Source organism: Pseudooceanicola sp. (genome assembly GCF_041987405.1).
GTDB lineage: Bacteria > Pseudomonadota > Alphaproteobacteria > Rhodobacterales > Rhodobacteraceae > Pseudooceanicola.
This window is the reverse complement of the sequence record NZ_JBHIWR010000002.1, coordinates 331,003-385,556: the sequence shown is the minus strand read 5'-3', so window position 1 is coordinate 385,556 and position 54,554 is coordinate 331,003. Positions and strand designations below refer to the sequence as shown.

Annotated in this window: 56 protein-coding genes (2 of these 56 only partly in view); 35 read left to right on the top strand and 21 right to left on the bottom strand. The window is 64.0% G+C overall.

All coding sequences use genetic code 11. The features are described 5' to 3' along the window. From addB to trxA, 3 genes are all read left to right on the top strand, one after another. Positions 1 to 2,303: the 3' portion of a double-strand break repair protein AddB gene (addB, locus tag ACFC2Y_RS06625; protein WP_375174037.1), read on the top strand. Its footprint begins 640 nt before the window's first position; only the last 2,303 of its 2,943 coding nucleotides appear in the window; the start codon falls outside the window, past its left edge; the stop codon is at positions 2,301 to 2,303. After that, positions 2,300 to 5,671 (top strand): double-strand break repair helicase AddA, encoded by a 3,372-nt coding sequence (gene addA / locus ACFC2Y_RS06620; protein ID WP_375174038.1) that lies wholly within the window; start codon positions 2,300 to 2,302, stop codon positions 5,669 to 5,671. Before addB ends, addA begins: the two co-directional genes overlap by 4 nt. A gap of 61 nt (positions 5,672 to 5,732) precedes the next feature. Continuing rightward, positions 5,733 to 6,053, top strand: coding sequence for a thioredoxin (gene trxA, locus ACFC2Y_RS06615; protein ID WP_375174039.1), 321 nt, complete (start codon positions 5,733 to 5,735; stop codon positions 6,051 to 6,053). A 56-nt stretch (positions 6,054 to 6,109) separates the two neighbouring features. On the opposite strand, the gene ACFC2Y_RS06610 is transcribed toward trxA, so the two are convergent. Then, positions 6,110 to 7,015: a hypothetical protein gene (locus ACFC2Y_RS06610; protein WP_375174040.1), complete on the bottom strand. Its 906-nt coding sequence runs from the start codon at positions 7,013 to 7,015 to the stop codon at positions 6,110 to 6,112. Between the two features lie 95 nt (positions 7,016 to 7,110). Between ACFC2Y_RS06610 and hslV the strand changes: the two genes are divergently transcribed. The 4 genes from hslV (at position 7,111) to ACFC2Y_RS06590 (ending at position 10,679) form a co-directional block, all read left to right on the top strand. Further along, positions 7,111 to 7,680: an ATP-dependent protease subunit HslV gene (gene hslV / locus ACFC2Y_RS06605; RefSeq protein WP_375174041.1), complete on the top strand. Its 570-nt coding sequence runs from the start codon at positions 7,111 to 7,113 to the stop codon at positions 7,678 to 7,680. 1 nt (position 7,681) lies between these two features. Continuing rightward, the gene (locus tag ACFC2Y_RS06600; RefSeq protein ID WP_375174042.1) at positions 7,682 to 8,212 is read left to right on the top strand and encodes a GNAT family N-acetyltransferase; all 531 of its coding nucleotides are present in this window, start codon (positions 7,682 to 7,684) and stop codon (positions 8,210 to 8,212) included. Then, positions 8,209 to 9,516 (top strand): ATP-dependent protease ATPase subunit HslU, encoded by a 1,308-nt coding sequence (hslU, locus tag ACFC2Y_RS06595; RefSeq protein WP_375174043.1) that lies wholly within the window; start codon positions 8,209 to 8,211, stop codon positions 9,514 to 9,516. The genes ACFC2Y_RS06600 and hslU overlap by 4 nt, the downstream gene beginning before the upstream one ends. 62 nt (positions 9,517 to 9,578) lie before the next feature. Next, positions 9,579 to 10,679, top strand: coding sequence for an alpha/beta hydrolase (locus ACFC2Y_RS06590; protein WP_375174044.1), 1,101 nt, complete (start codon positions 9,579 to 9,581; stop codon positions 10,677 to 10,679). Here the strand turns inward: ACFC2Y_RS06590 and ACFC2Y_RS06585 are convergent. From ACFC2Y_RS06585 to ACFC2Y_RS06575, 3 genes are read right to left on the bottom strand one after another with little or no spacing between them, the layout of a single operon-like run. Further along, positions 10,676 to 11,257 (bottom strand): Smr/MutS family protein, encoded by a 582-nt coding sequence (locus ACFC2Y_RS06585; RefSeq protein ID WP_375174045.1) that lies wholly within the window; start codon positions 11,255 to 11,257, stop codon positions 10,676 to 10,678. The genes ACFC2Y_RS06590 and ACFC2Y_RS06585 overlap by 4 nt on opposite strands. Then, positions 11,254 to 12,288 carry a murein transglycosylase A gene (locus ACFC2Y_RS06580; protein WP_375174046.1) on the bottom strand — a complete coding sequence of 345 codons (1,035 nt, stop codon included), beginning with the start codon at positions 12,286 to 12,288 and terminating at the stop codon, positions 11,254 to 11,256. The genes ACFC2Y_RS06585 and ACFC2Y_RS06580 overlap by 4 nt, the downstream gene beginning before the upstream one ends. Continuing rightward, positions 12,285 to 12,944: a Tim44/TimA family putative adaptor protein gene (locus ACFC2Y_RS06575; protein WP_375174047.1), complete on the bottom strand. Its 660-nt coding sequence runs from the start codon at positions 12,942 to 12,944 to the stop codon at positions 12,285 to 12,287. The genes ACFC2Y_RS06580 and ACFC2Y_RS06575 overlap by 4 nt, the downstream gene beginning before the upstream one ends. Positions 12,945 to 13,054: 110 nt before the next feature. Here ACFC2Y_RS06575 and ACFC2Y_RS06570 point away from each other — a divergent pair, with 110 nt between their 5' ends. Further along, positions 13,055 to 13,549: an FxsA family protein gene (locus tag ACFC2Y_RS06570; RefSeq protein WP_375174048.1), complete on the top strand. Its 495-nt coding sequence runs from the start codon at positions 13,055 to 13,057 to the stop codon at positions 13,547 to 13,549. Between the two features lie 60 nt (positions 13,550 to 13,609). Further along, positions 13,610 to 14,095 (top strand): protein-export chaperone SecB, encoded by a 486-nt coding sequence (gene secB, locus ACFC2Y_RS06565; RefSeq protein ID WP_375174049.1) that lies wholly within the window; start codon positions 13,610 to 13,612, stop codon positions 14,093 to 14,095. A 28-nt stretch (positions 14,096 to 14,123) separates the two neighbouring features. Here the strand turns inward: secB and dnaQ are convergent, their stop codons facing one another. From dnaQ to ACFC2Y_RS06545, 4 genes are read right to left on the bottom strand one after another with little or no spacing between them, the layout of a single operon-like run. After that, on the bottom strand, positions 14,124 to 14,816 hold the full coding sequence (dnaQ, locus tag ACFC2Y_RS06560; RefSeq protein WP_375174050.1) for a DNA polymerase III subunit epsilon: 693 nt from the start codon (positions 14,814 to 14,816) through the stop codon (positions 14,124 to 14,126). Continuing rightward, a complete protein-coding gene (gene coaE, locus ACFC2Y_RS06555; protein WP_375174051.1) occupies positions 14,809 to 15,402 on the bottom strand; it encodes a dephospho-CoA kinase in 594 nt (197 codons plus the stop codon). Before coaE ends, dnaQ begins: the two co-directional genes overlap by 8 nt. Further along, positions 15,399 to 16,235 carry a shikimate dehydrogenase gene (locus tag ACFC2Y_RS06550; protein WP_375186416.1) on the bottom strand — a complete coding sequence of 279 codons (837 nt, stop codon included), beginning with the start codon at positions 16,233 to 16,235 and terminating at the stop codon, positions 15,399 to 15,401. The genes coaE and ACFC2Y_RS06550 overlap by 4 nt, the downstream gene beginning before the upstream one ends. Beyond that, positions 16,232 to 16,828: a Maf family protein gene (locus ACFC2Y_RS06545; RefSeq protein WP_375174053.1), complete on the bottom strand. Its 597-nt coding sequence runs from the start codon at positions 16,826 to 16,828 to the stop codon at positions 16,232 to 16,234. Before ACFC2Y_RS06545 ends, ACFC2Y_RS06550 begins: the two co-directional genes overlap by 4 nt. A 409-nt stretch (positions 16,829 to 17,237) precedes the next feature. Between ACFC2Y_RS06545 and ACFC2Y_RS06540 the strand changes: the two genes are divergently transcribed. From ACFC2Y_RS06540 to ACFC2Y_RS06510, 7 genes are all read left to right on the top strand, one after another. Continuing rightward, positions 17,238 to 17,684: a CopD family protein gene (locus ACFC2Y_RS06540; protein WP_375174054.1), complete on the top strand. Its 447-nt coding sequence runs from the start codon at positions 17,238 to 17,240 to the stop codon at positions 17,682 to 17,684. Positions 17,685 to 17,801: 117 nt separating this feature from the next. Then, complete coding sequence (rho, locus tag ACFC2Y_RS06535) at positions 17,802 to 19,073, top strand: transcription termination factor Rho (protein WP_375174055.1); 1,272 nt, start codon at positions 17,802 to 17,804, stop codon at positions 19,071 to 19,073. Positions 19,074 to 19,098: 25 nt separating this feature from the next. Continuing rightward, the gene (mnmE, locus tag ACFC2Y_RS06530; RefSeq protein ID WP_375174056.1) at positions 19,099 to 20,382 is read left to right on the top strand and encodes a tRNA uridine-5-carboxymethylaminomethyl(34) synthesis GTPase MnmE; all 1,284 of its coding nucleotides are present in this window, start codon (positions 19,099 to 19,101) and stop codon (positions 20,380 to 20,382) included. Positions 20,383 to 20,385: 3 nt separating this feature from the next. After that, positions 20,386 to 22,263 carry a tRNA uridine-5-carboxymethylaminomethyl(34) synthesis enzyme MnmG gene (mnmG, locus tag ACFC2Y_RS06525; protein WP_375174057.1) on the top strand — a complete coding sequence of 626 codons (1,878 nt, stop codon included), beginning with the start codon at positions 20,386 to 20,388 and terminating at the stop codon, positions 22,261 to 22,263. A gap of 1 nt (position 22,264) precedes the next feature. Then, positions 22,265 to 22,873: a 16S rRNA (guanine(527)-N(7))-methyltransferase RsmG gene (gene rsmG / locus ACFC2Y_RS06520; protein WP_375174058.1), complete on the top strand. Its 609-nt coding sequence runs from the start codon at positions 22,265 to 22,267 to the stop codon at positions 22,871 to 22,873. Next, positions 22,866 to 23,675, top strand: a complete 810-nt coding sequence (locus ACFC2Y_RS06515; protein WP_375174059.1) for a ParA family protein — start codon at positions 22,866 to 22,868, stop codon at positions 23,673 to 23,675. Before rsmG ends, ACFC2Y_RS06515 begins: the two co-directional genes overlap by 8 nt. Positions 23,676 to 23,686: 11 nt before the next feature. Further along, positions 23,687 to 24,577, top strand: coding sequence for a ParB/RepB/Spo0J family partition protein (locus ACFC2Y_RS06510; protein WP_375174060.1), 891 nt, complete (start codon positions 23,687 to 23,689; stop codon positions 24,575 to 24,577). Here ACFC2Y_RS06510 and ACFC2Y_RS06505 read toward each other — a convergent pair. The 4 genes from ACFC2Y_RS06505 to rph are packed head-to-tail and all read right to left on the bottom strand — an operon-like array spanning position 24,561 to position 27,385. Further along, complete coding sequence (locus ACFC2Y_RS06505) at positions 24,561 to 24,920, bottom strand: YbaN family protein (RefSeq protein WP_375174061.1); 360 nt, start codon at positions 24,918 to 24,920, stop codon at positions 24,561 to 24,563. The genes ACFC2Y_RS06510 and ACFC2Y_RS06505 overlap by 17 nt on opposite strands. 3 nt (positions 24,921 to 24,923) lie before the next feature. After that, complete coding sequence (hemW, locus tag ACFC2Y_RS06500; protein WP_375174062.1) at positions 24,924 to 26,078, bottom strand: radical SAM family heme chaperone HemW; 1,155 nt, start codon at positions 26,076 to 26,078, stop codon at positions 24,924 to 24,926. Beyond that, the gene (gene rdgB / locus ACFC2Y_RS06495; protein WP_375174063.1) at positions 26,071 to 26,679 is read right to left on the bottom strand and encodes an RdgB/HAM1 family non-canonical purine NTP pyrophosphatase; all 609 of its coding nucleotides are present in this window, start codon (positions 26,677 to 26,679) and stop codon (positions 26,071 to 26,073) included. Before rdgB ends, hemW begins: the two co-directional genes overlap by 8 nt. Next, a complete protein-coding gene (rph, locus tag ACFC2Y_RS06490) occupies positions 26,672 to 27,385 on the bottom strand; it encodes a ribonuclease PH (RefSeq protein WP_375174064.1) in 714 nt (237 codons plus the stop codon). Before rph ends, rdgB begins: the two co-directional genes overlap by 8 nt. An 88-nt stretch (positions 27,386 to 27,473) precedes the next feature. On the opposite strand from rph, the gene hrcA reads away from it, so the two are divergent. Next, positions 27,474 to 28,538, top strand: a complete 1,065-nt coding sequence (hrcA, locus tag ACFC2Y_RS06485; protein ID WP_375174065.1) for a heat-inducible transcriptional repressor HrcA — start codon at positions 27,474 to 27,476, stop codon at positions 28,536 to 28,538. A gap of 9 nt (positions 28,539 to 28,547) precedes the next feature. Beyond that, positions 28,548 to 29,108 (top strand): nucleotide exchange factor GrpE, encoded by a 561-nt coding sequence (locus tag ACFC2Y_RS06480; protein WP_375174066.1) that lies wholly within the window; start codon positions 28,548 to 28,550, stop codon positions 29,106 to 29,108. Between the two features lie 63 nt (positions 29,109 to 29,171). Here ACFC2Y_RS06480 and mutS read toward each other — a convergent pair whose 3' ends face one another. Further along, a complete protein-coding gene (gene mutS, locus ACFC2Y_RS06475) occupies positions 29,172 to 31,796 on the bottom strand; it encodes a DNA mismatch repair protein MutS (RefSeq protein ID WP_375174420.1) in 2,625 nt (874 codons plus the stop codon). A 145-nt stretch (positions 31,797 to 31,941) separates the two neighbouring features. Between mutS and ACFC2Y_RS06470 the strand changes: the two genes are divergently transcribed. From ACFC2Y_RS06470 to ACFC2Y_RS06455, 4 genes are all read left to right on the top strand, one after another. Next, positions 31,942 to 34,203, top strand: a complete 2,262-nt coding sequence (locus tag ACFC2Y_RS06470; RefSeq protein ID WP_375174067.1) for an NADP-dependent malic enzyme — start codon at positions 31,942 to 31,944, stop codon at positions 34,201 to 34,203. After that, positions 34,203 to 35,081, top strand: a complete 879-nt coding sequence (locus ACFC2Y_RS06465) for a ribokinase (RefSeq protein WP_375174068.1) — start codon at positions 34,203 to 34,205, stop codon at positions 35,079 to 35,081. Before ACFC2Y_RS06470 ends, ACFC2Y_RS06465 begins: the two co-directional genes overlap by 1 nt. A gap of 93 nt (positions 35,082 to 35,174) precedes the next feature. After that, complete coding sequence (locus ACFC2Y_RS06460; RefSeq protein ID WP_375174069.1) at positions 35,175 to 35,588, top strand: hypothetical protein; 414 nt, start codon at positions 35,175 to 35,177, stop codon at positions 35,586 to 35,588. Between the two features lie 162 nt (positions 35,589 to 35,750). Continuing rightward, a complete protein-coding gene (locus tag ACFC2Y_RS06455; protein ID WP_375174070.1) occupies positions 35,751 to 36,479 on the top strand; it encodes an HAD family hydrolase in 729 nt (242 codons plus the stop codon). Here ACFC2Y_RS06455 and ACFC2Y_RS06450 read toward each other — a convergent pair. The 3 genes from ACFC2Y_RS06450 to ACFC2Y_RS06440 form a co-directional block, all read right to left on the bottom strand. Beyond that, complete coding sequence (locus ACFC2Y_RS06450) at positions 36,460 to 36,744, bottom strand: SCP2 sterol-binding domain-containing protein (RefSeq protein WP_375174071.1); 285 nt, start codon at positions 36,742 to 36,744, stop codon at positions 36,460 to 36,462. The genes ACFC2Y_RS06455 and ACFC2Y_RS06450 overlap by 20 nt on opposite strands. A gap of 195 nt (positions 36,745 to 36,939) precedes the next feature. Then, positions 36,940 to 38,166 (bottom strand): argininosuccinate synthase, encoded by a 1,227-nt coding sequence (locus tag ACFC2Y_RS06445; RefSeq protein WP_375174072.1) that lies wholly within the window; start codon positions 38,164 to 38,166, stop codon positions 36,940 to 36,942. 105 nt (positions 38,167 to 38,271) lie between these two features. Continuing rightward, positions 38,272 to 39,309: a hypothetical protein gene (locus ACFC2Y_RS06440; RefSeq protein WP_375174073.1), complete on the bottom strand. Its 1,038-nt coding sequence runs from the start codon at positions 39,307 to 39,309 to the stop codon at positions 38,272 to 38,274. Positions 39,310 to 39,414: 105 nt separating this feature from the next. On the opposite strand from ACFC2Y_RS06440, the gene ilvA reads away from it, so the two are divergent. Continuing rightward, the gene (ilvA, locus tag ACFC2Y_RS06435; protein ID WP_375174074.1) at positions 39,415 to 40,650 is read left to right on the top strand and encodes a threonine ammonia-lyase IlvA; all 1,236 of its coding nucleotides are present in this window, start codon (positions 39,415 to 39,417) and stop codon (positions 40,648 to 40,650) included. A 9-nt stretch (positions 40,651 to 40,659) separates the two neighbouring features. Here the strand turns inward: ilvA and ACFC2Y_RS06430 are convergent, their stop codons facing one another. After that, a complete protein-coding gene (locus ACFC2Y_RS06430; RefSeq protein ID WP_375174075.1) occupies positions 40,660 to 40,983 on the bottom strand; it encodes an Hpt domain-containing protein in 324 nt (107 codons plus the stop codon). 138 nt (positions 40,984 to 41,121) lie between these two features. Between ACFC2Y_RS06430 and ACFC2Y_RS06425 the strand changes: the two genes are divergently transcribed. After that, a complete protein-coding gene (locus tag ACFC2Y_RS06425) occupies positions 41,122 to 42,405 on the top strand; it encodes a PP2C family protein-serine/threonine phosphatase (protein WP_375174076.1) in 1,284 nt (427 codons plus the stop codon). On the opposite strand, the gene ACFC2Y_RS06420 is transcribed toward ACFC2Y_RS06425, so the two are convergent. Further along, positions 42,395 to 42,829 (bottom strand): NUDIX domain-containing protein, encoded by a 435-nt coding sequence (locus ACFC2Y_RS06420; protein WP_375174077.1) that lies wholly within the window; start codon positions 42,827 to 42,829, stop codon positions 42,395 to 42,397. The two genes, ACFC2Y_RS06425 and ACFC2Y_RS06420, sit on opposite strands and share 11 nt — an antisense overlap. Before the next feature lie 82 nt (positions 42,830 to 42,911). Here ACFC2Y_RS06420 and ACFC2Y_RS06415 point away from each other — a divergent pair, with 82 nt between their 5' ends. The 6 genes from ACFC2Y_RS06415 (at position 42,912) to ACFC2Y_RS06390 (ending at position 49,379) form a co-directional block, all read left to right on the top strand. Next, the gene (locus tag ACFC2Y_RS06415; protein ID WP_375174078.1) at positions 42,912 to 43,904 is read left to right on the top strand and encodes an Hsp33 family molecular chaperone HslO; all 993 of its coding nucleotides are present in this window, start codon (positions 42,912 to 42,914) and stop codon (positions 43,902 to 43,904) included. Next, positions 43,894 to 44,496 carry a CoA pyrophosphatase gene (locus tag ACFC2Y_RS06410; RefSeq protein ID WP_375174079.1) on the top strand — a complete coding sequence of 201 codons (603 nt, stop codon included), beginning with the start codon at positions 43,894 to 43,896 and terminating at the stop codon, positions 44,494 to 44,496. The genes ACFC2Y_RS06415 and ACFC2Y_RS06410 overlap by 11 nt, the downstream gene beginning before the upstream one ends. Beyond that, positions 44,496 to 45,650 (top strand): CCA tRNA nucleotidyltransferase, encoded by a 1,155-nt coding sequence (locus tag ACFC2Y_RS06405; protein WP_375174080.1) that lies wholly within the window; start codon positions 44,496 to 44,498, stop codon positions 45,648 to 45,650. Before ACFC2Y_RS06410 ends, ACFC2Y_RS06405 begins: the two co-directional genes overlap by 1 nt. A 41-nt stretch (positions 45,651 to 45,691) precedes the next feature. After that, complete coding sequence (locus tag ACFC2Y_RS06400) at positions 45,692 to 47,533, top strand: ABC transporter ATP-binding protein (RefSeq protein ID WP_375174081.1); 1,842 nt, start codon at positions 45,692 to 45,694, stop codon at positions 47,531 to 47,533. Positions 47,534 to 47,572: 39 nt separating this feature from the next. Continuing rightward, positions 47,573 to 48,790, top strand: coding sequence for a class I SAM-dependent RNA methyltransferase (locus tag ACFC2Y_RS06395; protein ID WP_375174082.1), 1,218 nt, complete (start codon positions 47,573 to 47,575; stop codon positions 48,788 to 48,790). A 91-nt stretch (positions 48,791 to 48,881) separates the two neighbouring features. Next, complete coding sequence (locus ACFC2Y_RS06390) at positions 48,882 to 49,379, top strand: murein L,D-transpeptidase family protein (protein ID WP_375174083.1); 498 nt, start codon at positions 48,882 to 48,884, stop codon at positions 49,377 to 49,379. 18 nt (positions 49,380 to 49,397) lie between these two features. On the opposite strand, the gene ACFC2Y_RS06385 is transcribed toward ACFC2Y_RS06390, so the two are convergent. After that, positions 49,398 to 49,946: a CAP domain-containing protein gene (locus ACFC2Y_RS06385; protein WP_375174084.1), complete on the bottom strand. Its 549-nt coding sequence runs from the start codon at positions 49,944 to 49,946 to the stop codon at positions 49,398 to 49,400. Between the two features lie 178 nt (positions 49,947 to 50,124). Here ACFC2Y_RS06385 and ACFC2Y_RS06380 point away from each other — a divergent pair, with 178 nt between their 5' ends. Continuing rightward, positions 50,125 to 50,739: a L,D-transpeptidase gene (locus tag ACFC2Y_RS06380; RefSeq protein ID WP_375174085.1), complete on the top strand. Its 615-nt coding sequence runs from the start codon at positions 50,125 to 50,127 to the stop codon at positions 50,737 to 50,739. A 140-nt stretch (positions 50,740 to 50,879) separates the two neighbouring features. Then, positions 50,880 to 51,059 carry a hypothetical protein gene (locus ACFC2Y_RS06375; protein ID WP_375174086.1) on the top strand — a complete coding sequence of 60 codons (180 nt, stop codon included), beginning with the start codon at positions 50,880 to 50,882 and terminating at the stop codon, positions 51,057 to 51,059. Between the two features lie 90 nt (positions 51,060 to 51,149). Here ACFC2Y_RS06375 and hemH read toward each other — a convergent pair whose 3' ends face one another. Both hemH and ACFC2Y_RS06365 read right to left on the bottom strand, forming a co-directional pair. After that, complete coding sequence (gene hemH / locus ACFC2Y_RS06370) at positions 51,150 to 52,193, bottom strand: ferrochelatase (protein WP_375174087.1); 1,044 nt, start codon at positions 52,191 to 52,193, stop codon at positions 51,150 to 51,152. A 51-nt stretch (positions 52,194 to 52,244) separates the two neighbouring features. Further along, positions 52,245 to 53,072 (bottom strand): methyltransferase domain-containing protein, encoded by an 828-nt coding sequence (locus tag ACFC2Y_RS06365; RefSeq protein WP_375174088.1) that lies wholly within the window; start codon positions 53,070 to 53,072, stop codon positions 52,245 to 52,247. Between the two features lie 11 nt (positions 53,073 to 53,083). Here ACFC2Y_RS06365 and ACFC2Y_RS06360 point away from each other — a divergent pair, with 11 nt between their 5' ends. The 3 genes in view from ACFC2Y_RS06360 to ACFC2Y_RS06350 are tightly spaced (at most 28 nt apart) and all read left to right on the top strand, a layout consistent with a single transcriptional unit that may run on beyond the window. After that, the gene (locus ACFC2Y_RS06360; RefSeq protein WP_375174089.1) at positions 53,084 to 53,830 is read left to right on the top strand and encodes a ComF family protein; all 747 of its coding nucleotides are present in this window, start codon (positions 53,084 to 53,086) and stop codon (positions 53,828 to 53,830) included. 28 nt (positions 53,831 to 53,858) lie between these two features. Beyond that, on the top strand, positions 53,859 to 54,113 hold the full coding sequence (gene grxC / locus ACFC2Y_RS06355; RefSeq protein WP_375174090.1) for a glutaredoxin 3: 255 nt from the start codon (positions 53,859 to 53,861) through the stop codon (positions 54,111 to 54,113). After that, positions 54,113 to 54,554: the 5' portion of a carbon-nitrogen hydrolase family protein gene (locus ACFC2Y_RS06350; protein ID WP_375174091.1), read on the top strand. It continues 392 nt past the right edge of the window; the window shows 442 of its 834 coding nt (coding positions 1-442); the start codon lies at positions 54,113 to 54,115; its stop codon lies off the right edge, out of view. Before grxC ends, ACFC2Y_RS06350 begins: the two co-directional genes overlap by 1 nt.

Sequence of the window (54,554 nt, the reverse complement as noted above, 5' to 3'; positions counted from 1 at the left end):
TGCTGATGCAGGCGGTGGCGCGGTTGCCGCAGGGGGCCGTCGTGCTGCCCGGCTATGATTTCGACCTGCCCGATACGGTCTGGCACAGCCAGCTGGACGATCCGCTGACCGGCGAGGATCATCCGCAGTTTCGGTTCCGCAAGCTGACCCATGCCCTGGGCCTCTTGCCCCGCGATGTCGGGCGCTGGACCGGGTCGGAGCAGAACGATGCGCGCAACCGGCTGGTGTCGCTGGCGTTGCGGCCGGCGCCGGTGACCGACCAGTGGCTGGCCGAGGGCCCCGCGCTGCGCGATCTGGGCCGGGCCTTTGCCGATGTGACGCTGGTCGAGGCTGCCTCCGCCCGGGAGGAGGCGCAGGTCATCGCCCTGCGTCTGCGACAGGCGGCGGAGGCGGGGAAGCGCGCGGCTTTGATCACCCCGGACCGATTGCTGTCGCGGCAGGTCAAGGCGGCGCTGAGCCGGTGGGAGATCCTGCCCGATGACAGTGCGGGCGAAGCGCTGCATCTGACCCCGCCGGGGCGGTTCCTGCGCCAGGTTTCGACCCTGTTCCAGCGGAAAACCGGTGCGGCGGGGGTTCTGGCGCTGCTCAAACACCCGCTGTGCCACAGTGGCGAGGGGCGGGCGGAGCATCTGCGCTACTGCCGCGCGCTGGAGTTGTCGTTCCGCCGTTACGGGCCGCCCTTTCCCGATCGCGCGGCCTTTGTCACCTTTGCCGAGAAGTATGCCGAGCGGGAGGGCGATCCGCAGGTTCTAGCCTGGGCCGATTGGGCTGCGCGGCTCTCCATCGCCGAAAGCGATGAGGGGCCACGCCCTCTGGCGCTGCGGATGGGTGACATGATCGCTCGGGCGGAGGCGCTGGCGGCGGGTGCGATGGCCTCGGGCTCCGGCGAGTTATGGTCCGGGAATGCCGGGGAGGACGTGCGCGCCAAGTGCCAGGAGATCAGCGACGCGGCGGATTTGGCGGGGGACATCGGCGCGGATGACTTCACCAACCTGCTAACCGCCGTTCTGAGCGGCGCGGAGGAGCGCGACAGCACCACGCCGCATCCGAATATCCTGATCTGGGGCACGCTGGAGGCGCGGGTGCAGGGGGCCGATCTGGTCATTCTGGGCGGGCTGAACGAAGGGTCCTGGCCGGAAGGGGCCGCGCCGGACCCCTGGCTGAACCGGCAGATGCGGGCCGAGGTCGGTCTGCTGCTGCCGGAGCGGAAGGTGGGGCTGTCGGCGCATGATTTTCAACAGGCCATCGCCGCGCCGGAGGTCTGGCTGACCCGGGCGCTGCGCGGGTCGGAAGCCGAAACGGTGGCGTCGCGCTGGCTCAACCGGATCACCAACCTGCTGAACGGGCTGGGCGCGGAGGGTCAGGCGGCGCTGGAGGGCGCGCGGGCCCGTGGGCGGCACTGGCTGCGGCTGGTCAGCGCGCTGGAACGGGTGGACCCGGTCGCCCCGGCCCCGCGCCCCGCGCCGCGCCCGCCGGTTGCTGCCCGCCCGCGCGAATTGTCGGTCACGCAGATCAAGACGCTGATCCGCGATCCCTATGCGATCTACGCCCGGCAGGTGCTGCGCCTGCGTCCGCTGGACCCGCTGATGAAGGCGCCGGATGCGCTGATGCGGGGGATCGTGGCGCATGAGGTGATGGAGCGCTTCGTCAAGGAAGCCGTGGCGGATCGCGTCGCGCTGACCCCCGCCCGGCTGGTTGCCCTGACGGCGGAGGTTCTGGAGGTCGAGGTGCCCTGGGCCGAGGCGCGGCTGCTGTGGCTTGCTCGGATGGCGCGGGCGGCGGAGGATGTGGTGACGGGCGAAAAGGGCCGTTTGGCGATTGGACGCCCCGCGCGGACCGAGGTCCTCGGCCGGGCAGAGATGCGGGAGCCGGGGTTCGTGCTGACGGCGCGGGCCGACCGGATCGACCTGGATGCCAATGGAAATGCGCTGATCTATGACTACAAGACTGGGGCGATGTCTTCGGCCGAGCAGCAGAAGAGCTTTGATCTGCAACTGCTGCTGGAGGCGGCGATGGCGGAGCGTGACGCCTTCGAAGGGATCACGCCGCGCCATGTCGTGCGGGCGGCCTTCATCGGGCTGGGATCGAACACCAAGGAGGTGGAAGCGCCCCTGGCGGAGCTCTCGGCGGATGAGGTCTGGGCCCGGTTTTCGACCTTGATACAGCGGTATTTGACCCCGACGCAGCCGTTTACCTCGCGCCGCGCGATGTTCCGCACCGATAGCGAGGGGGATTACGATCACCTCGCCCGGTTGGGGGAATGGGACGTCTCGCAGGTGGCCCGGGCGGAGGACGTGGAATGAGCCGCGACGACGCAACCCAGCGGCAGGTGGATGCCGCGCGACCGGACCGGTCAACCTGGCTGGCGGCCAATGCCGGGTCCGGCAAGACGCGGGTGTTGACGGACCGGGTGGCGCGTCTGCTGCTGGAGGGGATCTCGCCGCAGCACATCCTGTGCCTGACCTATACCAAGGCCGCCGCGACGGAGATGCAGAACCGGCTGTTCAAGCGGCTGGGGGCCTGGGCGATGCTGCCCGATGCGGATCTGCGGGCGGAGCTGGATACGCTTGGCATTGAGGGGGCGGTGGATGCGGCCCGGCTGCGCCATGCGCGCACGCTTTTTGCCCGGGCGATCGAGACGCCGGGCGGGCTCAAGATCCAGACGATCCACTCCTTCTGCGCCGCCCTGCTGCGCCGCTTCCCGCTGGAGGCCGGGGTCAGCCCGCAGTTCACCGAGATGGAGGACCGCGACGCCGCGCTGTTGCGCGCCGATGTGATTGAACGGCTGGCCGAGGGGCCGGAGGCGGCGGTGCTGTCGCGCATCGCGATGCAATATTCCGGCCAGACGATGGAAGAGCTGACGGCGACGGTCGCGGGCCATGCCGACGTGCTGGCCCACCGGCCCGGGCGGGAGGAGCTGGCAGCGGAGCTGGGTCTGCCGGAGGGGTACGATGAGGCGCGGCTGCTGGGCGATGTCTTTTTGGGTGGTGAGATCGAGCTGCTGAAAGAGCTGCGCACCGCCACAGCCGGGGGGGGATCGACGGACAGCAAACTATCGGCCAAGCTGGCGGATGTGACCGGGCCGGACATGCAGACGCTGGCGCTGCTGGAGGGGTGTCTGCTGACCGGCGGCAGTGCGAAATCGCCCTTTTCTGCCAAGATAGACTCTGTTCCGACCAAGGGGTTGCAGAAAACCGACCCGGGCCGATTTGGTCCGATCATGGATCAGCTCAACCCGCTGATGCTGCGGGTGGAAGCCGCGCGGGACCGTCGTATGGCCCTGGCCGCGCTGAACCGGACGATGGTGCTGTATGACTTCGCCGCCGTTTTTCTGCCCGCCTACAGCCTGGCCAAGATGTTGCGCGGGGCGATGGATTTCGACGATCTGATCCTGCGGGCGCGCGATCTGCTGACGGATCGGGATGTGTCGTCCTGGGTGCTGTACCGGCTGGACGGCGGGATCGACCATATTCTGGTGGACGAGGCGCAGGATACCTCGCCCGAACAATGGCAGGTGATCCAGGCCCTGGCGCGGGAATTCACCAGCGGCGAGGGGGCGCAGGACGGCAAGACGCGGACGATCTTTGTCGTCGGGGACAAGAAACAGTCGATCTATTCCTTCCAGGGTGCGGATCCTTCGGGGTTCGACCGGATGCGCGATGATTTTGCCGAACGGCTGGAGGCGCTTGGCACGCCGCTGCAACGGATGGCGCTGGCGCATTCCTTCCGCTCCTCCCCCGCGATCCTGTCGCTGGTCGATCAGGTCTTTGACGGGCGCATCGAGGCCGGGTTTTCGCCGGAAGAGAGACACATTGCCTTTCACGAAGCGCTTCCGGGGCGTGTCGATCTCTGGCCGCATGTGGAGAAGGTCGAGAACAAGGAGACCGGCGAATGGGACGATCCCGTGGACCTGCCCGCCGAGACGGATCACGATGTGGTTCTGGCGCGTCGGGTGGCCGGAGAAATCCGCCGGATGATCGACGCCAGGACCCCCCTGCCCCTGGGCGATGGCAAGGCGCGGCCGGTGCGGGAGGGCGACATTCTGATCCTCGTGCGGCGGCGCAAGCGACTGTTTCACGAGATCATCCGCGCCTGCAAGGCGGAGGAGCTGGAGATCGCGGGGGCGGACCGGCTGCGCATCGGGGCGGAGCTGGCGGTGAAGGATCTGACCGCGCTGCTGTCCTTCCTTGCCACGCCGGATGACGACCTGAGCCTGGCCGCCGCGCTGAAATCGCCGCTCTTCGGCTGGGATGAGCGGATGCTTTTCGATCTCGCCCACAAGCGGAAGAGTGACCGGCTCTGGCCCGCGCTGGATCATCGCGAGGATCACGCGGCGACCCGGGCCATGCTGCGCGATCTGCGGAACCATGCGGATTATCTGCGGCCTTACGAGTTGCTTGAGCGGATCCTGACACGGCATGACGGGCGACGGCGGCTGATGGCGCGGCTTGGGGTGGAGGCGCAGGACGGGATCGACGCGCTGCTGGATCAGGCGTTGCAATATGAGCGCAACGAGGTGCCCAGCCTGACCGGCTTCCTCGTCTGGATGCAGGGCGACGATCCGGAGGTGAAGCGCCAGATGGAAAGCGCCGGGTCGCGCATCCGGGTGATGACGGTGCATGGGTCCAAGGGGTTGGAGGCGCCGGTGGTGTTTCTGCCGGAGACCCAGGACCGGCGCGAGGAGCTGCGCGGCGAGGTCCTGAAGGGGGACGGCCGCGCCTGGTGGAAGGTCAACAAGGACGAAGCCCCTGCCCGCCTGGCCGAATTGCGCGAGGCAGCATTGCGCAAACAGGCGGAGGAATCCGATCGCCTGCTCTATGTCGCGATGACGCGGGCGGAAAAATGGCTGATCACGGCGGCAGCGGGGAACCTCGGGTCCTCGGGGGAAACCTGGTACGACCGGATCCGCGATGCGATGGCACAGTTGGGCGCGGTGCCTGCCGATATGCCGGGCGGCGAGGGGTTGCGGCTGGAAACTGGCGACTGGGCCGGGGTGGAGATCGAGGCGGCGGACGAGGAGCGGGAGGTCACTGCGGATCTGCCGGAGTGGGCCCGGCACCCTGCCCCCCAAGCCGAAGGACCGCGCCGCACGCGCAGCCCGTCGGACCTGGGCGGGGCCAAGGCGCTGCCGGGTGAGGCCGGGCTGGACGAGGAGGCGGCGAAGCGGCGCGGGCGGCTGGTCCACCGGTTGCTGGAACATCTGCCCGGGATTGCGGCGGCGGATGTAGCGGCGCGGGCGACGGTGCTTCTCGGCTCCGGCCCGGACCGGGCGGAGGGCGCGGAGCTGGAACTGCTGACGGCGGAGGCGCAGCGCATCCTCACCGCGCCGCATCTTGCGCCGCTTTTTTCCGATAGGGCGCTGGAGGAGGTTTCCGTCACCGCGGATCTGCCGGAGCTAGGGGATCGGATCCACGGGACCATCGACCGCCTGATCGTCGAGGCGGATCGCGTGCTGGCGGTGGATTTCAAGACAAACGCCGTGGTGCCAGAGCGGGTCGGGGATATTCCCGAGGGCCTGTTGCGCCAGATGGGCGCCTATGCGGCGGCGCTGACGCAGATCTATCCGGATCGCCGGGTGGAGACCGCGCTTTTGTGGACGCGGACGGCGCAACTTTTGGTGCTGCCTCATGATCTTGTGATGGCGGCGTTGCAGAATACCATGGCTTCTTGAACTTCCCGGGCACCGGGCCTACCTTTGCGGCCCAAGCGCAGCCATGATCCAGGAGATCCGCATGACCACCGTAGCCGTCACCGACGATACCTTTGATGCCGAAGTGAAAAATTCCTCCGTCCCCGTTGTCGTGGACTTCTGGGCGGAATGGTGCGGCCCGTGTAAGCAGATCGGCCCGGCGCTGGAGGAACTGTCCGAAGAGTTTGGCGACAAAGTAAAAATCGCCAAAGTCGACGTCGATTCGAACCCCAATGCTCCGATGCAGATGGGTGTGCGCGGTATTCCTGCGCTGTTCATCTTCAAGGATGGCGAGGTCGTGTCGAACCGTGCCGGCGCGGCGCCGAAAGCCTCGCTCAAGGCGTGGATCGAAGAGTCGATCTGACCCGCGATTTCAGGTGAAGCGCCAAGGGCACCCCGACGGGTGCCCTTTTTCGTTGCTCAGACCATAGGTTGCATCGGCCAGCCGCCACGGATCAGCGCGGCGCGGATCGTTTCGCGCACGTCCGGGCAGCCCGCGTTGATGCAGTTTTCCTGCCAGAACCAAATGATGTAGCGCGCATAGTCCGGGTGATGATCCCGGATGCGGTCAAAGGCAGTCAGATCCTCTGGGCTGGCCTTGAGCGCGATGTGGTGGAAGTCGATCCGGGCGAAGAGGATGCAGGGCTTGCCGAAGAAATAGCCGTTGAAGGCGGCGGCGGAATTCATCGTGACCACGTAATCGCAGCGTTGCAACAGCGCCTCCATCCCGCCGGTGCGGAGGGTCAGGCGCGGATGCTTCGCCTGCAGGGTGGTGAGCGCCGCCTGTTCCTCCGGGGTGTAGACCTCGCCGGGGTGCAGGGTGGCGATGACCTGCCGCTCCCGCTCGGCATCGAGGGTGTGGCGCAGCATGTCGATCGGCGCACAGCTCTGGAACGAGCGGTGTTTCAAGAGGCGGCCCTGCAACGGGACATAGGCGAACCCCTCGCGCGTCGTGCTTTGGCTGGTCTCGGGGAAGAGGCGTGTCTGCCAGCGGTGATACAGGCGGTTGGCCTGGTCGTTCGACACTGTTTCAGCCGAAAATGCCTTCTGCGCCACCGTCCACTCCCACCGTTCGGAGGTCGTTTCGATGGCCCAGAACGGGTAATGATAGACGCGGCGGAAGGTCAGGCCGCCGGGTGGCGGCGGGGCCATATGGGTCATGGCGCGCGGGGGCCGGCTGTGGTGCATCTCCGCCTCGGGCCGGAAATCGACCGCATAGCCATTGTCGCGCAGGACGCCGACGAGATGGCAGATGAAATTGTGCCGACCGTTCCGCGCGCTCGAACGCAGCTTGTCGTCGAGGAAAAATACTGCCTGCTGTCTCATCCGCAAAAGCTAGCCAGCGGCGCGGCGGTCGACAAGGCGGGGTTGTCCCCGCGCCGTGCCGGTCGCATATAGACCTGCAACGCAAGGAGCATTCTATGGCACAGAGCAACGATCGCGGCGATTTCCCGGGCTGGCACGGTACTACGATCATCGGCGTCCGCAAGGGCGGCAAGGTGGTGGTCGCGGGCGACGGGCAGGTCAGCATGGGCCAGACCGTGATGAAGGGCACCGCGCGCAAGGTGCGGCGGCTGTCGCCAGGCGGTTTCGATGTGGTCTGCGGCTTTGCCGGCTCGACCGCCGATGCCTTTGCCCTGCTGGAGCGGCTGGAAGCCAAGCTGGAGGCGACGCCCGGGCAGCTGCAGCGGGCGAGTGTCGAACTGGCCAAGGACTGGCGCACCGACAAGTATCTGCAGAAGCTGGAGGCGCTGCTGATCGTCACGGACGGCAAGGAGCTGTATGTGATCACCGGCGCCGGTGACGTGCTGGAGCCGGAATACGGCATCGCGGCCATCGGATCGGGCGGGAACTATGCGCTGGCCGCCGCCCGCGCTCTGATCGACACAGACAAGGATGCAGAGGAGATCGCGCGGACGGCCATGGGCATTGCGGCGGACATCTGCGTCTACACCAACGGCAATCTGACCGTGGAAGAGATCAGTGGCTGACATGTACGGCGTCCCAGGCCAGATCTCGTTCCGCAGGGTGGTGGAGGACGACCTTCCCCTGCTGCACGGCTGGATGAAACGCCCGCACTGGCGTGAATGGTGGGGCGATCCGGACGAGGAGCTGTCCTATGTGCGGGATATGGTCGAGGGGCGCGACAGCACCGAGCCCTACTTCTTTCTGCTGGACGGCGTTCCGGGTGGCTACATCCAGATGTGGCGGATCGCCGATGCGCGCTACGAACCCTGGCTGACCGAAGCGCCCTGGCTGACCGCCCTGCCCGACCACGCGATCGGTGTCGATCTGTCGATTGCCGACGCCGCGGATCTGTCGCTCGGTCTTGGCACCGCGGTTCTGAACCGATTTGTCGCCGACCTGCGGGCGCGCGGCTTTGACCATATCATCATCGACCCGGACCCGGCGAATACCCGGGCTGTCCGGGCCTATTCGAAAGCGGGGTTCCGCCCCGTTCCTGACCTCGAAGGCCGCACCGGCGACAGCCTGATCATGCGGCACGCGGAGACGATTCAATGACCGACCTGACCCCCCGTGAAATCGTTTCGGAGCTTGACCGCTTCATCATCGGCCAGAAGGACGCCAAGCGCGCCGTGGCCGTGGCCCTGCGGTCGCGCTGGCGGCGGCGGCAGCTGGCCGATGACCTGCGCGACGAGGTCTTTCCGAAGAATATCCTGATGATCGGCCCCACCGGCGTCGGCAAGACCGAGATCAGCCGCCGCCTGGCGAAACTGGCCCGCGCGCCCTTCATCAAGGTCGAAGCCACCAAGTTCACCGAGGTCGGCTATGTCGGCCGGGACGTGGAGCAGATCGTGCGCGATCTGATGGACAGCGCGGTGGCCATGGTGCGGGATCAGATGCGCGAGGACGTGAAGGCCTCCGCCCATCAGATGGCAGAGGACCGGGTGATCGAGGCGATTGCGGGATCCGACGCGCGCGACGGCACGCGGGAGATGTTCCGCAAGAAGCTGCGCAGTGGCGAGCTGGACGATACTGAGATCGAACTGGACGTGGCCGACAATTCCAACCCCATGGGAATGATGGATATTCCTGGCCAACCGGGCAACCAGATGGGGATGATGAACCTGGGCGATCTGTTCGGCAAGGCCTTTGGCGGGCGGACGGTGCGGCGCAAGATGAAGGTGTCGGAAAGCTACGAAGTGCTGATCGGCGAGGAGGCCGACAAGCTGCTGGATGACGAGACGGTGAACCGCGCCGCGCTGACGGCGGTGGAGGAAAACGGCATCGTCTTTCTGGACGAGATCGACAAGGTCTGTGCCCGGTCCGATGCACGCGGCGCGGATGTCAGCCGCGAAGGCGTGCAGCGCGACCTGCTGCCGCTGATCGAGGGGACGACGGTTTCGACCAAATACGGTGCGGTGAAGACCGACCACATCCTCTTTATCGCCTCGGGAGCCTTCCATGTGGCGAAACCCTCGGACCTTTTGCCGGAGCTACAGGGGCGGCTGCCCATTCGGGTGGAGCTGCAATCCCTGACCGAGGAGGATTTCGTCGCAATCCTGACCGAAACGGACAATGCGTTGACCCGGCAGTATTCGGCCCTGATGGAGACTGAAGGCGTCACCGTCACCTTCACCGAAGACGGGATCGCAGCCCTGGCCCGTATCGCGGCGGAGGTGAACCAATCGGTGGAAAACATCGGCGCACGGCGGCTTTACACGATCATGGAGCGGGTCTTCGAGGAGTTGAGCTTTCAGGCCCCGGACAAAGCAGGCGAGGAAATTTCGGTCGATGCGGAGTTTGTGAACGCCAATGTCGGAAAACTGGCCGCTTCGGCAGATTTGAGCCGCTACGTCCTCTGACGGACATGGAATAGACCGCAGGGTCAGGGTATCGAAAGGGCAGGTCCTTTCGGAGCGTTGGCATGCGGTTCATTCTGGTTTTCCTCCTCACCTTCGGCGTTGCGGCCTGTTCGGACCCGACCTTTGCTCCGCTGCAGCCGGAGGCGGCGCAATTCGGGGCGCAGCAGCGCGTTGTTGTGGTGACCAACCGCGCGCGGGAGCCGTCGGGGTATTTCGGCGGCCAGCGCAGTTACAGCAACAGCTATCTGGATGTCGGCGTCTCCATCCCGGCGGAGCGTCAGATGGGGTCCATCCCCGTGTCTGCCCGCAATCCGGTTCCCGGAAAGCACTTCGTGCTGACCGACAACCGGCCGCTGGAGGGGCGCAGGGGGTTCCGCAAGGACCTGTCGAAGAAGCTGGCCCAGCTGCCCCCGGCGGATCGGGACATCACGATTTTCGTGCATGGCTACAACAATTCCTACAGCGACGGGATCTTCCGGGCCGCGCAGCTGTTTCACGATTTCGAACTGAAGGGGCTGTCGCTGCATTTTTCCTGGCCCAGCATCGCGCATCCGCTCGGTTATTCGCATGACCGCGACAGCCTGCTTTTCGCCCGCGACGCGCTGGAGAACATGCTGGAAGATGTCGCCAGGGTCGGTGCGAAGAACGTGGTGCTGGTCGGGCATTCGCTTGGCTCCATGCTGGTGATGGAGACGTTGCGCCAGATGGACATCCGCGCGCCGGGACGGCCCGACAGTATTCTGAACGGCGTGGTTCTGGTTTCGCCGGACATCGACGTGGAGCTGTTCGAGGCGCAGTCGCGCCGGATCAAGTCGCTGCCGCAACCCTTTGCAATCTTCGTGTCACAGCGCGATCGTGCGCTGCAGCTGTCTTCCCGGATCAACGGGCGGTCCGAACGGCTGGGCCAGCTGAAGGAGGCGAAGGAGGTCGCCGATCTGGACGTGACGGTGTTTGACGTCACGGCGTTTGCCGACCGGGCGATGGATTCGCATTTCACGGCGGGGTCCTCTCCCGCGCTGATCAGCATCCTGTCGCGCGGTGCGGTGCTGGGTGAGTCCTTTGCCTCGCAGAACGGGCAGCTCAGGGGCGGTCTGCCGGGGGTTGCGCTCACGGTGCGCAATGCGACGCAGGTGATCCTGTCGCCGGGTCTGTTCAATCTTTAGCGCAGACGTCTGAGGTAGACGTAATAGGCCCCTGCCCCGCCGTGGCTGACATGGGCCGATGTCACCTGAAGCACCAGTTGCGACAGCGGCGGGACGCTCAGCCAATGCGGCACATTGTGGCGCAGGACGCCGCGCCGGACTGGGATCGGCCCGCCGCCGTCCCGGTCCTTGCCCTTGCCGGTGATCACCAGGACCAGCCGCTTGCCGTCGGATGCCGCGCGCATGATGAAGCCGGTCAGGGCGGGATGGGCGCGATCCATGGTCATGCCGTGCAGGTCGATCCGCGCTTCGGGGCGCAGCTTGCCGCGCTTCATCTTGCCATGCGTCTTGCGATCCATCCGCATCGGGGCGTTTCGCAACCCGTCGCTGACCGACGACATCAGATCATGGCCCGACGCACGGTCCCTGGCCGTTTCCCCCAGTCGGAAACTGGGCAGCGCCGTAGGGTCTGCCTTGGGTTCGGGGCGCTTCGGGGTCGGCTTCCCCTCCTCCCGCGGGGGCGGGCGGTGCATCCGTTCGGTCGTTTCGGCGACCCGCTTCCACAGTTCGGCCTCCTCGGGGCGCAGGCGGCGGCTCACAGCGTGTCCTCGGGCAGCATGGCATAGGCGCGCTGGATCGGCAGCAGCACCACCATCCGGCCGGGATCGCGCAGGCGGCCGGCGGCACGACCGGCCGTATCGCCTGTCCCCATGAAGATGTCGGCCCGCTGCGCGCCCTTGATCGCCGATCCGGTGTCCTGCGCCACCATCAGGCGGTGGATCGGGTCGGCACCGCCCTTTTCGATCCAGACCGGCGCACCGAGGGGGGTGTATTTCGGATCAACGGCGATGCTGCGCCCCGCGGTGACCGAGCGGTTCATCGCCCCCACCGGCCCATCCTCCGGGCTGACAGAGGTCACGATGCGGAAGAAGACGTAGGAGGGGTTGTGATGCAGCAGCTGCGTCCCGGCGATCGGATTGCGCCGCACCCAGTTCTTGATGACCTGGGCCGAGACCTGATGGGCGGCATAGACCCCGCGACGGACCAGTTCCTGCCCGACGGAGCGATAGTCATGGCCGTTCTTGCCACCGTAGCCGACACGCAGGACCTGACCGTCTGGCAGGCGGATGCGGCCGGATCCCTGGATCTGCAGAAAGAACAGCTCCACCGGGTCATCGACCCAGGCGATTTCCAGCCCGCGCCCGGCCAGCGCGCCGCTGGTTTCGATGTCCGCGCGGGACAGCCAGGGCTGATGTTTCGCCTCTTCCGGCATACGGTAGAGCGGGTAGCGGAAGCGGTCGTCGGGGGTGAGGGCACCCCTGAGCTCCGGTTCGAAATAACCGGTGAAGAGGGCCGCTTCGCCATCCTCGATCAGGACCGGGGAAAAGAAGAGCTCAAAGAAGGTGCGGGCGTTCTTCTGATCTGCCGCGATGGCGCAGATGGCCTGCCAATCGGGGGCAGAAAGATCGGGGCAGGTGGTCAGGAAGGCATCGAGCGCGGCCTGGTGATCGTCCTCTGCCCAGCCCTGTAGATCGGCGAAGTTCAGCAGTTTGAGCTTGGTCTCCGACGCCAGCCCCGCGCCCGGCAGGGTCAGCGCGGCCAGCAGGGCAGCCAGCCGCACCAGTCTCATTCGCCCGTGGCGACCAGTTGCCAGTTGGGATCGTTGCTTCCCATCTCGCGGGCAAAGGTCCAGACATCGCGCTGCGTCTTGATGGCCTTCGGATCGCCTTCGATCACCTCGCCCGCACGGTCGCGTACGGCAAAGCTGAGCTGACCGACGAAGCGCACGGTCAGTTCGCCTTCGCTTGTCGCATCGTCGAAGGTCGCATCGACCAGCTGCAGTTCCTTGACGCCGACGAATTCGGACTCGACCGTCAGACCCTTTTCGGTGCGGTCGTTCACGACAAAGGCAAAGCTTTCGTAGACGTCATCGGAGAGGAAGGGCTTGATCTCGGCCAGGTCGCCACGCTCGAACCCCATCAGGATCATCTCGTAGGCGCCGCGGGCGCCGGACAGGAACTCCCCGACAGAAAATCCGGGCTCGATGGCCTTCATCTTGGCCAGGGCCTCAGCGGCAGGGCTGTCGGCGGGAACGTGATCGACAATGTCGGGGTCCGGGCCGCCCTCAATGATCTCGAAATTGTTGCGGCGCGCGGCTTCGGGGCCGGGTTTCGGCACCGGCGGTTTCTCGAACCCTTCACGGGTGCCGAGGACGCTGCGCAGCCGCAGGATCAGGAAAACGGCAATCCCGGCCAGGACAAGAAGCTGTAAGATAGGCGAATTCATCTATTCCCCATGGGCTGACTATGGCCCGGGCATGGAAACGGCCCGGTTTCATTCTTATGTAGGTGACGGGTGGCGGTAAGTCTACCGCACCGGGAAAGAGGGAGACTGCCATGTGGCTGTTATTGGCCTTCATAGCGATACCGATGATCGAGATCGCGCTGTTCATCCAGGTCGGCGGGTTGATCGGGCTGGGCTGGACGCTTGCCATCGTTCTGGCGACGGCGATCCTGGGCACCTGGCTGGTTCGGGCGCAGGGGGCCATGGCCCTGAACAACCTGCGCAGCAGCTTCAACGAGCTGCGCGACCCGACCGAGCCGCTGGCCGATGCGGCGATGATCCTGGTGGCCGGGGTTCTGCTGCTGACGCCGGGGTTCTTCACCGATGCGGTCGGTTTTGCCCTGCTTACACCGCCGCTGCGACGGATGGCCTTTCTATGGCTGCGCAGCCGCGTGAAAATGACATCGTTTTCCATGGGACCGGGCGAGAGGCGCACAGATGCGCCGCGCCGTCCCACGAACCGCGATGACGTGATCGACGGCACCTATCACGAGGTCGACCCCCCGAAACGCCCGACCCACAACCCCTCGGGCTGGACGCGGCATTGAGGCCGGGGGCGCATCCTGATACAGGGCTAGGCGACTGAAAAACCCTTTTGGAGAAAATTCATGGCGGAAACCGCTAACGGCGCTGCCCAAGAGGCGCCCCAACTGAAAATGAATGTATTGGCGCAGTACGTGCGCGACATGTCTTTCGAGAACATCCTGGCGCGCAAACCCTCGACGGGTCAGGTGCAGCCGGACGTCAAGGTTCAGGTCGCCCTCGACGCGCAGAAGCGTGAAGCCGAGAACCAGTACGAAGTGGTGACCAAGCTGACCGTGCGGTCGAACGCGCAGGGAACGCAGGACGCGCTGTTCGTGCTGGAGATGGAATATGTCGGTCTGTTCCAGATCGAAGGCGTGCCCGAAGACCAGCTGCACCCCTTCCTGCTGATCGAATGCCCGCGCATGGTCTTCCCCTTTGTCCGCCGCATCGTCAGCGACGTGACCCGCGACGGGGGCTTCCCGCCGCTGAACCTCGACAATATCGACTTCGTGAACCTCTACCGGACGGAGCTTCAGCGCCGCGCGGCGGAGCAGCCTGCTCAGGCCTGATCACATATGATCACTTTCGGGCCTGAGGTCAGGCCTGAAAGCGTTTCCAGACAGCCTCGTCGCCCAGCTTGGACACAAAGTCCTTGTGGGCGGCGGCTTCCTCCTCGGTCAGGCGCGAGGGGAGGGGGATCGGACGGGGGCGAGGACGCCAGTCATCCGCCGCACCGCCGCCGGACCCGCCGGATGAGGCGGAGAGCGCAAAGTCGGGCTGCCGCCCGCCGATCAGTTCCAGATAGACCTCTGCCAGGATTTCACTGTCGAGCAATGCGCCGTGCAGGGTACGCGAGCTGTTGTCGATGCCGAAGCGGCGGCAGAGCGCGTCGAGCGAGGCCGGGGAGCCGGGAAAACGTTGCCGCGCGATGGCCAGGGTATCCAGGGCCTGATCGAAGGGCAGTTTCGGCAGGTTGAGCCAGCCCAGTTCGGCATTGAGGAATTTCATGTCGAAACTGGCGTTGTGGATCACCAGCTTGGCGTCCTGCACGAAATCGAGGAACCCCTGGGCGATCTCGCGAAACTTCGGCTTGTCGCGCAGGAAATCGTCGCCCAGCCCGTGCACCTCAAACGCCTCCTGCGGCATGGCGCGTTCGGGGTTGATGTAGACGTGATAGGTTTCGCCGGTCGGCACGTGGTTCCAGAGCTCGACCGCGCCGATTTCCACGATACGGTCGCCCTGCTCCGGATCGAAGCCTGTGGTTTCGGTATCGAGGACGATCTCACGCATTCTTCAGCTGTTCCCTGATATCCCTGACAATGGCGCGGACCTGTTCGCGCGCGTGATCCAGAGTATCGGTGATCACGACATGATCTGCCAGAGCGCGTTTTTCCGCATCCGGCATCTGTTTGGCGCGGATCATCTCGAACTGCTGTTCTGACATGGTGCCCCGGGCGAGCACCCTTTCGCGCTGTGTTTCGGCATCGACGGAGACGCAGACCGTGGTGTCCACGATCTTGTGCCCGCGCCCTTCGAAAAGGAGCGGGATGTCGAGGACGACGATATCGGCCTCGGTCCGCGCGATGAAGGCCTGTCGATCCTCGGCCACAAGCGGGTGGACGATCTGTTCGATCTGGCGCAGGGCGTCGGGCGTTTCCGCCAGTATCGCCTTCAGACCCTCGCGGGAGACACCCTCCGCTGTCACGGCAGAGGGGAAGGCGGCCTGCATCGGGGCCACGGCCGCGCCGCCGGGGGCATAGAGGCGATGCACGGCGGCATCTGCATCCCAGAGTGCGCAGCCTTCATCCGCGAACATCTGCGCGGTTGTCGATTTGCCCATGCCGATGGAGCCGGTGAGGCCGATGATATAGGTCATGCGAGCACCGCCCGTCTGGTGTCGTCCGTCACCTGCGGGCGGAACCCGAACCAGCGTTCGCAGCCTGGCACCGCCTGATGCAGCAACATGCCCAGCCCGTCCACGGTGGTCGCCCCCGCCTGATCCGCGGCCTTCAGCAGATCGGTCTGCAAGGGCGCATAGACGATGTCGGTGACAAGATGCGCGGGCGTCAATGCGGAAAGATCGAGGGTGAGGGGGTCCTTGCCGGTCATGCCAAGAGAGGTGGTGTTGATGAGGGTCGTGGTGTCGGCGATGGCGGCGGGGGCCTCCTCCCAGTCGATGACATGGAGGGCGGGGCCGAAGGTTTGCGCCAGCTCCTCCGCCCGGGCGCGGGTGCGGTTGGCCAGGAGGATCTGCGGCACACCGGCGTCCAGAAGCGAGACGATGATGGCACGGGCGGCCCCGCCGGCGCCAAGGATCAACGCCGGTCCCTGTTGCGGATCCCAATTCGGGGCACCCTGTTGAAGGTTGGCGAGGAAACCGTACCCGTCCGTATTGTCGGCGTGTATCCTGCCATCTTTTCCGAATGTTAGCGTGTTCGCCGCCCCGATATGCCGCGCGCGATCAGACACGTCATCAGCGATTTCCAGCGCGCGTTGCTTGTGGGGCAGGGTGACATTGGCGCCGACAAAACCCATCTGGCCCATGCTGCGCAGAACCCGCTCCAGATCCTCTGGCTCGACATGCAGGGGGACGTAATGGCCGGCGCGGTCCTGCTGATCCAACCAGTGGCGGAAGAGATGCGGCGAGCGGGACTGCGCGGCGGGGCAGCCGATGACGCCGGCCAAGGGAATTTGGGGTAGGGCAGTCACGTCGTGATCACTCCGCGATCGTTGAGGAAGGTGAGAAGGGGCAGAAGCGGCAGCCCGAGGATGGTGAAGAAATCCCCGTCGATGCGGGAAAAGAGGCGGCTGCCCTCGGCCTCGATCTGGTAACAGCCGACGCAATGGCGGACCTCTTCCCAGTTTCGGTCGAGATAGTCCTGGATGTAGCCGTCCGAGAGGGGCCGCATGGTCAGCCGGGCTTCGCCGACAAAGCGCCAGATCGGGCGACCCTCGTGAAAGAGGACCGCGGCGGAATAGAGCCGGTGCTGTTGACCGGAGAGCTGGGCGAGGTGCTGGGCGGCCTCTTCCTGTGTCGCGGGCTTGGAAAAGAGTTGGCCGTCGAGGTCCAGAACCTGATCGCAGCCCAGGACGAAGGCCTCTGGGTTCCTCATGGCGACGCGGTTCGCCTTGGCTTCTGCCAGGGCGTCGGCGATATCGCGAGGCCGGGTGTCTTCGGCGAGGAGCGACTGCTTGATCGCGTCTTCGTCCACCGGCAATGTCTGCACGGTGAAGGGCACGCGGGCGCGGGTCAGAAGCTCCGCCCTGATGGGGGAACCGGAAGCAAGGATGAGATCCGGCATGGGGATAAAACCCGGGATTAACTTAGGACTTTGTTAAGGATGGTTTCTGAAGAATTCACAGGGTGGAGGCAAGGGAGAGGGTTTCATCCCCGTTGTCCCGGATCATCCCGACAGCTGTCCCGCTGTTGGGAAGGATAAGTCCCGCGTGGTGGATGGCGGGGACAGTCCCGGGTTTACCATGGTTTTTCTCCCAAGGGTCTTGATCTTGGAATATAAACATTAACTCATTGAAAATAATTGGTTAAAGTCCTTACCTTCCACATGACGCCGGAAATTCCTCACACGATCATCCACAGGATGTGGCATAATGTGGGCAACCCTGTGCTGAAGCGCGTAATCCACAGAAATCCCGCTCCCTACTATATTCATCAATCTTTCTTTCTTTTTTATTTAAGAATAGGCACAGGGCATGTCTGACCTTCTCGCCACGATCTATCCCTGGACCAAGTCGCTGCATCTCATTTCGGTGATTGCGTGGATGGCCGGGCTCTTCTACCTGCCTCGGCTCTTCGTGCATCACGTGGAACAGGCAGAGACAGCAGGCATGGAGGAGACCTTTCGCATGATGGAGCGGAAGCTCCTCAAGGTGATCATGAATCCCTCTGCGATCGCGACCTGGCTGTTTGGTCTGCTGCTGGTCCTGACGCCCGGGATTGTCGACTGGTCGATGGTCTGGCCCTGGACGAAGGGTGCGGCGGTTCTGGCGATGACCTGGTTTCACATGTGGCTGGCGCTCCGGCGGAAGGATCTGGAGGCCGGGACGAACCGGGTGAGCGGGCGGCAGTACCGGATGATGAACGAACTGCCGACGGTGTTGCTGATCGCGATCGTGATCTCCGTCGTGGTCAAATTCTGAAGCGTTGACTTGGTGCCCGGCAGGGCCTAGATACCCGCGTCAAGCCGCCCGTCCGGGCGGACCGATTCCCCAATCTGACCTGACTGCGCGCCCGAGGGCCGGTCACCGGAGTTTTCCATGAGCGATAACCGTCTGAACCTGTCCGATCTGAAGGCGAAGAGCCCGAAGGATCTGCTCTCGATGGCAGAGGAGCTGGAGATCGAGAACGCCTCGACCATGCGCAAGGGCGAGATGATGTTCCAGATCCTGCGCGAACGTGCGGATGAGGACTGGGAAATCGGCGGTGACGGCGTGCTGGAAGTGCTGCAGGACGGCTTCGGGTTCTTGCGCTCGCCGGAGGCGAACTATCTGCCGGGTCCGGATGATATCTATGTCTCGCCCGACATGATCCGCCAGTATTCGCTGCGCACCGGGGATACGGTCGAGGGGCTGATGAAACAGCCCGACGAGAACGAGCGATATTTCGCGCTGACCTCGGTGACGAAGATCAACTTCGAAGACCCCGAGAAGGCCAAGCACAAGGTGTCCTTCGACAACCTGACGCCGCTCTACCCGGATGAGCGCCTGAAGATGGAGATCGAGGACCCGACGATCAAGGACCGCTCGGCCCGGATCATCGACCTGGTGGCCCCGATCGGGAAGGGGCAGCGGTCATTGATTACGGCGCCTCCCCGGACCGGCAAGACGGTTCTGCTGCAGAACATCGCCAAGTCGATCGAAACAAACCATCCTGAGTGCTATCTGATCGTCCTGCTGATTGATGAACGTCCCGAAGAGGTGACGGACATGCAGCGGACGGTGAAGGGCGAGGTGATCTCCTCGACCTTTGATGAACCGGCGACCCGTCACGTTGCTGTTTCGGAGATGGTGATCGAGAAGGCCAAGCGTCTGGTCGAGCATAAGCGAGATGTTGTGATCCTGCTGGATTCGATCACAAGACTTGGTAGAGCGTTCAACACTGTGGTGCCGTCCTCGGGCAAGGTTTTGACCGGTGGTGTGGACGCGAACGCGCTGCAACGGCCCAAGCGCTTCTTTGGTGCAGCCCGGAATATCGAGGAAGGCGGGTCGCTGACGATCATCGCGACGGCTCTGATTGATACCGGCAGCCGGATGGACGAGGTGATCTTTGAGGAATTCAAAGGTACGGGTAACTCTGAAATCGTTCTGGATCGTAAGGTTGCGGACAAGAGAGTTTATCCGGCGATGGATATTCTGAAGTCCGGGACGCGGAAGGAAGATCTGCTGACCGACAAGATCGACCTGCAGAAGACCTTTGTCCTGCGGCGAATCCTGAACCCCATGGGGACGACGGATGCGATCGAATTCCTGATCTCCAAACTCAAACAGACCAAGACCAACGGCGAATTCTTCGAGTCGATGAACGGCTAGGGTCGGCGCCTCGGGAGGGGCGGGTATGGACACGATTTTTGCGCAAGCCACGGCGCCCGGCAAAGCGGGGGTCGCCATTCTGCGTTTGTCGGGGCCGGATGCCTGGATGGCGGTGGAACGGCTGTGCGGATCGGTGCCGCCGGTGCGGGTTGCCTCGGTCCGGGGTGTTCGCGGCGGGGCCGGGTTTCTGGATGAGGCGCTGGTCATCGTGTTCGAGGCGGGGGCGAGTTTCACCGGGGAGCGCGTTGCCGAGTTGCATCTGCATGGGTCGACGGCCGTCGTTGCCGCAGTGCTGCAGGAACTGTCCAGCATGGAGGGGCTGCGCGGGGCCGAGGCGGGGGAGTTTACCCGGAGGGCGCTGGAGAACGGGTGTCTGGATCTGGCCCAAGTAGAGGGGCTGGCGGATCTGATCGATGCGGAGACGGAGGCGCAGCGTCGGCAGGCGCAACGTGTGTTTACCGGAGAGCTGGGGCGCAAGGCCGAGACGTGGCGGGTGGATCTGATCCGGGCTGCGGCGCTTCTGGAAGCGACGATTGATTTCGCCGACGAGGAGGTGCCGGTGGATGTTTCGCCGGAGGTGAGCGCGCTGTTGACCGGGGTATCGCGCAGTCTTGCCCAGGAAGTGCAGGGGATCGGGATTGCAGAGAGAGTCCGCTCGGGGTTCGAGGTGGCGATTGTCGGGGCGCCGAATGTCGGTAAGTCTACCTTGTTAAATGCGCTGGCCGGGCGAGAGGCTGCGATTACCTCTGATGTTGCAGGGACAACGCGGGACGTGATCGAGGTTCGGATGGATCTTGAGGGGCTTCCGGTGACTGTCCTGGACACGGCCGGTGTTCGCGAGACGGAAGATGTGGTTGAATCGATTGGCGTGAACAGGGCACGTGAGCGTGCGCTGTCGGCTGATTTAAGGGTGTTTCTTGTTGAGCCCGGTGGCGCCCCGGTTTTTCCTCCGATTGACGGTGATATCGTGGTTGTTGGTAAGGCGGATGTCAGCGGTGAGGTTGAAGGATCGGTGTCCGGCGTTTCAGGGTTTGGTCTGGAGGCGCTGGTCCGTGAAATTGGCGGCAAGTTAAAGGTTCTGGCGAGTGGTTCCGGTGTTGCTACGAGAGAGCGGCATCGTATAGCCATGGAGCGTGCGCGTTCGTATCTTGATGTCGCTTCGGGTATAGTCGCTAGTGAAGTTGGTGAGTCCGAGCTGGCGGCGGAGGAAATTCGCGGAGCGGTTCGTGCACTGGAATCTTTAATCGGACGTGTGGATGTCGAAGCCCTGCTGGACGATATCTTTTCGAGTTTCTGCATTGGGAAGTGAGAGGTGTTTCACGTGAAACATTCCGACGTCGATGTTGTTGTGATCGGGGGTGGCCACGCCGGCAGTGAAGCCGCGGCAGCTTCCGCGCGCCTTGGCGCGCGGACCGTTTTGGTATCGCTCCGCAAGGATGGCATTGGGGTAATGTCCTGCAATCCTGCCATTGGTGGCTTGGGTAAAGGACACCTGGTGCGGGAGATTGACGCGCTGGACGGCGTGATGGGACGGATCGCGGATGCGGCCGGGATCCAGTTCAGGTTGCTGAACCGACGGAAAGGACCCGCGGTGCAGGGGCCGCGTGCCCAGGCAGACCGCAAAATCTACAGAACACGTATGCTGGCAGAGTTGGAGGGCACAGAGAACCTTCGGATTGTTGAGGGCGAAGTTGTCGACCTGACGATCGAGGGCGGTAGCGTTTGCGGTGTTGTGCTTGCCGATGGAAGCGCGATTGCTGCAAAGGCGGTTGTCCTGACGACCGGAACGTTCCTGCGTGGGGTCATTCATATCGGCGATGAATCCCGGCCAGGTGGGCGAATGGGCGATTCACCTTCAATCAAATTGGCACAGCGGTTGGATGACTTCGGTTTGAGTCTGGGGCGTTTGAAAACCGGGACCCCTCCGCGGTTGGATGGCAGGACAATCGATTGGTCGAGCCTGGAAAGTCAGCCGGGCGACGAGGATCCTGTCCTGTTCTCATTCCTGTCGCGGGGTGTATCGGCGCCACAGCTGTCCTGCGGGATCACGAATACCAACGAACAGACGCATGACATCATCCGTAAGAACCTGGACAGATCGGCGATGTATGGCGGCCATATTGACGGGGTCGGACCGCGATATTGCCCGTCGATCGAGGACAAGATTGTGCGGTTTTCGGACAAGGCCTCCCACCAGATTTTTCTGGAACCGGAGGGCGTTGATGACGATACCGTCTATCCTAACGGCATTTCGACCTCTCTGCCGGTCGATGTTCAGGAAGATTATGTTCGGACGATCCCCGGCCTGACTTCGGCAAAGATTGTCCAACCGGGTTATGCGATCGAATACGACTATGTCGACCCACGGTCGCTGGACCTGCATCTGCGGCTGAAGGATGTGCCGGGCCTGTATCTGGCGGGTCAGATCAACGGAACAACGGGTTATGAGGAGGCCGCGGCTCAAGGGCTTGTGGCCGGACTGAACGCGGCGGCGGTAGCCATGGGACGGGACCCCGTCAGCTTTCAGCGGACGGACAGCTATATTGGCGTCATGGTGGACGACCTGACCTCCCGTGGTGTGACGGAGCCGTATCGCATGTTCACCTCGCGTGCGGAATTCCGGTTGTCCCTGAGGGCGGACAATGCAGACCAGCGGTTGACCCCGATTGGGTTGTCCATTGGATGTGTTGGGGTTTCCCGTCAGCAAGCGTTTGAAGAAAAGATGGAACGGTTGGCCGCGGGCGAGGCCATTCTCAAAGCCCGGGCCTATTCGTCCAAAGAGCTTAATGACGCCGGTTTCAAGGTCAGCAATGATGGGTCGCGAAGGACGATGTATGATCTGCTGTCCTTCCCTGATGTTGATTTCGGGGATCTGTCTCGATTGGACGCGACCCCGGACGAGATTGATCCTGATACGAAGGCCCAACTTGCGCGTGATGCGCTCTATACGAAGTATATAGAACGGCAGGCCCGGGATGTGGTCGCGATGAAGCGGGATGAATCGGAAGAGATTCCTGATGACTTTGATTTCACGTCTCTGGACGGGCTGTCGAATGAATTGAAAGCCAAGCTTGTGAAGTTCCGGCCCTCCAATCTGGCGCAGGCAGGCAAGGTAGAAGGAATGACACCCGCTGCCTTGACGCTCATTCTTGCCCGGTTGCGGCGGTTGCGGACCTTGCGGGCGAGCTGAAGTGGGGACGACTCTGGAGAATGTTTCACGTGAAACACAGGAGCGGCTGGAGCAGTATCTTGCGCTCTTGAACAAGTGGAATCCCCGGATCAATCTCGTTGCCAAGACCACCGTCGATGATGCCTGGACTCGACATTTCGAGGACTCAGCGCAGCTGCTGGACCTTGTCCCGCAGCCGAAAGGCAAATGGTTGGATATGGGGAGCGGCGGAGGTTTCCCCGGCCTTGTTGTTGCGATACTTTTACAGGACAGCGGGGCAGAGGCTGACCTCCACTTGATGGAATCTGATCAGCGGAAGAGCGCGTTTCTACGCACCGTTAGCCGAGAGCTTGGCTTGAAAACCACGGTCAAAACCCAACGGATCGAATCTGCCCAGCCTGAGGCGGCGCAGATCATCAGCGCACGGGCCCTTGCGGATCTGTCCACACTTCTCGGGTTTGCCAAACGGCACGGCACCGATCAAAGTATCGCGCTTTTTCCCAAAGGGCGGCGGTGGCAAGAGGAACTTTCGCAGGCACAGGAGAAATGGCGCTTCAAACATGAGGCCCGCAGAAGTAACACAGATCCAGAGGCAGTGATTTTGAGAATCGAGGAAATCGAGCATGTCTGATCTTTTGTCCCTACATGGCCCAAAGATTGTTGCGATTGCGAACCAGAAGGGCGGGGTCGGCAAAACCACGACCACAATCAATCTGGGAGCTGCCTTGGCGGAATCCGGCAGCAATGTCCTGATCATTGATCTCGATCCGCAGGGCAACGCCTCCACCGGCCTGGGAATCGAGACGGAGGATCGCGACAATACCACCTACGAACTGCTCCTCGACGACGCGGCGCTGGAAGACGTGATCCTGAAGACCGAGGTCGAAGGGCTGTCGATCGTACCGTCGACGGTTGATCTCAGCTCCGCCGATATCGAGTTGATCGCCAATGAAAAGCGCAGTTTCCTGTTGCATGACGCGCTGCGCCAGCCTGCGATGGAGCAGTACGCTTTTGATTTCGTCCTGATCGATTGCCCGCCGTCGCTCAACCTTCTGACGGTCAATGCTATGGTGGCGGCGCATTCCGTTCTGGTACCGCTACAAAGCGAATTCTTCGCGCTCGAGGGGTTGTCGCAACTCATGCTGACGATCCGCGAAATACGCCAGTCCGCCAACCCCTCACTCCGGATCGAAGGTGTGGTGCTGACCATGTATGATGCCCGCAACAACCTGTCTCAACAGGTGGAGGCTGATGCGCGCGATAACCTCGGGGATATTGTTTTCACAACGAAAATCCCCCGCAACGTTCGGGTGAGCGAGGCGCCGTCCTATGCGATGCCCGTGCTGGATTTTGATACGACATCCAAGGGCGCGCAGGCCTATCGCGCCCTGGCACAGGAATTCTTGAACAGGAACGAGCCCGCAGAGGCGTGAGGGAGGAGCAGATGAGCAACAAATCCAGGAATCGCGGCTTGGGGCGCGGCTTGTCCGCCTTGATGGCGGATGTGTCCAATGATCAGACGGTGGAGGCGGGTGGCGCCCCGGCCGCGCGACGCCCCGACGCTTCTGTCCCGATTGAACAGGTTGTCCCGAACCCGGATCAGCCGCGACGCAGCTTTACCGATGCCCAGCTCGAAGAGCTGGCGCAGTCCATCCGGGAAAAGGGGATCATCCAGCCCCTGATCGTCCGGCAAAAGGACGACCGCTATGAAATCGTCGCCGGGGAACGCCGGTGGCGGGCGGCGCAGATTGCGCAGCTGCATGAGGTTCCGGTCATCCTGCGGGATTACGACGATACCGAAGTGCTCGAAGTCGCGATCATCGAAAACATCCAGCGCGCGGATCTGAACCCGGTCGAGGAGGCCGCGGGCTACCGGCAGTTGATGGACAAGTTCGGCCATACCCAGGAAAAGCTGGGAGAGGCACTTGGCAAAAGCCGCAGCTATATCGCCAACCTTTTGCGGCTGCTCAGTCTTCCCGAAGATGTCCAGACCCTGCTGAAAGAGGGCAAGATCTCCACCGGTCACGCGCGGGCGCTGATTACTGCGGAAAACCCCTCGGTGTTGGCCGCGCAGGTGGTTGCTGGCGGGCTGTCAGTTCGGGAGACGGAGCGATTGGCAAATTCGGTCAAGACAGACCCTAAACCAGCCAAAAAAGCCTCAAAATCGGAGAAGGACGCCGATACCAAAGCCCTCGAAGGGGATCTGTCGGCGGCGTTGAAGATGGGCGTTTCGGTGAATCATGAACCGGGCACGGAATCGGGCGTGATGACCATTCGCTACAAAACGCTGGAAGATCTGGATACGCTGTGCCGTCTGCTCAGCGGGGACCACTAGGCCGAGTCCAGAGGAACACCATCACGCAACTCAGGGTCGCGGCCTGAATGGCAATCAGCTGCCATTTCAGGTCCATAGCCAGGGAAAGGGCGAGGACGGCGAGACAGCCGATGGTCGCCAGACGTTTGGCGTGGAGGGACACGGCTCCATGGGTCTGCCAGTTGACGATGGCGGGCCCGAAGGCGGGATGCGACAGCAGCCAATTGTGAAGCCGTTCCGAAGACCGGGCAAAGAAGAAGGCGGCGAGCAGGACAAAGGGCACGGTCGGGATCAACGGCAGAACCGCGCCGATCATCCCGCACAGCAGGCACAGGCAACCCAATCCGGCCCAGACAAAGCGCATCGGCTACTCCAGCAAGGTGGCGATCACGGTGTTCAGAAGTAGCCGCCCGCGATCCGTTGTCCACAAACGCTGTCCCGACGTCTCGATCATGCCCATGTCCTGCAGGTGGTCTACAGCATCCGGGTTGAGGGGGTGTTGCGCCAGGTTCTCGTAGCGGGTCAGATCTATGCCATCGGCCAGCCGGAGCCCCATCAACAGAAACTCCGTCGCCTGATCCTCGCGCGACAGCGGTGTCCGACCCTTGTCCCCGTTGCCGACGTCGGCCGCCTCCAGCCAGGCGTTCGGCATCCGGATCGCTTCCGTCGCCTGGCGTTGGCCGTCCAGGGTAAGGCGTCCATGTGCGCCGGGGCCAATCCCGACGTAATCGCCGTACCGCCAATAGAGACTGTTGTGGCGGGATTCAGCCCCGGGGCGGCAATGGTTGCTGACCTCATAGGCGTGATATCCGGCCGCGGCGGTGAGTTCCTGCGTGGCGTCATACATGGCGGCGGCGGCGTCTTCGTCCGGCAAGCCGCGCAGCTTGCCCAGACGGTACCGGTCGCCAAAGGCCGTGCCGTCCTCGATCGTCAACTGGTAGAGCGAGAGGTGATCGACGGCCAGGTCCAGCGCCTGGGAAAGCTCGGCGCGCCAATCCGCGACGCTCTGATCCTGGCGGGCGTAAATGAGATCGAAGCTGACCCGCTGGAAAACGGATTTCGCAATGTCGAAGGCGTCCATCGCCTCCTTCACCGTGTGTATCCGCCCCAGTCGCTGCAGATCGCGATCGTTCATCGCCTGCATGCCCATGGAGACACGGGAAACGCCGGCATCAAAATAGGCTCTAAACCGGCCGGATTCGACCGAACCGGGGTTGGCTTCCAGGGTGACTTCCAGATCGTTGGCCTGTGGCCAGCGCAGCCGGATCCGGTCCAGTATCGCGGCCACCGTTTCCGGATCCATCAGGCTTGGGGTGCCGCCGCCGAAGAAGATGGATTTGACGACACGGCCCGGTGTCTCAGCAGCGTGCCGGTCGATTTCCGACAGAAAGGCGGCGCGCCAACGCGGTTCGTCCACACTGCGCGCGACGTGGGAGTTGAAATCGCAATAGGGGCATTTCGCCTGACAGAAGGGCCAGTGCAGATAGATGCCAAAGCCCCCGGCTTCCCAATCCTCAGGCAAAGCAGCCCGTCACAAGCTTGCGAAAGGCATTGGCCCGGTGCGACATCTCGTGTTTCTTGGCCGGGTCCATCTCTCCGAACGTCTCTGTCTCGCCTTCGGGACGGAATATGGGATCAAACCCAAACCCCTGATCTCCGCGCATCGGCCAGACGACCTCGCCATCCACGTGTCCCTCGAACACCTCGTCATGTCCATCCGGCCAGGCCAGCACGAGGGTGCAGTTGAAAGCGGCCTTGCGCGGGGCGGGCGCGTTCTTTTCCTCCAGCAGCGTCCAAACCTTGGTCATCGCCATGGGAAAATCCCGGCCCTCGGGGGTCTCGGCCCAGTCGGCGGTATAGACACCGGGGGCGCCATCCAGCGCATCGACCGTGATTCCGCTGTCATCGGACAGGGCGGGCAGTCCGGTGGCCTTGGCCGCGAAGTGCGCCTTGATCCGCGCATTGCCGACGAAGGTGGATTCGGTTTCCTCCGGTTCGTCCAATCCGTGATCCGCGGCCGAGCTGACGGTGATGCCGAAGGGGCGCAGAAGCTCCGCGATTTCGCGCAACTTGCCCTTGTTGTGGCTGGCGATGACCAGCGCTTTCCCGTCGAACTTACGCACAGGCGGCCTTCTGGATCTCGACCAGCTCCGACACGCCTTTCTCGGCAAGGTTGAGCAATTCATCCATCTGCTCGCGCGAGAAGGTCGCGCCCTCGGCGGACATCTGAACCTCGATCAGGCGCTTGGACCCGGTCATGATGAAATTGCCATCAACCCCGGCGTCGCTGTCTTCGGGATAGTCGAGGTCAAGCACCGGCTGCCCGGCGTAGATCCCGCAGGACACAGCCGCGACCGGATCGACCAGCGGGTCGGAGATCACGTCGCCCGCCTTCATCAGTTTGTTGACCGCAAGGCGCAGGGCAACCCAGGCCCCGGTGATGGAGGCGCAGCGCGTGCCGCCGTCGGCCTGGATGACATCGCAATCGACAGAAATCTGCCGTTCGCCCAGGGCCACGCGATCGACGCCTGCGCGCAGGGACCGGCCGATCAGGCGCTGAATCTCCACCGTGCGCCCGCCCTGTTTCCCGGCGGAGGCCTCGCGGCGCATCCGCGAAGTCGTGGAGCGGGGCAGCATGCCGTATTCCGCCGTCACCCAGCCCAGGCCCGATCCCTTGATGAAGGGCGGAACGCGATCCTCGACCGTGGCCGTGCAGATCACGTGGGTGTCGCCCACCTTGATCAGGCAGGATCCTTCTGCGTGCTTTGTGAACCCGGTTTCGATTGAAACCGGCCGCATTTCGCTTAATTCTCGTCCTGATGGTCGCATGGGCAAACTCCTCTTCGTCTTGGGGATAGTCCCGGCGCCACGGGAAACGCAACCCCGGTTTGGGGATGAGCATCTGTCAGACAAGGCAATGAACGACACGACGAAAATCCTCGATGATCTCAATGACAGGTCGCGCGAAGTGTTTCGCCGCGTGGTGGAAGGGTACCTGTCGAGCGGCGAGCCGGTCGGATCGCGCACCCTGACCCGGCTGATGAGCGAGAAGGTTTCTGCCGCGACGGTCCGTAACGTCATGCAGGATCTGGAGTTTCTGGGCCTGCTGGGGTCTCCGCATATCAGTGCGGGGCGGGTTCCGACGCAGCAGGGGCTGCGCATGTTCGTGGACGGTCTGCTGGAGGTCGGTGATCTGCAAAGCGCGGATCGCGCCATGATCGACGCGACGGTGCGCGACGATGCGGGGGATGTTGGCGGAATTCTGGATCGCATCGGCTCTGCGCTGTCCGGCGCGACGCAGGGGGCGTCGCTGGTGCTGACGCCGAAGCACGAAGCGCCGATCAAGCATATCGAGTTCGTGGGCCTGGGCCATGACCGGGCGCTGGTGGTTCTGGTCTTTGCCGATGGTCACGTGGAAAACCGGATCTTCGTGCCGCCGCCGGGACAAACGCCCAGTTCGATGCGCGAGGCGGCAAATTTCCTGAATGCCATTGTCGAGGGGCGCACGCTGAGCGAGCTGAGCAAGGTCATCAAGGAACAGATCGCGGCGCGTCGTCAGGAGATTGACACGCTGGCGCGCGAGTTGATCGACTCGGGCTGGGCCGAGTGGGACGATCAGGGAAGCCGTCAGGAACGGCTGATCGTGCGGGGCCGGGCCAATCTGCTGGGCGAGGATGCGGCGGATGAGGATCTGGAGCGGATCCGGAACCTGTTTGACGACCTCGAACGCAAGCGCGACATCGCCGAGTTCCTCGATCTGGCCGAAGATGGCGAGGGTGTGCGCATTTTTATCGGCTCGGAGAACAAACTTTTTTCACTTTCGGGTTCCTCTCTGGTGGTCTCTCCCTATATGAACGCGGATCGAAAGATAATCGGTGCGGTCGGTGTCATCGGACCAACCCGGTTGAACTATGGGCGGATCGTTCCGATCGTGGATTACACCGCCCAGCTTGTCGGCCGGATGATCGCAGACCGGACATAGAGGTGAGAGATGGCGAACCCTGAAAACGACGATTTCCTCGACGACGTGGAATCCGCCGAGGCCGAGGCCTATGCCGAAGAACTCGAAGAGTTCGACGACGAGGCGATCGAGCTGGACGAGATAAAGGCCGAGCGGGACGAGCTGCGCGACAAGTGGATGCGCGCCATGGCCGAAGCCGAAAATGCGCGCAAGCGGGCGGACAAGCAGCGGCGCGAGGCAGAGATGTATGGCGGGTCGAAACTGGCCCGGGATCTGCTGCCCGTCTATGACAACATGAAGCGGGCGCTGGAAGCCGCGGGCGAAAAGTCCGAGGAGAGCGCGGCGCTGATCGAAGGTGTCGAGCTGACCATGCGCGAGCTGCTGAACACCTTCAAAAAGCATGGGATCGAGCCGATCTCGCCGCAGCCCGGCGACAAGTTCGATCCCAATATCCACGAGGCGATGTTCGAAGCGCCGGTGCCCGGCACCCGCGCGGGCGAAATCATCCAGGTCTCGGCCGAGGGGTTCTGGCTGTCGGACCGTCTGCTGCGCCCGGCGCAGGTTGGCGTGTCGTCGATGCCGGCCAGCTGATCCAGCCACCGCCGGATGGCCTCCGGCGGGAGTATTTCTGGAAAGATGAAGAGGGGCGTGGCGCTATTGGCGCGACGCCTCTTTCAGTTTGTAGATCAGGTCGAGCGCGTCGCGGGGGGAGAGTTCATCCGGATGCGTGGCCTCCAGCAGGTCTGCAATTTGGGCATATTGCGCCGGAACAGGGTCTGATTTGGCGGGCGGCGGTGCGGCGGCGGCGAAGAGGGGCAGGTCGTCGATGATCGCCTTGGGCTTGGCACCGCCCTCGCGTTCGCCCTTCTCCAGCGCATCGAGAACCTCGCGCGCACGGGCGACGACGGCATCGGGCAGACCGGCCAGCCGGGCGACCTGAACGCCATAGCTGCGGTCGGCGGCCCCGCGGATCACCTCGTGCAGGAAGATCACCTCGCCATCATGTTCGCGGACGGCGACGGTGGCGTTTTCGACGCCGCCGAGTTTGCCTGCCAGGGCGGTCATTTCGTGATAATGCGTGGCGAAAAGGGCCCGGGCGCGGTTGACCTCGTGCAGATGTTCCAGCGTCGCCCAGGCGATGGAGAGGCCGTCGTAGGTGGCGGTGCCACGGCCGATTTCGTCGAGGATCACCAGCGCCCGGTCATCGGCCTGATTGAGGATGGCGGCGGTTTCGACCATTTCGACCATGAAGGTCGACCGGCCCCTCGCCAGATCGTCAGAGGCACCGACGCGGGAAAAGAGCTGCGAGACGACGCCGATATCGGCCTCCTTCGCGGGAACGTGGCTGCCCATCTGTGCCAGCAGGGTGATCAGCGCGGTCTGGCGCAGGAATGTCGATTTACCGGCCATGTTCGGCCCGGTCAGCAGCCAGATCGAGGCGGGATCGCCGGAGAGATCCGTATCATTGGCGATGAACGGCGCGCCGTCGCGGCGCAGCGATTGTTCGACCACCGGATGCCGTCCGGCGATGATCCGCAGGCTGCGGTCCTGGGTGATCTTCGGCCGGGTCCAGTCCTCCACGATGGAGAGATCGGCAAGGGCGGTGGCGAGGTCGAGGTCGGAGAGGGCGCGGGCGGTGTCGGTCAACTCTGCCGCGCGGTCCAGAATCTGCGCTTTCAGCCCGTCATAGAGCCGCTTTTCGATTTCCAGCGCCCTTCCGCCGGCGTTGAGGATGCGCGTCTCCATTTCGCTGAGGTCCGGGGTGGTGAAGCGGAGCTGATTGGCGGTGGTCTGGCGGTGTTTGAACTTTTCGTTCAGCGGTTCCGACAGCATCTTGTCGGCATGGGTCGCCGTGACCTCGATGAAATAACCCAGAACGTTGTTGTGCTTGATCTTGAGCGAGGAGATGCCGGTGAGTTCGGCATAGTCGGTCTGCATCCGGGCGATGACACCGCGCCCCTCGTCGCGCAGCTGGCGGGCCTCGTCCAGATCGTCGTCATAGCCGGTGGCGATAAATCCGCCGTCGCGGGTCAGAAGCGGGGGTTCGGCGATCAGGGCGGCGTCCAGCGTGGCGAGCAAATCGTCATGCCCGCCCAGATGCGTGGCGGCCTCGGCCAGGTGGGGGGGCAGCTCGAGGGGGCGGAGGGTTTCGCCGATCTCCTCCGCCTGGGTCAATCCGTTACGGATCGCGGCGAGGTCGCGGGGGCCGGCGCGGTCAATAGAGAGCCGCGACAGCGCCCGGTCGAGGTCCGGCACCCGGCGCAGCGCCTCGCGCAGGTCGCGCGCGGTTTGCCGGTCGTCGACCATGAAGTCCACGGCGGCGAGGCGCGCGTTGATCGTGGCGATGTCGCGCGAGGGGCTGGAGAGGCGGCGTTCCAGCAGGCGCGCCCCGCCGGGGGTCACGGTGCGGTCGATCGCATGCAGCAGCGACCCGGCCCGCCCGCCGGAAAGCGCATGGGTCAGTTCCAGATTGCGCCGGGTGGCGGCGTCGATCTGGACGGTGCGGTCGGTCGCCTCGCGCAGGGGTTTGCGCAGGAGGGGGAGCTTCCCTTTCTGCGTGATGTCCAGGTAATCGACGATGGCCCCCATAGCGGAGACCTCCGCCCGGGTGAAGGTGCCGAAAGCGTCCAGCGAGGCCACCTTGAACAGGCGGCACAGCCGATCGTTGGCGCCGGTGCTGTCAAAGGACCCGCGCGACAGCGGGGTCAGCGAAATCCCGAAATCAGAGACTGTTTCGGCGTAATCCCGCTCCTGATCCTCGGGCATCAGCAGTTCGGAGGGGCCAAGACGGGCCAGTTCCGGCCCCAACCGGACGGCGGGCAGGGGCATCACGTGAAACGCGCCAGTGGAGATGTCGACCCAGGCCAGTGCGCCCTCGTCTCGAACGAGGGTGAAGGCGGCGAGATAGTTGTGGCGGCGCGCATCCAGCAGGCTTTCCTCGGTCAGCGTGCCGGGGGTGACCAGCCGCACGACATCGCGTTTCACCACGGATTTCGAGCCGCGCTTCTTCGCCTCCTCCGGGCTTTCCATCTGTTCGCCAACGGCCACGCGAAAGCCCTTGCGGATGAGGGTCAGCAGATAGTTTTCCGCGGCATGCACCGGCACGCCGCACATGGGGATGTCCTCGCCCAGGTGTTTGCCGCGTTTGGTCAGGGCAATGTCCAGCGCCTCTGCGGCGGCAACGGCATCGTCGAAGAACAGCTCGTAGAAATCGCCCATCCGGTAGAAGAGCAGGGCGTCCGGATAGCCCGACTTGATCTCCAGATACTGCGCCATCATCGGCGTGACGGTGTCTTTGCTCACGATGCCCCCCGGGTGTTTGGCAGGGACCTTACAAAGGCGGCAATGTCGGTTAAAGCCGAAATGGTTGAGTGTGGGCCGTGGCTTCGTGTAAGAGGCGCAAGCCCAAGGAGGAGAAGGCACAATGGCCAAGTCGAAGTCCCGGATCACGCCGGAAGATGCGCTCGCGTTCCATCTGGAACCCAGCCCCGGCAAGTGGGAGGTCACGGCAACCGTTCCGATGACCACGCAGCGGGATCTTTCGCTGGCCTATTCGCCCGGTGTGGCGGTGCCTTGTGAGGCGATTCATGCCAACCCGGAGACGGCCTATGACTATACCAACAAGGGCAATCTGGTTGCGGTGATTTCCAACGGGACGGCAGTGCTAGGTCTGGGCAACCTGGGCGCGCTGGCCTCCAAGCCGGTGATGGAAGGCAAGTCGGTGCTGTTCAAGCGGTTTGCCGATGTGAACTCCATCGACCTGGAGCTGGACACCGAGGACCCGGATGAATTCATCCAGGCGGTCAAGCTGATGGGCCCGTCCTTTGGTGGCATCAACCTTGAGGACATCAAGGCGCCGGAATGTTTCATCATCGAGCAGCGGCTCAAGGAAGAGATGGATATCCCGGTCTTCCATGACGACCAGCACGGAACGGCGGTGATCTGTGCGGCGGGGCTGATCAACGCGCTCAAGATCTCGGGCAAGAAGATCGAGGACTGCAAGATCGTACTGAACGGCGCGGGCGCTGCCGGGATCGCCTGTATCGAACTGCTGAAGCGGATGGGGGCGAAGCACGACAATTGCATCGTCTGCGACACCAAGGGTGTGATCTATCAGGGCCGGACCGCCGGGATGAACCAGTGGAAATCGGCCCATGCGGTGAACACCGATCTGCGCACGCTGGAAGAGGCGATGGAAGGGGCCGATGTCTTCCTGGGCGTGTCGGTCAAGGGGGCGGTGACGCAGGACATGGTCATGAGCATGGCCAAGGACGCGGTGATCTTTGCCATGGCCAACCCCGATCCGGAGGTCACGCCGGAAGAGGTGCATGAGGTGCGCGAGGATGTGATCGTGGCCACCGGCCGGTCGGACTATCCGAACCAGGTGAACAACGTTCTGGGTTTTCCCTACCTGTTCCGTGGGGCGCTGGATATCCACGCCCGTGCGATCAACGACGAGATGAAGATCGCCTGTGCCGAGGCGCTGGCCGAACTGGCGCGCGAGGATGTGCCGGACGAGGTGGCGATGGCCTATGGCAAGTCGCTGAAATTCGGGCGGGACTACATCATCCCGACGCCTTTCGATCCGCGACTGATCCATCGCATCCCGCCCGCCGTGGCCAGGGCTGGCATGGAAACCGGCGCAGCGCGGCGGCCGATCGTGGATATGGACGCCTATGAGCTGAGCCTGAAGAGCCGGATGGATCCGACGGCGAATATCCTGCGGTCGATCAACACGCGGGCGCGCAATGCCCAGGCGCGGATGATCTTTGCCGAGGGGGATGATCCCCGGGTGCTGCGCGCGGCGGTGCAATATCAGCGCGCCGGACTGGGCGAGGCGATCGTCGTGGGTCGTGACGCCGATGTGAAAGCCAAGCTGGAGGCCGCAGGTCTGGGCGATGCCTTTGACGAGATAACAGTCACGAATGCGGCCAAAACGCCGCATCTGGAGGAATACAAGTCCTTCCTCTATTCGCGCATGCAGCGCAGGGGGTTCGACCGTCACGATGTGCATCGGCTGGCCGCGCGGGACCGGCATGTCTATTCGGCGCTGATGCTGGCGCATGGGCATGGCGATGGTCTGGTGACCGGGGCGACGCGGAAATCGGCGCATGTGCTGGAGTTGATCAACCATGTCTTTGACGCGGATGCGGCGCATGGGGCGGCCGGTGTCACCGCGATGATCCACAACGGGCGGATCGTGCTGATCTCGGACACGCTGGTGCATGAATGGCCGGATGAGGAAGACCTGGCCGATATTGCCGAACGCTGTGCAGAGGTCGCACGCGATCTGGGGCTGGAGCCGCGGGTGGCCTTTGTCAGCTTCTCGACCTTTGGCTACCCGGTGTCGGAGCGGGCGGAGAAGATGCATATTGCCCCTCGCGTTCTGGAAAAGCGGGGCGTCGATTTCGAATACGAGGGCGAGATGACCGTGGACGTGGCGCTGAACGCCCGGGCGCGGGAACAGTTTCCCTTTGCCCGGTTGACGGATAACGCCAATATTCTGGTCGTGCCGGCGCGCCATTCGGCCAGCATCAGTGTCAAACTGATGCAGGAAATGGCCGGGGCGACGGTGATCGGTCCGATCCTGTCGGGCGTCGACAAGCCCATCCAGATCTGTTCGACCAACTCCACCGTGAACGACATCATGAACATGGCGCTGTTGGCGGCCTGCAAGGTGAACTGATGACGATCTGGAACCTCGGCTCGGTCAATGCGGATATGGTCTATCGCCTGCCGCATCTGCCCGCGTCGGGGGAGACGCTGGCGGCCAGTGCCTTGCAACGCGGGCTTGGCGGCAAGGGGGCGAACATGTCCGTCGCGGTGGCGCGGGCGGGGTCCCACGTGGAACATCTGGGCGCGGTAGGGGCGGATGGCACCTGGATGCGCGACAGGCTGGCGGAGTATGGCGTGGGGGTCGGTGGTCTGGTCGAGGTGGGTGAAACCTCGGGCCATGCGATCATCGCGCTGGACGAGATCGGGGAAAACCAGATCATCCTGTTTCCGGGGGCGAATGCGCGGATCGACGAGGCCGGGTTGGAGGACAGCCTCGGCAAGGCCAAGGCGGGCGATATCGCTGTCTGCCAGAATGAGACGAGCGGCCAGGTCGCCTTTGCACGGGCCGCGCGGGCCAAGGAGCTGCGCATCGCCTATGCGGCGGCGCCCTTCACCGTGCAGGCTGTTCAGGCGATCCTGCCGGAGGTCGATCTGCTGGTGCTGAACGCGGTGGAGTCGGCGCAGCTGCAAGAGGCGATGAACCGCCCGTTGGAGGCGCTGCCGGTGGCGGATATTGTTGTCACGCTCGGGGCGGATGGATGCCGCTGGATCGGCACTGTTTCAGGCAAATCGCAGGATTTCGCTGCGCCCAGGGTCGAGGTGGTGGACACGACGGGGGCGGGGGATACCTTTACCGGGTATCTGCTGGCCGCGCTGGATCAGGGGCTGGATATGGCTGAGGCCATCACCCTGGCGCAGCAGGCCGGGGCGTTGATGGTGACGCGGCTGGGCACGGCGGATGTGATACCGACCCGGGCCGAGGTCGCCGCGCATTTCGCACCGTCGTGAAAAAAATCGAAAACTCCTGAAACTCTTGTGCACCGGTCTTCGTGATTGGGGATGACGCGTCACACGACGCTGTCCTCAAAAAGGGAGTTCATTATGAAGACGTTTGTTTCCGCACTTGCCGCCACCCTGATCACGACGGGGGCCTTTGCCGCAAGCCATGGCATGGCGCCGATGGTTGAAGGTATGGACCAGGATGTGTCCGGCGGCACTGTCACCGCCTCCAAGATCGTTGCGCCGGAGAACGGCTGGCTCGTCGTGCATCGCACGGATGCCGACATGAAGCCCGGGCCCGTCGTGGGCTATGCGCCGATCCGCATGGGCGAAAACAGCGACGTCGCCGCGATCCTGACCGAAGAGGTCAAATCCGGCGACATGCTCATGCTCATGGTTCACTCCGAGGCCGGTGGGATGAAGACCGGTGTCTTCGAATACACCCTGGGCGCCAAGGAAGACGGCCCGATCAAGCCGGATGGCGAGCTGGTGATGAAAACGATCACGGCCAAGTAACAGCGTCGGGCGGTTAACCCCCGTCCCGCTGCAAAGGGTCGTTCAAGGCCCCCATCCTTTCGGCCCTTGGAATGATCGCGGTCTGTGCCGCGGTCATTTTCCTGCCTTGGCTTCCGGTCTGGCCAGACATAGCGTCGGGATGATCACCACGAAGGCCGCCCCATGAAAATCGCCTGCTGGTCCGGGCCGAGAAATATCTCGACCGCGCTGATGTATTCCTTTTCCAACCGTGCCGATTGCGGGGCGGTGGACGAGCCCTTCTATGCCGCCTATCTGGCGGCGACAGGCAAGGACCATCCCATGCGGGCGGAGATTCTGGCCGCGCAACCGCAGGATCCCGAGGCGGTGATTTCCGCGCTATGTGACCCTGTTCCGGCGGAAAACGCCCATGTCTATCAGAAGCATATGGCGCAGCACATGCTGCCCGCGATCCGCCGCGACTGGTGGGATGGCATGGCGCATCTGCTGCTGATCCGGCATCCGGCGCGTGTCGTGGCCTCCTTCACCAAGGGGTTCGCGGAGGCTGGGCTGGAAGATATCGGCGCGGTGCAACTGGCCGGGATCTACGACGACCTGCTGGCCCAGGGGATCACGCCGGTGGTGGTCGAAGGATCGGACGTGCGCGCAGAACCGGAAGGGATGCTGCGCGCGATCTGCGACCGGATCGGGATCGGCTGGGATTCGGCGATGTTGTCCTGGCCCGCGGGGCCGAAACCGGTGGATGGCGTCTGGGCCCCGGTCTGGTACGGGGCGGTGCATGCCTCGACCGGGTTCGCGGGGCCAGAGGGGCCCTTGCCGGAACTGGACGGTCGGCTGGCCGATATGGCGGAGGCCGCGATGCCCTATTACGCGCGGCTGGCGGCGGTGAAGATCAGCCCAGAAGCTGGCTGAGTTTCATCGCCACCGACATATCGCCCGACACCTTGAGCTTGCCCATGGCAAAGGCCGTCATCGGGTTGAGCTTGCCCGCGATCAGCTTGGTCAGGTTGGGTTCGGAGATGCGGATCGTGCAGTCGGCCTCCCGGTCGTCAAGATGCGCGGTGCCGCCCTCGAGCGTGATGGCCCCCTGATCGCCACAGTCGAACTTGATCGAGTTCTCCAGCGGTTTGCGGTCGAGGCCCTTTTGCAGGGTTGCGGCGATTTCGGTCAGGGTCATGGCGCGGCCTTTATTGATTTCCGCTTACGTTAACGTCAGGTCGTGAAGATTTCGCAAGCATGACGCGACGTTGACTGACGCGGGAAACGAGGGGGCGCTGCCCCCTCGCGCTCCCCCGGAGTTTTTTTGGCAAGATGAAGACGAAAAAGCCGCCGGGGTTGGTCCGGCGGCTTGTTCAATTCGCTTGTGCGGCGCTCAGCCCTTGAGGCGGCGGTTCCGTGCGGCCAGCAGTTTCAGCCGCAGCGCATTCAGCTGGATGAAACCGGCGGCGTCTTTCTGGTCGTAGGCGCCGGCGTCTTCCTCGAAGGTCACATGCGCCTCGGAGTAGAGGGAGTGGTCGGACCAGCGCGCGACGGTGCGGGCGGCGCCCTTGTAGAGCTTCAGTCGGACGGTGCCGGAGACATGCTCCTGGCTCTTGTCGATCAGGGCTTGCAGCATCTCGCGCTCGGGGGAGAACCAGAAGCCGTTGTAGATCAGCTCCGCATAGCGGGGCATGATCGAATCTTTCAGGTGGCCCGCGCCGCTGTCGAGGGTGATCTGTTCGATACCGCGGTGCGCCTCCAGCAGGACGGTGCCGCCGGGGGTTTCGTAGATGCCGCGGGATTTCATGCCGACAAACCGGTTTTCCACCAGATCGAGGATGCCGATGCCGTGCTTGCCGCCCAGTTCGTTCAGTTTCGTGAGGATCGTGGCCGGGGACATGGCCTCGCCATTGATGGCGACGGCGTCGCCCTTTTCAAAGGTGATCTCGACGAATTCCGGTTCGTTCGGCGCGTCCTCGGGGCGGGTGATGCGCTGGAGGACGTAATCCGGAGCCTCTTCGGCGGGGTTTTCCAGCACTTTGCCTTCGGAGGAGGTGTGCAGGAGGTTCGCATCGACGGAGAAGGGTGCTTCGCCACGTTTGTCCTTGGCGATCGGGATCTGGTTCTGTTCGGCAAACTCCAGCAGCTTGGTGCGGGAGGTCAGGTCCCATTCGCGCCAGGGGGCGATCACCTTGATCGAGGGGTCGAGGGCATAGGCGCTGAGTTCGAAGCGGACCTGATCGTTACCCTTGCCGGTGGCGCCATGGGCCACGGCATCGGCACCGGTTTCGAAGGCGATCTCGACCAGGCGTTTGGAGATCAGGGGACGTGCGATGGAGGTGCCGAGGAGGTAAAGCCCTTCGTAGAGCGCATTGGCACGGAACATCGGGAAGACGAAATCGCGGACGAATTCTTCGCGGATGTCTTCGATGTAGATGTTTTCCGGCTTGATGCCGAGCAGTTCGGCCTTCTTGCGGGCGGGATCGAGTTCTTCGCCCTGGCCAAGGTCGGCGGTGAAGGTCACGACCTCGCAGCCATATTCGGTTTGCAGCCATTTCAGGATGATCGAGGTGTCGAGGCCCCCGGAATAGGCCAGGACGACTTTCTTCGGCGCGCTCATGCTGATCCCCTTGTTTTGGTCCAGCGGGGCGATAGCGGGTTTTTGCAGGCGGCACAAGGTGGCCGCAGGGGCGCGGGGCGGCGGTATTAGCCGCCCCGCAAGGGGTTACTGGGTGACGACGGTGGGGTCTTCGACCTGTTCCTCGACCGCGACGATCTGTTCGTCGTCAACGGGGGCGTCGTCCTCTGCCTCGTCCTGAAGCGCGGCAGCCTGGGCCGGCTTGTCGCCGATCATGGCCTCAAAGGCCTCCAGGGCTTCGGGCGACAGGTCTGCGACCTCGGGCAAGGTATTTGCGGCCTCCTCTTCCTTCTCGGCGAGGGTGGTTTCGGCCTCGTCCAGTGTCGCTTCCAGGGACTCCAGCTCTGCGGCCTGGGTATCCGCCAGCGCCTCGGCGTCGGCCAGTTCGGCTTCGAGCTCCGCGATCAGACTATCATCGGGGGTCGTTGCTTCTTTGGCCGCTTCAAGCTCCTGAGTGAGATCCGCGATAGCGTTGGTGGTCTCCAGATAGTCTTGCTGGGCGGCCGCCAGGGCGAGATTGGCTTCGGCCACGTCATCCTGCAGGGCGTCGATGGCGGCACTGGCGGCGGCGAAGGCCGCGATCCGGCCGACCTGGCTGTTAGGTGCGGCATTGGCATAGGCGTGATAGTTCGCATGGGCTGCGTTCAGCGCCTTGAGTTCGGAGGCAATGGCGCCGTTTTTCCGGGCGGATGGACGGACCGAAGTCTGAACGATCTGGGATTTCTGCGCCGGTTTGCTGGCGGGACGGGAGGTGGCCTTCTGGGCGGTCTTGGCACCGGCGCCGCGCGATTTGGTCGTCGTCGTCCCGGTCAGGGCGCTGAAGAAGCTGTTGAGGCCTTTGCCGAGACCATTGCCACCACCGTTGCCGCGGCCGCCACCGTGAGAGGCGCCGGATTTTCCGGCGCTGGCAGATTGGCCGCCGTGGCCTTTGCCACCTGCGTTGCCGCCACCATTTCCACCGCCGTTCCCGCCGCCATTTCCGCCACCGTTCCCGCCGCCGTTTCCACCACCGTTGCCTTTGGCAAAAGCCGCGGTGGGGCCAGCCCCGGGCAGTTCTATCGCCATCGGCGACAGCATAAGAGCAGAGGCCGCGACGATGGCGGTGCAGGTTCTAATTCTGGACATTCCAGGTCTCCTTCCAAGCTTTGACCAAAAGGTAACAGGGCAAATATGGCGAAATAAGGGGAAGGCGGGTTGCCAGGTGTGAAGCGGCGGGTCATTGCTGATGCCATGAGCGAGATAGAAGAGTTCCGGGACCGCGCGAGGGCGGCCATGGTGGCGATGCGGTCGGTCTTTCCGGCCACGCCGCTGCTGCGCAATGACCACCTGTCCGACAAGTTCAACGCCGATATCTGGCTGAAGCGCGAAGATCTGTCGCCGGTGCGCAGCTACAAGCTGCGCGGGGCGTTCAATGCGATGCGGCGGGCGCAGGGGGCGACGCTCTTTGTCTGTGCCAGCGCGGGGAACCATGCGCAGGGCATGGCCTATATGTGTCGGCATTTCGGGGTGCTGGGTGTGATCTTCATGCCGGTGACGACGCCGCAGCAGAAGATCGAGAAGACCAAGATCTTTGGCGGCGAGTTCGTCGAGATCCGCCTGATCGGGGACTATTTCGACGACACGCTGGCCGAGGCGCAGGACTTCTGCGCCACCGAAGGCGGGCATTTCCTGGCGCCCTTCGACGATGAGGACGTGATCCTGGGTCAGGCGAGTATCGCGGCGGAGATCGAGGCGGAGATGCCGGGCGGGGCCGATCTGATCGTGCTTCCCGTTGGTGGTGGGGGGTTGTCCGCGGGTATCCGGAGCTATTTCGGGCCTGACCAGAGACTGAAATTCGTTGAACCGGCGGGGGGCATGTCACTGGCCGCCGCGGTGGATGCGGGGGAGCCGGTCACTTTGAACCGGGTCGACAGTTTCGTTGATGGCGCGGCTGTCGCCCGGATCGGCGAGAGGCCCTTTGCGCGGCTCAAGGGGATCGCGGCGGAGGATGTTCTCTCGGCGCCGGAGGACCGGATCTGTGTCACCATGCTGGAGATGCTGAACATCGAGGGGATCGTGCTGGAACCCGCCGGCGCGCTGGCGGTGGATGTTCTGGGGGCCATCCGGGAGGAGATCAGGGGCAAGCGCGTGATCTGCATCACATCCGGCGGGAATTTCGATTTCGAACGCCTGCCGGAGGTGAAGGAGAGGGCGCAGCGATTCTCGGGCGTGAAGAAATACCTGATCCTGCGGTTGCCGCAGCGGCCCGGGGCGTTGAAGGAGTTCCTGAACTTGCTGGGTCCGAATGATGATATTGCACGGTTCGAATACCTGAAGAAATCGGCGCGCAACTTTGGCTCTGTCCTGATCGGGATCGAGGCGCGGGAGGCGGCGGATTTCGATGGGCTGTTCGCCCGGTTGGAAGACAGCGGTTTTGCCTATCGCGACATCACCCAGGATACGATCCTGGCGGAGTTCCTGATCTAGGGTAAGCGATCAGGCGGCGATGCGCTCGCGCACCTCCGAAAGGAACAGCGCGCGGCTTTGCCAGTAGATGCGATGCAGCGTTTCCAGGTCGACCTCGTCGGGTCGGCCGCGGGCGGCCAGCGCCTCCCCCTCGGCACAGCATCGGGCGAAGTCCTCGAACCCGAGGTTGAGGGCGCAGCCCTTGACGAAATGCAGGGCCGCTTCGAGATCCTCGGCCAGGGCGATGGTCTGCAGGGCGGTTTCGACCTCCTGCAGGAAGAGGGTGAGAACCTCGTCAAAACCGTCGGCGCCGACATCGGCCACAAGTTCGGTCACCTTGCCCCAGTCAATCATGTCGCCATACCCGCTGTATCCGGGGGCAACCTAGCGACAGGGGCTTACCAAGTTCTCAATCAGAACGAAAAATTTTATGTTTAACGGGGTATTAGCGGTCCGGCGGCGATAAACGGTGAAACGGTATGCGGCGGTTTCATGATACGGGCTACAGATGTTTCCAGGGCAGGTCCCGGCGCGGCGACCCGGCCCGGGGCCGCGCGCCGGGTGCTGGTCGTCGATGACAGCCGGATGCAGCGACATATTCTGGGGATGACCCTCTCTCGCTGGGGGTATGAGGTGACAGAGGCTGCGACAGGCGACGCCGCGCTGGAGATCTGCCGCCAAACGCCCCCCGACATCGTGATTTCCGACTGGATGATGCCGGGCCTCTCGGGGCCGGAGTTCTGCCGCGCTTTTCGCGATCTGCCGAAGGAGCAATACGGATATTTCATTCTGCTGACCTCCAAGGCCGACAAGATCGACGTGGCCGAGGGGTTACACAGCGGGGCAGATGATTTCCTGACGAAACCGGTGAATTCGGCGGAGCTGCGGGCCCGGCTGACCGCCGGAGAGCGTATTCACGACATGCATCGGGAGCTGACCGAAAAGAACCACCTGATCGCGGAAACCCTGCATGAATTGCAGCAACTGTACGATTCCATCGACAGTGACCTGCTGGAGGCGAAGAAGCTGCAACAGTCTCTGGTGCGCGAGCGTCAGGTGGATTTCGGGCGGGGGCAGGTGTCGCAGATATTGCGGACGGCGGGCCGGGTTGGGGGCGATCTGGTCGGCTATTATCCGGTCGAGCAGGACAGGGTTGTCGTCTATTCGATCGACGTGTCCGGTCACGGGATCAGTTCGGCCCTGATGACCGCGCGGCTGGCGGGGTTTCTGTCTTCCGCCGTGCCGAACCAGAATGTCGGGCTGATCGGGGCGGAGCAGGGGTTCGACGGTCTGCCGCCCGATGCCATCGCCGCCAAGTTGAACACCATCGCCCTGACGGAGATGGCGAGCGCGCATTATTTCACCCTCGCGCTGGCGGATATTGATCTGGCGACGGGCCGGGTCGCGTTGGTTCAGGCCGGGCACCCGCATCCGGTGGTGATCCGCGCCGACGGGCGGGTTGAACTTCTGGGGCAGGGTGGTTTCCCGGTCGGGTTGCTGGAGGAGGCCAGTTTTGACCGGATCGAGGATCGGCTGGCGCCGGGGGATCGTCTGCTGCTGCTGTCGGACGGGGTGACCGAATGCACCGATGCGGCGGGCGAGATGCTGGGCGACGATGGGCTGATCCGGCTGATCGGCAGCTTGCGGGGCATTCGCGGGATGGGGATGCTGGAATCGCTGGTCTGGACCCTGGCGCAGGACCGGGGGGAGGCATGGTTCGAAGACGATGTCTCGGCCATCCTCTTCGACTACTTGGGGCCGGGGGCTAGCGGATGAGCCGGGCCAGCAGATCGGCGCTGCCCGGATCGGCCAGAAGGGAGGGGGCCAGATCGACAGGCGTCCAGATGGCCATATGTCCGGGTTCGGTCGGCGGACCTATGGGGCGGACGGGCCAGGCGACATATATGGTGCAGATCTTTTCGGCCCATTTGTCGTATTCCGGCATGAAGGTATAGCGTTTGAACACCCCGACGCGGCGCGGCGCCGCGATATGCCAGCCGGTTTCCTCGAACACCTCGCGGTGCAGGGCACGCAGGGGGGATTCGCCGGGATCAATGCCGCCGCCGGGCAGTTGGAACTCCGGCACCGGTTCCTCCTGATGGGTCAGCAGCAGGGTGCCGCCGCGGGGCAGGATCGCATAGACCCCGGGGCGCGCCTCGTAGTTTCGGCCTGGTTCGGGGGCGTCTCCGTAACGGCGCATAGCGGGGTTCCCTTGTAACCGGGACTTCTTGCCCCTAGGTGGTCCGCAAGATATGCCAAGGGCGCGCGCGGAAGGAAACCCCATGACAATTGGTGCGAAACTGGCCTGGGACGACACTGTACTGCCGTTCCAGCTTGATGTGTCTGATGTGCGTGGCCGGGTGGCCCGGCTGGACGGGGTGTTGGGCAACATCCTGAAACAGCACGCCTACCCGCCGCAGGTCGAGGCGCTGGTGGCCGAGATGGCCCTGCTGACCGCCCTGATCGGGCAGACGATCAAGCTGCGCTGGAAGCTGTCGCTGCAGGTCCAGTCGGATGGGCCGGTGCGGATGATTGCCACGGATTACTACGGCCCGACCGAGGAAGGGGAGCCCGCGCGCATTCGCGCCTACGCCTCCTTCGACAAGGACCGGCTGAGCGACGGACCCGCCTTTGACCAGATTGGCAAGGGGTATTTCGCCGTGCTGATCGACCAGGGGAAGGGGATGCAACCCTATCAGGGGATCGCGCCGCTGGCCGGGGGGTCCATCCGGGCCGCCGCGGAGGGGTATTTTGCGCAGTCGGAACAGCTTCCGACGCGGTTTTCGCTGACCTTCGGCAAGTCGACGGAGGCAGGCGGCGTCGAACATTGGCGCGCCGGCGGGGTCATGATCCAGGTCATGCCGAAGGCCAGCCCGCATGCCTCCGGTGAAGGCGGCACGGGCGAGGGCGGGCTGCTCGTCGCCTCCGATCTGGTCGAGGGGGACGAGGAAGAAGCCTGGAACCGGGTGAACTTCCACCTCGATACGGTGGACGAGCTGGAGCTTATCGGCCCCTCGGTGACCCCGACCGACCTGCTGATCCGGCTGTTTCACGAGGAACAGCCGCGGGTCTTTGATGCGCAGCCGGTGCGCTTTGGTTGCTCCTGCTCCGAGGACAAGGTGCGGCAGTCGCTGTCGATCTATTCCGCCAAGGACATCCAGAAGATGACCACGGATGAGGGCACAGTCACTGCCGATTGCCAGTTCTGCGGCGCGCATTACGTGCTGGACCCGAAGAGCGTCGGATTCGAGGCCGAAGATCGCGATGAAGGCTGAGCCGGAGAGTTACGAGCGTATCCGCGCCGCGCTGGCGCTGCCGGGCGAAGCCTCGTCGGATTTCGATCTGAACGGCGATCAATCGTCGAACCCGCCGGGCAAACTGCGCCCGGCCGGTGTCCTTGTTCCGCTGATCGAGCGGCAGGGGGAGATCTGGGTCGTCCTGACCAAACGGACCTCTCACCTGAAACACCACCCGGGGCAGATCGCTTTCCCGGGTGGCAAGCAGGAAGAGACGGATGCCGATGTGACCGAGGCCGCGCTGCGCGAGGCGGAGGAAGAGATCGGCCTGCCGATGTCGCAGGTCGATGTCCTGGGCTATCTGCCCCGGCATGAGACGGTCAGCGTCTTTTCCGTCACCCCGGTTATTGCCCGTATCAGAGACGATTTTGTGCGGGTGCCGGAGCCGGGAGAGGTGGAAGAGGTGTTCGAGGTGCCGCTGGCACATCTGCTGGACGCTTCGAACTACAGCGTTCAGGGGCGGCGGTGGCTGGGCAGCAAGCGCTATTACTTCACCGTGCCCTGGGGGCCATATTACATCTGGGGCGCGACGGCGCGGATCTGCCGGGTCCTGGCGGACAGGCTGGGCTGATGCGGATCGCGGGCGCCTGGCTGGATCATCCGGGGACGCGGGCGGTGTGCCAGATGTTGCAGGATGGGGGCCACAGGGCGCTGTTTGTCGGCGGTTGCGTGCGTGATGCGCTGCTGGACCGGCCGGTCGGGGATATCGACATTGCCACGGATGCGCGGCCGGAGCGGGTGATGGACCTGGCCAAGGCCGCGAGGATCAAGGCGGTGCCGACGGGGATCGACCACGGTACGATAACGCTGGTCGCCGGGGGTCTGGGGCATGAGGTCACGACCTTTCGCCGCGACATCGAGACGGACGGGCGGCATGCCACCGTGCATTTCTCCGACGATGTGGCGGATGACGCGGCGCGGCGGGATTTCACGATGAATGCGCTCTACGCCACGCCGGAGGGGGAGGTCGTCGATCCATTGGGCGGTCTGCCCGACCTGCGGGCGCGGCGGCTGCGGTTTGTCGGGGATCCGGCGGAACGCATTGCCGAGGATTACCTGCGCATCCTGCGGTTCTTCCGGTTTCATGCCTGGTATGGCGACCCCGATCAGGGGATGGATGCGGAGGCCCTGGCGGCGATCGCCGAAGGGGCGGAGGGGATGGCCCGCCTGTCGCGCGAACGGATCGGGCATGAGATGCGCAAGCTGCTCGCCGCCCCCGATCCCGCGCCCGCCGTGGCCGTGATGCGGCAGACTGGCGTGCTAGCCCAGGTGCTGCCCGGTGCCGATGACAGGGCTCTGGCCCCACTGGTGCATCTGGAGGGGGACATCGCGCCGGATGCCATCAGAAGATTGGCCGTTTTGGGCGGTTTAGAGCCTGTTTCCGCCCTTCGACTGTCGCGGGACGAAGGGCGGCGGCTGGAGCTGTTGCGCGACGGGATCGGCGCGATGGCGAGTGCCGGGGAACTGGCGTACCGGCACGGTTTTGATTTGGCGCGCGACGTCCTTTTGCTGCGCAGCGCGGTGCTGCAACAGCCCCTCGTACCGGGGGATCTGAGCGCGGCGCAGGCCGGGGCCGATGCGGTCTTTCCAGTCACCGCCGCAGATCTGATGCCGGAGGTCGAGGGCGCCGCACTGGGCCGGAAACTGGCGGCGCTGGAGGCGCGCTGGATCGCCTCGGGCTTCGATCTGGACAAGGACACCCTTTTGTCCTGCGGGGATGGTTGAACCGCGCCATTTCGCGCTAGGTTCTGCCAAAGGATAATTTCATGCCTGTCGACACCACACGTTTCATCGACCCGTTCCAACGGGCCAAGGGTCCGCCGCCTCTGACGCTGCTGGCCTATATCGGCTGGCTGCTGCGCGGCGCCTGGCCGGTCGTTCTGATCGCGGTTGTCCTGTCTGCCATCGCCGGAACGGTGGAGGTCGGATCGGCCTGGGTTCTGGGCGCGGTGATCGACAGCGCGACCGAGGCGGGGCCGGAGGCAGCCTTCACCGGTGAGAGCCTGACCATGGTGCTGATCGCCGTGGTCTTTTTCCTGCTGGCGCGACCTGTGCTCATGGGTCTGTCCTCGGCCGCGAATACGCTGGTCATCATGCCCAATGTCTTCAGCCTCAGCCTGACGCGGCTGCATCGCTGGACCCTGGGGCAGAGCGTGACCTATTTCGACAATGATTTCGCCGGGCGCATCGCGCAGAAGCAGATGCAAAGCGCTTCGGCGATGACCGAGATCACGATGGAGACGATCAATTCGGTCATCTTCGGCCTGGCCTCGCTGATCGGGGCGGCGGTGCTGATCTTTACCATCGACCCGTGGCTGGTGGCGATGTTCGGGATCTGGCTGGGCGGTTATGCCGTGCTGATCCGCTATTTCCTGCCGCGCATTCGAGCCCGGTCCAAGGCGCGGGCGGCGGCGCGGGCGATGGTTTCGGGTCAGGTGGTGGATACGATCACCAATATCAAGACGGTCAAGCTCTTTGCCCATGCGGAACATGAGGATCGCGTCGCGCTGCGGGCGATCGACCAGTTTCGCGCGCGAGCGCTGGATTTCGCCAAGGTCTCCGTCGCGTTTCGGGTCTGCCTGATGACCCTGGCCGGGGTGCTGCCGGTGCTGTTGGTGGGCGGATCGCTGTGGCTGTGGTCCGCGGGGGGCACGACGATCGGGTCGGTTGTCGCGGCGGGCACGGTGGCGATCCGGCTGGCGCAGATGACCGGCTGGATCAGTTTCACGCTGATGGGCATTTCCGCCAAGATCGGCGAGCTGGAAGACGGGATGCGCACGCTGGCGCGGCCGCATCGGCTGGATGATGACCCGGAGGCCGTGGATCTGACCGTCACGCAGGGGCAAGTCATCTTTGACGGGCTGAGCTTTGCCTATGGGAGGCAGATCGGCGGTGTTCAGGACATCAATCTGACGATCCATCCGGGCGAAAAGCTGGGCATTGTCGGGGCGTCGGGGGCGGGAAAATCCACCCTCGTGGCGCTGCTGATGCGCCTTTATGACCCGGAACAGGGTCGCATTCTGATCGACGGGCAGGATATCTCTGGCGTCACCCAAGACAGTCTGCGGCGGCAGATCGGCATGGTCACGCAGGAAACCGCAATGTTCAATCGGTCGGCGTTGGAGAACATCCGCTACGGCAGTCCGGAGGCTACGGAGGCGGAGGTCGAGGCCGCGGCGGCGAAGGCGGAGGCGGATGATTTCATTCGTCTGCTGGCCGATCACATGGGGCATGAGGGATATGAGGCGCGCCTGGGCGAGCGGGGGGTGAAGCTCTCCGGCGGGCAGAGGCAGCGGATTGCCCTGGCCCGCGCGATCCTGAAGGATGCGCCGATCCTGGTGCTGGACGAGGCTACTTCGGCGCTGGATTCGGAGGTCGAAGCGTCGATCCAGGGGGCGCTGGAGCGGGTGATGGAGGGCAAGACGGTGCTGGCCATCGCGCACCGCCTGTCGACCATCGCGCATATGGATCGGATCGCCGTGCTGGACGATGGTCGTGTGGTCGAGATCGGCACGCATGACGAGCTGCTGGCGCGTGGCGGGCTTTATGCGCGCTACTGGAACCGTCAGTCGGGCGGGTTCATCGGGGCGCAGGATGCCGCCGAATAGGGCTTGGCCCCGGCGCGCGCGGCGCGCTATCGGAACGGTATGAGCGAATTCAGGATCGAAAGACTGGGCCATCATGGGGACGGGATCGCGCCCGGGCCCCTTTATGCGCCGATGACCCTGCCGGGCGAGGTTGTCGAAGGCTTGGTGGAGGGCGACCGGCTGACCGATCTGCGGATCCTCACCCCGTCCTCGGACCGCGTGAGCGCGCCCTGTCGGCATTTCAAAAGCTGCGGTGGCTGTCGGGTGCAGCATGCCTCGGATGATTTCGTCGCCGAATGGAAGGCCGGGATCGTGCGGGAGGCGCTGCGCGCGCAGGGGCTGGATGCGGATATCGCCGGAATAGAGACCTCTCAGCCCCGGTCGCGCCGTCGTGCGGGACTGTCGGCGCGACGCACCAAAAAGGGCGCGCTGGCCGGGTTTCATGGCCGCGCCTCGGGGACCATTGTCGAGGTGCCGGAGTGTCAGCTGCTGCATCCCGATCTGATGGCGGCGCTGCCGGTGGCGGCGGAGCTGGCGCAGGTTGGCGGGTCGCGGAAGGGCGAGCTTGCGGTGTTGGCGACGCTGTCGGAATCGGGCCTCGATATCGCCGTCAGTCGCGGCAAGCTCGCGGATCGGGCGTTGGAGACGGACCTTGCCCAGGCGGCGGAAGCGCTGGATCTGGCGCGACTGGCCTGGGACGGGGAGGTGATCGCCATGCGCCGCCCGCCCTATCAGCAGTTCGGCCCGGCGCGGGTTGTGCCGCCGCCGGGCGCCTTCCTGCAGGCCACGCGGGAGGGTGAGGCGGCACTGTTGTCGGCGGTGGAGGAGATCACGGGCGGCGCGGGACGGATCGTCGATCTCTTTGCAGGGTCGGGGACGTTTTCCCTGCCGCTTGCCCTGCGGGCGGAAATCCTGGCGGTCGAGGGCGACAAGGCGATGATCGCCGCGCTCGACCGTGGGTGGCGCGAGGCACAGGGGGTCAAACAGGTCACCGCCATAGCACGGGATCTGTTTCGCAACCCCCTGCTGCCGGATGAGCTGCGGGGTTTCGACGCCGCGGTCATAGACCCGCCGCGCGCCGGGGCGCAGGCACAGATCGCGGAACTGGCACGGTCCGGGGTACCGGTGATCGCCCATGTTTCCTGCAACCCGGTGAGCTTTGCCCGCGATGCGGCACAGCTGGTCGCGGCGGGTTATGTCATGTCGCCGGTCACGGTGGTGGATCAGTTCCGCTGGTCGCCGCATGTGGAACTGGTGGCCGGGTTCCGGCGCGGCTGACCCGTCTCACATGATCGTGAGCCCTTGGTCCGCTCTTCTCCGACCGGGGGGTTTCGGGGTATAAGGGCAAAAAACTCCGAGGCGAAAATCGATGCGTGTTCTCTCTCTGATCCTTGCGGTGGTGATGGCCTTTGCGCTGTCGGGCTGCGCGTCCAAGTTCAAGGTCTACAACGGGCCCGAAGTGACGCAGGTGCTGGTCTACAAGTCGGACCGCAAGATGTACCTGATGCATGGCAACCAGGTGCTGGAAAGCTACAACATCGACCTGGGCTTCGCGCCGGTCGGGCACAAGCAGTTCCAGGGCGATGGCAAGACGCCGGAGGGGACCTACCGGATCGACCGCCGCAATCCGAACAGCGAGTTTCACCTATCCGTCGGGATCAACTATCCCAATACCACCGATGTCGCCTTTGCCACGTCACAGGGCAAGAACCCCGGCGGAGACATCTTCTTCCACGGGCAACCGAACCGGTTCAAGAAAGCCTCGCGGCGCGATTGGACGGCGGGTTGCATCGCGGTGAAGAACGCCGAGATGGAAGATATCTATGCCATGGTGAAGGACGGGACGATCGTCACGATTTATCCCTGACCTTCGTTTCGGTGGCGGTCAGAGGCCGGGCTGCGGCATCGGCACGCCACCGCCCATGATCATCGTCCACCAGAGCTTGCCATTGTTTTCCTGATGCCAGGCAAAGCCCATGTGCTGTGCGCGGCGGTCGAGAATCACACGGCGGGTGTCGTCCTGATCCATCCAGGCTGCGAGTGTCTCGATCTCCGTTTCATAGGTTTCGGAGATATTTTCGCCCAACATAGCGCCGGAATAGCCGACGCGACGCACCCGGTCGATCGGGTTGGAGCCGTCGGACCCGAAGTGCCATGGGCGGTTCTGACGCGCCATATCCTGCGCATGGGTGGCGGCGGCGGCGGTCAGGCGGTTGTCCAGTTCCACCGGCGGAGCGCCTGCGGCAGCGCGCAGGCTGTTCACGGCGTCCAGCACCTCATAAGGTATTTTCTGCTTTGCGTTCAGAGGGATACGGTAAAGCTTGGGCAGAGGTTTCCCATCGGCCCCCAGGCGGTTCGGCTGTGACGTCGGGGCCTCTACACAGGCTGCAGTCAGGGTGATCAGCGCCGTGGCGATCATCAGGGGTAGCCGCATGGATCTCTGTCCCATTGATTGTCCTCTTTCGCTCTGTCCTATCCAAAGCTGCGGTCTTGATCAAACCCGCAAACGTTTTGGGGGCAGGTCGCGTGGCTTTGATTTGTCTCTGTCGTATTGACGCCATATCATGTGCCGATGCGAGCCCCATTCCAGTAAACGATCCGTTAGGTCAGACATGAGCAGCCGAACCCCCTCCCGCCGCGCCTTTCTTACCGGCACCGCCGCCGTCCTCGCGACGCCTGCCCTCGGGCAGAGCACGGACAGCAACTACGCCTCCCCCTTCCAGAATTCGACCGAGGTGGAGCGCGACCCAAACGAGGTCGTGCGCCACAATATCTCCAGCTTCCGGTCGCTGGACTGGCGGCCCTATTTCTCGAACACGAACAACGGGGCGATTCTTGTCGATATCGACAGCCGGGCCCTGCATTTCTGGTCTTCGGACCAGTCGACCTACAAGCTCTACCCCACCTCCGTTCCAGTGTCCGAAGAACTGACGCGGCGCGGGCGGACCAGTGTGGTGCAGAAAGTGGTCAAGCCGACCTGGCGGCCGACGCCGAACATGCGCAAGCGCAATCCGGAATGGCCCGCCGTGGTCGAAGGGGGGGCGCCGGACAACCCGCTGGGGCCTCTCGCGCTCTACCTCGGATGGACCTATTACCGCATCCACGGCACCCACGACACGCGCAAGATCGGGCGCCGCTCGTCGAACGGATGCATCGGTCTGTACAATGAACACATCACCGAACTCTTCGATCTGACCAATGTCGGGACACAGGTGTTGCTTATTTGACGACATTGCGGCGTCGCAGCAAGCCGGGGGATGAACAAGCATTTGCAATCGCCCGGAATTGCTGATTAGAACGTAGTACGAGGTAAGTCTTGGGTGCTGGATAGGTGTGTGTGCCTGCCAGCTAATATCTGGAGGATACTATGAAGAAACTCGTTCTCGCCGCCGCTCTGGCAGCTGCAGCTTCGACCGCAACCGCAGGTTCCTACTCGGAGCCGGTTATCGAAGCACCGGTCATCGTCGAAGAGACCACCTCTTCGTCCGCTGGCATCCTGATCCCGCTGCTGCTGCTGGCCGTTGTTGCCGCTGCTGCTGCATCCTAAGATCAGCTGAAGCAATTCAGGGAAAAGGCGGTGCCTCGGCGCCGCCTTTTTCGTTGTCCGGGGTCTGGCCCTTGAGGGCGGGCGGACCGGTCAGTCCAGCCAGCCCCTCAGGTTTTCGCCAATCTGGCCAACCAGTGCGGCGATATGCGCGTCGTCGTCATTGAGGCAGGGAATATAGGTGAAACTCTCACCGCCCGCCTCTTCGAAGCTTTCCTTGATCTCTTCGTTGATCTCTTCGAGCGTCTCGATGCAGTCGGCGCTGAAGGCCGGGGCGATGACCGCAATCTTCTTGTTACCCTTCTCGGCCTGGCGGGCGACCTCTTCGACCGTGTAGGGCTGCAGCCATTCCTCGGGACCGAATTTCGACTGGAAGGTCGTCATGATCCGGTCATCCGACCAGCCCAGCCGTTCCTTCAGCAGGCGTGTCGTTTTCTGACATTGGCAGTGATAGGGATCGCCCTCGGTCAGGTAGCGGAACGGCAGGCCGTGGTAGGAACAGATCAGCAGATCGGGCGTCTCCGGGGCCGCCGCGTAAGCCCGTTCCACCGATTCGGCGAGGGCGTCGATATAGGCGGGATCGTCGAAATAGGGCGGCAGGGTGCGTGAGGCCGGCTGCCATTTTTCGTCCATCAGCGCGCGGAAGAACTGATCGTTGGCGGTGGCTGTCGTGGCCCCGGCGTATTGCGGATAAAGCGGACAGAACAGGATCTTCGTGCAGCCGGCCGCGACCATCTTCTTCACCACCGAGGGGGTGGAGGGATTGCCGTAGCGCATGCAGAAATCGACCATCACCTGATCGCCATAGCGATCCTCCAGCGCGGTGGTCATCTTGGCCACCTGCCGTTTCGTGATGGTCATCAGGGGCGATTCATCCGCCTCCTCGTTCCAGATCGACCGGTAGGCCGCGCCGGACTTGAAGGGCCGGGATGTCAGGACGATGGCCTGAAGGATCGGCTGCCACTTCCACTTGGGATAGTCGATCACGCGCTTGTCTGACAGGAACTCGTTCAGATAGCGGCGCATGGGCCAATAGCTGGTGTCATCGGGGGTGCCGAGATTGGCAATCAGCACACCGACCTTTTCCCTGGGCAGGCGGGGGTGGTCGGCGGGGGCATAGGCCGGGCGATCTGTCATATTCTGTCCCTCACATCTGTTGAGACGGACCTAGCGACTTCGACGCTTGGGTCAATCCTTCAGCGGCACTTCGCGCGCATTCAGCGCATCGGCCAGGCGTTGCGCGGCAGACCCGGGGCGCAGCGGCTTGGGCTGGCTGTCGTCGGGGGCCCATCCGGTCAGGGTGATCAGGTCGAAGGTCGCGGGGATGCGGCCATCGTCACCGGCATAGGCCTGGGCGTAAATTTCGGCGGCGCGGGTCAGGACCGCTCGACGGGTCGGCTGGCGCAGGCGGGCGTGCAGGGCGTTCGCCTCGCCCATCTCACGCAGCTCCCGCATCAGGTGCAGGGGGCTAGTGTAACTGACGGTGAAGGGATGGCCGTCGGCCACCGGCAGGGCCAGGCCCGCCCGCTGCAGGATCGCGCCAAGGTCACGGATTTCCGCCATCGGGGCGACGCGGGGGGAAAGGCCGCCGGTGACCTCCACCTCCGCCTGGCCAAGGGCTGCGCGCAACTCGGTCAGGGTCTGTCCGCCCGGCAGGATCGCAAGAAACAGCCCGTCGGGCCGAAGCGCCCGGGTGCATTGGATGATCTGGCCCACGGGATCATCGGCCCAGTGCAGCGCCATGGCATGGATCACCAGATCATGGGCGCCTTCGGCAAGGTCAAGGATGTCGTCATCCGCGACGATTTTCGTCTCTGTTCCAGCGATGTTCGCCCATTTCCCCGGGTGACCTGTGACCACCGCCGGGGCGGTAAAGGTCCTGTTAACCATGGCGAGGCGATCCTGAATGTCCTCGATGGCCATGTCGTGCAGGAACAATGCGGCGTCCCGGGCCCTTGCGCGGTTGCGGGCAAGGGCCGTGCGGTCGGTCAGGCGGGGGGGCTGCGATCCGGTCATGGGGGATAGATATGCGGGCCGTACAGATACTGCAAACGGGGGGTTTGGCGGCGCTGCGGCTGATCTATCCGCCGACCTGTCTGACCTGCGATGCCCTTGTCGCGGAGGAGCAGGGGCTGTGCGGGACCTGCTGGCGCGACACGCCCTTTGTCGGGGCACCGGCCTGCCATGGCTGCGGGGCGCCACTGATGGCGGATCATGCCGTCGCGGAGGAGCTATGTGATGATTGTCTGGTAATCGAACGGCCCTGGGTCGCGGGGCGCACGGCGCTGATCTATCGCGGGACCGGGCGCAAGCTGGTGCTGGGGCTGAAACATGGGGACCGACTGGATATTGCCCGGCCCGCCGCGCGCTGGATGGCCCAAGCCGGGCGGGAGCTGGTGCGCCCGGGGATGGTGGTGACCGCCGTGCCGCTGCATTGGCGGCGGCGCATCAAACGCCGCTACAACCAGTCGGTCCTGCTGGGGCGCGGCGTGGCGCGGGGGCTGGGGCTAACGTTCTGCCCCGATCTCCTGCTGCGTCGGGTGGCGACGCCTGTGCTGGACGGCAAGGGTCGGGAGGCCCGGTTTGCGGTGATGAGTGACGCGCTGACGATCAACCCGCGCCGGGCCGCGATGGCGCAGGGCCGGCCGGTGTTGCTGATCGACGATGTGATGACCTCCGGCGCGACGCTTTCGGCGGCGACAGAGGCCGTTCTGCGGGCCGGTGCGGCAGAGGTTTCGGTTCTGACACTGGCGCGGGCGGTCAAAGCGCCCTAGGTTCCCGGGAAACAAACCGGAGTCCCTCATGCAACCCGTGGTTATCTACACAACCCCCATTTGCGGCTTTTGCCACGCGGCCAAGCGGCTGCTGGATGGCAAGGGCGTCGCCTATGAAGAGATCGACGTAATGCGCAGCGCCGAGAAGAAACAGGAAATGATGGAGAAGTCCGGCCGCCGCACCGTGCCTCAGATCTGGGTGGGCGCGACCCACGTCGGTGGCTGCGACGAGCTTTATGAGCTGGAGCGTGCGGGCAAGCTCGACCCGATGCTGGCGGGCTGATGAAAGTCGCGCTGCTACAGATCACCTCCTCCGATCAGCCGGAGGACAACCTGGACATGGTGCGCGGGATGATCCGCGATGCGGTGGCGCAGGGGGCGGAGTTCGTGCTGACGCCCGAGGTCACGAACTGCGTCTCGACCAGCCGCTCGCATCAGAACGCCGTGCTTGAACGCGAGGCGGGGAACGGTTTCCTCGCCGGAATGGTCGAGGAAGCGCGGGCGCAGGGCGTCTGGCTGCTGCTCGGTTCCATCGGGGTGAAGACCGGGGATGCGGACGGGCGATTTGCCAACCGGTCCTTCCTGATTTCGCCCGAGGGGGAGATTGCGGGCTGGTACGACAAGATCCACATGTTCGACGTGGAGGTCACACCGGAGGAGACCTATCGCGAAAGTGATGGTTATCGCCCCGGCGAGCGGGCCGTGGTGGCGGATGCGGGCTTTG

Bases quoted from the DNA above. Each gene is read 5' to 3' on its own strand.
- addA (WP_375174038.1), top strand. From the start codon at position 2,300: ATGAGCCGCGACGACGCAACCCAGCGGCAGGTGGATGCCGCGCGACCG.
- trxA (WP_375174039.1), top strand. From the start codon at position 5,733: ATGACCACCGTAGCCGTCACCGACGATACCTTTGATGCCGAAGTGAAA.
- ACFC2Y_RS06610 (WP_375174040.1), bottom strand. From the start codon at position 7,015: ATGAGACAGCAGGCAGTATTTTTCCTCGACGACAAGCTGCGTTCGAGC.
- hslV (WP_375174041.1), top strand. From the start codon at position 7,111: ATGGCACAGAGCAACGATCGCGGCGATTTCCCGGGCTGGCACGGTACT.
- ACFC2Y_RS06600 (WP_375174042.1), top strand. From the start codon at position 7,682: ATGTACGGCGTCCCAGGCCAGATCTCGTTCCGCAGGGTGGTGGAGGAC.
- hslU (WP_375174043.1), top strand. From the start codon at position 8,209: ATGACCGACCTGACCCCCCGTGAAATCGTTTCGGAGCTTGACCGCTTC.
- ACFC2Y_RS06590 (WP_375174044.1), top strand. From the start codon at position 9,579: ATGCGGTTCATTCTGGTTTTCCTCCTCACCTTCGGCGTTGCGGCCTGT.
- ACFC2Y_RS06580 (WP_375174046.1), bottom strand. From the start codon at position 12,288: ATGAGACTGGTGCGGCTGGCTGCCCTGCTGGCCGCGCTGACCCTGCCG.
- ACFC2Y_RS06575 (WP_375174047.1), bottom strand. From the start codon at position 12,944: ATGAATTCGCCTATCTTACAGCTTCTTGTCCTGGCCGGGATTGCCGTT.
- ACFC2Y_RS06570 (WP_375174048.1), top strand. From the start codon at position 13,055: ATGTGGCTGTTATTGGCCTTCATAGCGATACCGATGATCGAGATCGCG.
- secB (WP_375174049.1), top strand. From the start codon at position 13,610: ATGGCGGAAACCGCTAACGGCGCTGCCCAAGAGGCGCCCCAACTGAAA.
- dnaQ (WP_375174050.1), bottom strand. From the start codon at position 14,816: ATGCGTGAGATCGTCCTCGATACCGAAACCACAGGCTTCGATCCGGAG.
- coaE (WP_375174051.1), bottom strand. From the start codon at position 15,402: ATGACCTATATCATCGGCCTCACCGGCTCCATCGGCATGGGCAAATCG.
- ACFC2Y_RS06545 (WP_375174053.1), bottom strand. From the start codon at position 16,828: ATGCCGGATCTCATCCTTGCTTCCGGTTCCCCCATCAGGGCGGAGCTT.
- ACFC2Y_RS06540 (WP_375174054.1), top strand. From the start codon at position 17,238: ATGTCTGACCTTCTCGCCACGATCTATCCCTGGACCAAGTCGCTGCAT.
- rho (WP_375174055.1), top strand. From the start codon at position 17,802: ATGAGCGATAACCGTCTGAACCTGTCCGATCTGAAGGCGAAGAGCCCG.
- mnmE (WP_375174056.1), top strand. From the start codon at position 19,099: ATGGACACGATTTTTGCGCAAGCCACGGCGCCCGGCAAAGCGGGGGTC.
- ACFC2Y_RS06515 (WP_375174059.1), top strand. From the start codon at position 22,866: ATGTCTGATCTTTTGTCCCTACATGGCCCAAAGATTGTTGCGATTGCG.
- ACFC2Y_RS06510 (WP_375174060.1), top strand. From the start codon at position 23,687: ATGAGCAACAAATCCAGGAATCGCGGCTTGGGGCGCGGCTTGTCCGCC.
- ACFC2Y_RS06505 (WP_375174061.1), bottom strand. From the start codon at position 24,920: ATGCGCTTTGTCTGGGCCGGATTGGGTTGCCTGTGCCTGCTGTGCGGG.
- rph (WP_375174064.1), bottom strand. From the start codon at position 27,385: ATGCGACCATCAGGACGAGAATTAAGCGAAATGCGGCCGGTTTCAATC.
- hrcA (WP_375174065.1), top strand. From the start codon at position 27,474: ATGAACGACACGACGAAAATCCTCGATGATCTCAATGACAGGTCGCGC.
- ACFC2Y_RS06480 (WP_375174066.1), top strand. From the start codon at position 28,548: ATGGCGAACCCTGAAAACGACGATTTCCTCGACGACGTGGAATCCGCC.
- mutS (WP_375174420.1), bottom strand. From the start codon at position 31,796: ATGATGGCGCAGTATCTGGAGATCAAGTCGGGCTATCCGGACGCCCTG.
- ACFC2Y_RS06470 (WP_375174067.1), top strand. From the start codon at position 31,942: ATGGCCAAGTCGAAGTCCCGGATCACGCCGGAAGATGCGCTCGCGTTC.
- ACFC2Y_RS06465 (WP_375174068.1), top strand. From the start codon at position 34,203: ATGACGATCTGGAACCTCGGCTCGGTCAATGCGGATATGGTCTATCGC.
- ACFC2Y_RS06460 (WP_375174069.1), top strand. From the start codon at position 35,175: ATGAAGACGTTTGTTTCCGCACTTGCCGCCACCCTGATCACGACGGGG.
- ACFC2Y_RS06455 (WP_375174070.1), top strand. From the start codon at position 35,751: ATGAAAATCGCCTGCTGGTCCGGGCCGAGAAATATCTCGACCGCGCTG.
- ACFC2Y_RS06450 (WP_375174071.1), bottom strand. From the start codon at position 36,744: ATGACCCTGACCGAAATCGCCGCAACCCTGCAAAAGGGCCTCGACCGC.
- ACFC2Y_RS06445 (WP_375174072.1), bottom strand. From the start codon at position 38,166: ATGAGCGCGCCGAAGAAAGTCGTCCTGGCCTATTCCGGGGGCCTCGAC.
- ACFC2Y_RS06440 (WP_375174073.1), bottom strand. From the start codon at position 39,309: ATGTCCAGAATTAGAACCTGCACCGCCATCGTCGCGGCCTCTGCTCTT.
- ilvA (WP_375174074.1), top strand. From the start codon at position 39,415: ATGAGCGAGATAGAAGAGTTCCGGGACCGCGCGAGGGCGGCCATGGTG.
- ACFC2Y_RS06430 (WP_375174075.1), bottom strand. From the start codon at position 40,983: ATGATTGACTGGGGCAAGGTGACCGAACTTGTGGCCGATGTCGGCGCC.
- ACFC2Y_RS06425 (WP_375174076.1), top strand. From the start codon at position 41,122: ATGATACGGGCTACAGATGTTTCCAGGGCAGGTCCCGGCGCGGCGACC.
- ACFC2Y_RS06420 (WP_375174077.1), bottom strand. From the start codon at position 42,829: ATGCGCCGTTACGGAGACGCCCCCGAACCAGGCCGAAACTACGAGGCG.
- ACFC2Y_RS06415 (WP_375174078.1), top strand. From the start codon at position 42,912: ATGACAATTGGTGCGAAACTGGCCTGGGACGACACTGTACTGCCGTTC.
- ACFC2Y_RS06410 (WP_375174079.1), top strand. From the start codon at position 43,894: ATGAAGGCTGAGCCGGAGAGTTACGAGCGTATCCGCGCCGCGCTGGCG.
- ACFC2Y_RS06405 (WP_375174080.1), top strand. From the start codon at position 44,496: ATGCGGATCGCGGGCGCCTGGCTGGATCATCCGGGGACGCGGGCGGTG.
- ACFC2Y_RS06400 (WP_375174081.1), top strand. From the start codon at position 45,692: ATGCCTGTCGACACCACACGTTTCATCGACCCGTTCCAACGGGCCAAG.
- ACFC2Y_RS06395 (WP_375174082.1), top strand. From the start codon at position 47,573: ATGAGCGAATTCAGGATCGAAAGACTGGGCCATCATGGGGACGGGATC.
- ACFC2Y_RS06390 (WP_375174083.1), top strand. From the start codon at position 48,882: ATGCGTGTTCTCTCTCTGATCCTTGCGGTGGTGATGGCCTTTGCGCTG.
- ACFC2Y_RS06385 (WP_375174084.1), bottom strand. From the start codon at position 49,946: ATGCGGCTACCCCTGATGATCGCCACGGCGCTGATCACCCTGACTGCA.
- ACFC2Y_RS06380 (WP_375174085.1), top strand. From the start codon at position 50,125: ATGAGCAGCCGAACCCCCTCCCGCCGCGCCTTTCTTACCGGCACCGCC.
- ACFC2Y_RS06375 (WP_375174086.1), top strand. From the start codon at position 50,880: ATGAAGAAACTCGTTCTCGCCGCCGCTCTGGCAGCTGCAGCTTCGACC.
- hemH (WP_375174087.1), bottom strand. From the start codon at position 52,193: ATGACAGATCGCCCGGCCTATGCCCCCGCCGACCACCCCCGCCTGCCC.
- ACFC2Y_RS06365 (WP_375174088.1), bottom strand. From the start codon at position 53,072: ATGACCGGATCGCAGCCCCCCCGCCTGACCGACCGCACGGCCCTTGCC.
- ACFC2Y_RS06360 (WP_375174089.1), top strand. From the start codon at position 53,084: ATGCGGGCCGTACAGATACTGCAAACGGGGGGTTTGGCGGCGCTGCGG.
- grxC (WP_375174090.1), top strand. From the start codon at position 53,859: ATGCAACCCGTGGTTATCTACACAACCCCCATTTGCGGCTTTTGCCAC.